The sequence below is a fragment of the Pseudarthrobacter sp. AB1 genome, assembly GCF_014926485.1.
GTDB lineage: Bacteria > Actinomycetota > Actinomycetes > Actinomycetales > Micrococcaceae > Arthrobacter.
In genome coordinates, this window is sequence record NZ_PZKO01000020.1 from 1 (window position 1) to 56739 (window position 56739).

The window sequence follows — 56739 nt, forward strand, 5'->3', positions numbered from 1 at the left end:
CTGACATGAAAATTGCGGTGACGTTGTCCCGTTGACTGGTTGCCCTGGCGGTCGTCGTTTTGAGGCAGGATTATCCGGTGGGTTGCAGGGGCGCGAGGGTCACTTGGTAGCCCAGGGCTTCGAGCTGTCCGATCGCGCGGGCCTTGGTTTTGGCTGGTGCTTGCAGCCTGAAGTAGTCGGCGCCGGCGTCTTTGTAGAGTTCGCCGGTGGTGAGCATGTGCCAGGCGGCGGTGAGCATGGCGTGTTCGACCGCGACGAGGGCCTTCATCGGTCCGCGCCGGGCGGCGAGGCGGGAGTACTTCGCGGAGAAGTAGGTGTTCTTCGAGCGTGCTGCCGAGAGGGCGGCGATTCCGAGGGCTCCTTTGAGGTAACGGTTGCCGGGGCGTGTTTTGGTGGACTTGACCCGTCCGGCGGATTCGTTGGATCCCGGGGAGGTGCCGGCCCAGGAGGCCAGATGTCCCGCGGTGGGGAACACTGTCATGTCGGCGCCGGTTTCGGCGATGAAGATTTCCGCGATGGTGGTGCTGAATCCCGGGATGCTGATCAGGAGCTCCCGGGCGAAACGAAAGGGCGCCATCGCCTCCTCGATCCTGGCGCTCAGGTCCTCGATATCTGCGGTGTGGGCATCGATCCGGTGCAGGTAAAGTTCTGCCATGTAGCGGTGGTGGCTGCTGAACCTGCCGGTGAGCGCGTCGGTGAGCTCGGGGATCTTTGAGCGCATCCTGCGCTGGGCGAGGTCTGCCAGAGCGGCCGGGTCCTCTTGCCCCTCGATCAGTGCCTGCAGCATCAGCCGTCCCGAGACCCCGGTGATGTCCGAAGCCACCGAGGAGAGCTTGATGCAGGCGTCCTCGAGGAGCTTCTCCAGCCTCTGGATCTCCCGGGTCCGTTCCCGGGTGATGACGGTCCTGGCCCGGGTCAGGTCGCGCAGTTCACGGATCGGCGGCGGGGGCACGAACGAGGCCCGCACCAGCCCGTGGGCGCCGAGGTCGGCGAGCCAGGCAGCGTCGGAGACATCGGTTTTGCGGCCCGGGACGTTCCTGGCGTCACGGGCGTTGACCAGGATGACGTTCAGTCCCTCGTCCTCGAGCAGGTAGTAGAAGGGACGCCAGTAATCACTGGTCGCTTCCATCACCACCAAGCCCACCTGCTCCTTAATCAGGTGCTCCTTCAGGTCCAGGATCTGGCCGGTCATCGCACCCCACGTGGTGACCGTCGAGACGGTTGACCTGGACCCGCGGCCCTGGACACGGACGCAGACCTTCGCGTCCTTCTTCGAAATATCAATACCCGCGCACCGCGGGTGGATCACTTCCATCTCGGATCACCCTTCCCAGTCATTCCGGCAGGAATCAAGGTGCATGCGTTCCGGGGAAGGCGGATAAAACAACAAATCTGACATTCGTGCTCAAAGGCAACAGTCCACGGTCCCGCGGACAACAAAGCTGTGCCCTCCACCACCAAACTAGCCGACAGGCTCACCGGCACCATAGACGAATCGGGGTCGACCGAAACACACACATCAAGTCTGTCCCCTGAGCGGCCGCCAGCACCAGATATCCCTGGGAACAGACCTGACACGGCCAAATTTTCCGTCCCCACGGCGGAGCGAAGCGCCCCTCAGAAACTAGCGAGTGTTGCCGGGCAAGAAGGATGAAAGACTGGACCAGGAATAGGCACATCTCACGGAGGTAAGCGTGGCAGAAGCAGACCAGGTACAGGGTTCACAGGCGGTCTACCGCAACGGCCAGGAGATCGAATGCTGGCTGACAGACATGGACGGCGTGCTCGTCCACGAAAACCATGCCGTCCCGGGGGCTGCCGAGCTGATCCAGCGCTGGGTGGACACGTCCAAGCGGTTCCTGGTGCTGACCAACAACTCGATCTTCACGCCCCGGGACCTGGCCGCCCGGCTGCGTGCTTCCGGGCTGGAAATTCCCGAGGAAAACATCTGGACGTCCGCGCTGGCCACAGCCCACTTCCTGAAGGACCAGGTGCGCGGTTCCGGCTCCGGGAACCGGGCCTACACGATCGGCGAGGCAGGACTGACGACGGCGCTGCACGAGGCCGGCTTCATCCTCACCGACCAGGACCCGGACTTTGTGGTGCTCGGCGAAACCCGGACGTACTCCTTTGAGGCCATCACCATGGCCATCCGGCTGATCCTGGCCGGAGCCCGCTTTATTGCCACCAATCCGGACGCCACCGGCCCGTCCAAGGACGGTCCCATGCCCGCGACGGGGGCCATTGCGGCCCTCATCACGAAGGCAACCGGCCGGGAGCCGTACATTGTGGGCAAACCGAATCCCATGATGTTCCGGTCCGCCATGAACCAGATCGATGCGCACTCCGAGACCACGGCGATGATCGGGGACCGGATGGACACCGACATTATTGCCGGCATGGAGGCAGGCCTGCACACGGTGCTGGTCCTCACCGGAATTACGCAGCGCGAAGACATTGCCGCCTATCCGTTCCGGCCCAACCAGGTGCTGAACTCCGTGGCCGACCTGAAGAACCAGATTTAGAAGACCGCCACCTTCGAGCCGCCGCGGGGCAGCGGGAAAAAGTCGTCCATCAGCCGCTCCACGATGGGCCGGTAGATGAGCGGATTCCAGCCGGGGCTCGCGTGCGCCGGCAGGGCACCGTCCGTTTGCAGGTCCGTGGAGACCATCTGGGGTTGGAACGCTGCCGACCACGCGTCCTTGGCCGTCGGGTAGCGGACCGTGCGGTCTTTCGGGTTGCCGATATACGCCATCCGCGTGCCGCCGAGCTTGTCCACAAACCGGTTTCCATCGAAGTGGTAGATGTAGGCCGACTCGGACTGGATGAGCACACTGGACGGGGCGATCGGGGACAACTGCTCCATGGTCTGGTCCAGGATCTGCCGCCAGGTCCGCTCGTCCTTATGGATGACGCGCTCCCCCAGTTCGTAGCTGCCGCGGACCACCGACGGGACCCGGAAGCCGTTCTCGTACAGGAACACCACGCCGTCGAACCAGCTCTCATCCAGCACGTCGCTCCGGCTGTAGGGGCTGGAATCCAACAGGATGAAGTCGACCTCCACGCCGTGGAATTCCCTTAGCCGCGCGGCCACCTGGGTGGCCACCATGCCGCCGAAGCTGTGGCCGTAGAAGAAAAGCTTGGTAAGCTTTTTCGCCCGGACATGCTCGATGACGGCGATCACCACCTCATCAATGTCCAACCCCTGGTTGGAATAGCCGACGGCGGCAAGCTGGCCACGCTTGTTCAGCGCACCACGCATGACGTTCAGGATCCAGAGCGCCTCTTCCCAGCTGGTCTTGTAGCCGGGGAAGAGGAACCAGCTGGCGTTCGGGTAATAGGCGTCGGCGAAATCGTCCGCGATCTGCAGGATCCTGGTGACCCGCCGTTCCGCCTGGATGCGGCGGGTAACCAGCATGTCTGCTGCCAGCAGGGCAGAGGCACCCGTTCCGGCCAGGAACCCGCGGCGCGAAAACCGCTTGAGTACGGCGGCACTGGCAAGCAGCCGGGCTTGATGGGCACCAGGCTGTTCCTGCGGATCTGTTTCCTCGCTGTACGACACACCTCTACCGTAGCCACAGCGGAAGCCGCCGCTGCAACCCGGGCCTGGGGCAACCCTGGCCCGGAGTCGCGGCCCTACTTGCTGCGAGAGGCCGGACTAGGACAGGCCCAGCTCGTCCTTGCCGAAGGCGAACAGGTAGGGCACACCGGTCTCGGCTTCGATTCTTTCCTTGGAGCCAGTGTCCCGGTCCACAATGACGGCCACGGCAACCACGTTGCCGCCGGCCTTCCGGACACCCTCAACAGCGGTGAGTGCGGAGCCGCCGGTGGTGGACGTATCCTCCAGCACCAGGACCTTGCGGCCCTCAACCGATGGGCCTTCAACTTGGCGGCCCATGCCGTAGGACTTCTGGGCCTTGCGGACCACAAACGCGTCCACGGTGCGGCCGGCGTCCACGGCGGAGTGCATAACAGCGGTGCCCACGGGGTCAGCACCCATCGTCAGGCCACCTGCGCACTCAAAATCGATTCCGGCGTCGTCCGTCAGTGCCAGCATGACCTGGCCCACCAGCTTGGAGGCCTCATGGTGCAGCGTGATGCGGCGCAGGTCGATGTAGTAGTCGGCCTCGGCACCGCTGGAGAGGATCACCTTGCCGCGGACCACGGCAAGTTCCTTGATCAGTTCCAGCAGGCGGGCACGGGCAGCAGTGTTGGAAGCAGCATCAGGGGTGGCAGTCATGGTCTCCAGTTTACTGGAGGCCTCGACACGGAAATGGCCCTGTGACGCAGAAAAGGAATGGCGCTACGCGTATCCGCGTAGCGCCATTCCATCTGCGAGTCGTCAGCCTAAAACCGCAGCGATAACCCTAGAGCCGGGTGTCGAAGGATTCGCAGAAGACATTCTGGTTGAACGTCCCCTGGAACTCGGACTTGCCCATGATCTTCTCGATGGTGGCCCGGATAGCCTCCACGGTTCCCGCATGCGCATGGATGGCGGTCTTGACCATCGGCACATCGATGAGGTGGTTGGGCTGGTTCAGCGACACAAACACTGTGGGAACCTCGGTGACGTACCACGGGATTTCCGCGGCCATCGGGGTGGACCACTTGATCCGGATGGCCGCTTCCTGGGCGAAGCCCTTGACGTTGGCGAAAACAAACGCGGCGTCATACTTGTCCGCGTAGTCGCCTGTGGCTTCCTCAGAGATGACGGACATGAAGTTGATGCCCGTCTCCCCCGCCGATTCGCGCTGATCGGCGGTTTTGAACAGGTGCACCTCGAAGCCGGCTTTCTCCAGCTCGTCCTTGACCGTGTCCAAGTAGGCCAGCGGGTCCGCCCGGGTGAAGTCCGAGCCGGCCGAAATGCCGTACAGGCGGATCCGTTTGTGCGTCTCCGGCCGGATGGGCAGGTTGTTGGCGGTGTCCTTGACCAGGGTGACGGTCTTGTCCGCGATCTCCGCGGCCACGGCACGGTGCTCCGCGCTGCCGATCTTTGCCAGGGCTTCCACCGGAGGAACCAGTTCGTTGCGTGCCTTCAGGTGCAGCCCCAACGAGGCCTTGAGGGCCAGGATGCGGCGCAGGGCGTCATGCAGGCGCTGCTCGGTGATGACGCCGGACTTGTAGCCGTCCAGCATGTACTGGAAGTCTTCGTCGGCGTTGCGGAAGAACAGGAACATGTCGCAACCGGCGGCAATGGTCGCGGGAACCAGGTCCTTGCGCTTCATGGCCTGGGTGAGCCCGATCATCTGCGAGGCGTCCGTGAGGATGAGCCCGTTGAAGCCGAGTTCGCCGCGCAGCAGGTCCTGGAGCAATTCCGGGGACAGGGTGGCGGGACGGATGTCCTTGTCCGCGAGGCCCGGGCGGAAGTGCCGGGAAAGCTCCGGCGCACCGATGTGCCCGATCATGATCGACTGCACGCCATGCCCGATCATTTCGCGGTACACGTGGCCGTACGTCGTGTTCCACTCGTCGTAGCCGAGAGTGTTGTAGGACGTGACCACGTGCTGGTCCCGCTCGTCCATGCCGTCGCCCGGGAAGTGCTTCATGGCACAGGCAGTGGGCGATTCACTGATGCCGTCGAAGTACTCCTTGGCCCGTTCCACCACGATCTCCGGCGTGTTGCCGAAGGCCCGGGTGGAGATGACCGTGTTCCGCCAGTTGTAGTGGATGTCCACGATCGGGGCGAAGGCCCAGTTGCAGCCCAGGGCGGCGGTCTCCACGCCGGCAACCTGGCCCATTCGGCGTGCGATGGACTTGTCCGGGTGCGAACCTGCCTGCAGGTGCGTGGACACGAATGTGCCGTCGTCGCAGCTGCCTGCACCACCCATTTCCGGGTTGGACGCCACCAGCAGCGGCACCTTGGACTTCGACTGCGCGTGCCGGATGTGTTCCTGCACGGCAGCGGACGGGCCCGGCCGGTAACGCATGCCGCCCACATGGAAGTTCTCCAGCACACCGTCGAGGTACTCCGGGGAGTAATCGTTGTTGTGGTTGATGAACAGCTGCCCGATCTTTTCCTCAAGCGTCATCGATTCCAGGGTGGTGTTCACCCAGGTGACCGCTGCATCGTCGAGGTTGAACGGCGCGGCCTGGAGGTCGACGTCGAACTGGCGCCCCGGGGAGCCAGCGGCACCGGCTGCGGCAGTTCCGTTACCGTGGGCGGAGCTTCCGACGGCGGCAGTCACCGCAGCTGCGATGCCCGCCAATGCGTCGGCCACGACCTGGTCCACTGGGCCGGCGATGTCAACCACAATGCCTGCCTCATCGGCTTCGAGCGCTTCGAGGGTGGCCAGCTGGGATTTCAGCAGGGCTGCCGGCATGAAGTGTCCTGAGCGTCCTTCCAGCCGCGACCCGAGTACTTCTTTGCCGCCGTGCAGATGCAGGAATACCGTGTCCGGCGCCTGGGCGCGGATGGCGTCGCGGTAGCTGCGGCGAAGAGCAGAGCAGGCCAGAACCAGGCCGCCCTTGGCGGCTGCCAGCTCGGAGCCCACTGTGGCGAGCCACGGCCAGCGGTCCTCGTCGGTCAGCGGAGTGCCAGCTGCCATCTTGGCGACGTTCTCCACAGGGTGGAGGGAATCGCCGTCGAGGAACTGGATGCCCAGCTCGCGGGCCACCAGGTCACCGATGGTGGTCTTGCCGCAACCGGAGACGCCCATCACGATGACGTGGGGACCGGCGGCGCCCACCGTGGAGGGAGAAGTAGCGGCGGTCACCAGTCGTGCACCGTTCCGTCTACCAGACGGTTGTACGGCAGGTAGGCCTGCTGGTACGGGTAGGCTGCCGCGGCTTCCTCGTTGAATTCGACGCCGATGCCGGGCTTGTCGCCCGGGTGCAGGTAGCCGTCCTTGAAGGTCATGGACTGCTCGAAGACCTCGTTGGTCTTGTCCGAGTGCTGCATGTATTCCTGGATGCCATAGTTGTGGATGGCCAGGCCCACGTGCAGCTGGGCGGCGAAGCCCACCGGGGAAATGTCCGTGGGCCCGTGGAAGCCTGACTTGATCTGGTACTGGGCGGCGAAATCCATGACTTTCTTCAGCGGGGAAATGCCGCCGAAGTGGGTGGAGGCTGCGCGCACGTAGTCGATCAGCTGTTCCTTGATCAGGGTCTGGTAGTCCCACACGGTGTTGAAGATTTCACCGATGGCCAGCGGGGTGGTGGTGTGCTGGCGGACCAGGCGCAGGCCCTCCTGGTTTTCGGCCGGGGTGCAGTCCTCAAGCCAGAAGAGATCGTACGGTTCCAGGGCCTTGCCGAGCTTGGCGGCCTGGATGGGCGTCATGCGGTGGTGACCGTCATGCAGCAGCGGGATTTCGGGGCCGAACTCGTTGCGCACGGCTTCGAACACGGTGGGCAGGTGGCGCAGGTAGGCGCGGGTGTCCCAGTCCTCTTCCTGCGGGAACGCGCCGCGGCCGGCGGGTTCGTAGTCGTAGCGTTCGCCCGAGGCCTGGGCCTGGGCGGCCACACCGTAGACGGCCTTGATACCGGGGACAGCTGTCTGGATGCGAATGGACTTATAGCCCAGTTCCAGGTGCTCACGGACGGAATCGAACAGCGATTCAGTGTCCGCGCCGGAAGCGTGGCCGTAGGCGCGCAGGCCGTTGCGTGAGGCACCGCCCAGGAGCTGGTAGACCGGCATGTTCGCCATCTTGCCCTTGATGTCCCACAGGGCCATGTCCACGGCGGCGATGGCTGCCATGGTGACCGGCCCGCGGCGCCAGTAGGAGCTGCGGTACAGGAACTGCCAGGTGTCCTCGATCCGGTGCGGATCCTTGCCGATCAGCAGCTGGGCCACGTGCTCTTTGAGGTACGCGGCAACAGCCAGTTCGCGGCCGTTCAGGGTGGCGTCACCGATGCCGGTGACCCCGTCGTCCGTAGTGATGCGCAGGGTCACGAAGTTACGTGACGGGCTTGTCACGAAGACTTCAGCGGCAATGATTTTCACGGCAGATCCTTTCGGGGACTTCTGGTCAGTTGGTGGTGCTGGACGTTAGTGGCTGGCGGTTTTGCCGGCGCCAACCGGCGTGCCGGCGTCAGTGGTGGTGCTGGTTTCAGCCGGCGTGCTGGCGTCAGCGTCGTCGCCGGCGCCCATAGTTTTGGTCCGGCGTTCCTGGATCTCCTTAAGGATTTCCGCGTGCTTGGCGTCGGTCAGCGTGTACTTGGTCATAACCAGTACCGCAAGGATAGTCAGTACGGCAGGGATTGCGCCCGCGGCAATCTGAATGCCGAACAGGGCCTCCGCGGTCTGGGCCGCGCCGGACTTGTAGCCGCCCAACGCCAGGGCGTATGCCGCCAGGGCGCCGCCCACAGCCTGGCCGGACTTGCGGGTGAAGGAGAACAGCGCATAGGTGATTCCCTCGGTGCGGACACCGGTCCGCCATTCGCCGTACTCCACCGTGTCGGCTTCCAGGGCCCACACCACGATGTTGACGGCAAGGACACCCACGAGGCTGATCACGAGGCCGGTAAAGCCCATCCAGACCTGGCCGGTTGGAGTGACGAAGATGATCGCACCGCCGATGACAGTGACCAGCGAGGAGTAGATGTAGACGCTCTTCTTGCCCACGTTACGGACCAGCTTGGGCATAAAGGCGGCCAGGAAGAAGGTGAGCGCAAGCTGGATAATGGAGAGCACCGGGTAAAGGTCCAGGCGGCCCAGGACGTCGCGCAGGTAGTACAGCTGCACGGAGGTCAGTGCGAGGTAGCCGGAGAGGAAGAAGAACGAGCTCAGGCACAGCATCAGGAGGGGCTTGTTGCCTTTGAGCGTGTCCACGCTCTGCTTGAACGTCACCTTCGGGACGGCACGATGCACGCGTTCCTTGGCGGTCAAAGCTGTGAAGAAGTACAACGCCGCTCCGATGACCACAAAGACCAGGGTGATGGTGGTGAACATCGACTGGAGGTCGGCGCCGGGTTTGATCAGCGGGGCGACGAAGATGCCCAGGGCGGAGCCCACCAGCAGCGCGCCCACCATGCGGGCCGAGCCCAGTTTTGCGCGCTCTCCCGGATCCTGCGTCATGGCGCCGGCAAGCGAGCCGTACGGGATGTTCACGAGGCTGTAGGCAAGACCGAGGGCCGCGTAGGTGACGTACGCGTACAGCAGGGTACCGGATTCACCGAGCTGCGGAATCGAGAATGTTGCCACGCTCAGGAGGAGCAGCGGGATGGAGCCGAACATGATGAACGGGCGGAACTTACCGAAGCGCTTGCTGTAGGTGCGGTCAACGATCCGACCGGCGAAGACGTCGGCGAAGGCGTCAAAGAGCCTTACTACCAGCAACAGGGTTCCAGCGGCTGCTGCGGAGATACCGGCAACATCGGTGTAGTACACCAGCAGGAACATGGTGGCGGTGGTGAAGGCGAGGTTGTTGGCTGCATCGCCGGCGCCATAGCCGATGATGCTGAGCTTGTTTAGCTTTTTCATGAGTTGGGGGCTCCTTTACCCTTACCGCCGTGTGTTTCTCGTTGCCTGTAATCCTAGTCACTTGGCAATAAAATGGCAAGCGGTTGCCATAAATTTCTGTTGAAGCTTCACAAAACAGAAACTGCCCGGTCCAGGTTCCCGGACCGGGCAGTTCGTATAGCAAATAGTCGGTCAGCCGTTGCTGGCGCCCGCAGTGAATGTGCCCAGCAGGCGGGAAACCAGCTCCACTACGGCGTTGTCCGCAGCGACGGCGGGATCCACCAGCGCCAGGACCGCCCGCACGCGCTCCGCACCTTCCAACTGGTTGGCTGCGGCCACCTCAGTTGCCAGCGGATCGTGGAACGTCTCCGCCGCTGCGCTGAAATCAATCCAGGCCGCGATCATCAGTGCTGCGGCAGCACCGGACCTGCCCTGGGCCCGATCGGCCAGCAGGACAGGCACGGCGCGCATGCGCAGCTTGGTGCTGCCGTCCATGGCGATTTGGGCCAGGTGGTGGGCAATGCGCGCATTGCTGAAACGGGCCAGCAGGGCAGCGCGGTACGCCGGGATCTGCAGGTCCGCGCCACCGGCCGCGGCACCCGACAGGTTTGCCTCGGCCTCATCCCAGAAGCTTTCGACCGCGTTCAGGCACTGCGGGTCCGCGAGGGCCTGCGCCACGGTGGTGTGTCCGCGGAGCTGGCCGGCGTAGGCCAGCAGGGAATGGGCGCCGTTCAGGAGCCACAGCTTGCGGTTCTCGTACGGCTCGATGTGGTCAACAAAGACCGCGCCGGCATCCTCCCAGCGTGGACGGCCTGCGGGAAAGTCGCCGCTGAGCACCCAGTTGGTGAACGGCTCAGCCACTACGGGCGAATTGTCGCGGTAGCCGCAGGCGGCCTCGACGGCGGCGATGTCCGCTTCCGTGGTGCGCGGGGTGATGCGGTCCACGGACGTGCTGACAAAGCTGACGTTCGCCTCGACCCAGGCCGCCAGCTCGCCGTCCCAAGCCTGCGCCAGGCCCGCCACCGCGTTGCGGGCTACCGTCCCGTTGTTGGCGAGGTTGTCGCAGCAGACCACGGCGAGCGGCCCGGCTCCGGCAGCCCGGCGCGCGGCGAGCGCGAAGACAAGCCGGCCCAGCGGCGTCGAAGGGCTTCCGCTGCCGGAAGCCAGCAGCGCAAGGTCGCTGGCGACGTCGGGCGCCGTAGTGTCCAGCTGCCCGTCGGCACCGAGCCGGTACGCCGCTTCGGTGACCGTCAGGGTGACAATGGCGGTGGCCGGTGCCGAAACGAGCTCTGCGAGTCGCTCCACGTCCGCGCCGTCTACCGCTTCAACGATACTGCCGACGACGGCGAACGAGTCGCCGCTGTCAGCGCGCTCCACGAGCGTGAAGAGGCCGTCCTGCTTGGCAAGAGCCAGGGCAGCATCCGGGCGGCGGCCGGTGAATGCGGCGATGCCCCAGTCGGCGGCGTCGCTGGCCTGGCTGGTGTACCAGGCCTGATGCGAGCGGTGGAAGGCCCCTAGTCCGAGGTGGACGATCCGCACCGGCGGCTTGGCGGCGACGTGCGTGGTCCGGTTCAGCTGCGGCAGGGATTCGGCCGCCTGGACTCTTGCGTCCGTTTGTTCGATGCTCACAGTTTGAAAACCCTTCGCGGGGAGGAATCGACGGTGTCCACGATGATTTCGTGGGCACGGTCTTCACTGACGCGGTGCTCAGCCACGAGGCGGGCCAGGAAGGAGGCCTCGATCCGGCGGGACGCATCGTGGCGGGCGGGGATGGAGCAGAAGGCCCTGGTGTCGTCGATGAAACCAGAGGAGCGGGAGAACCCGGCCGTTTCGGTCACGGCGGACCGGAAGCGGAGCATGGCATCCGGGGCGTCCAGGAACCACCAGGGCGCGCCGAGGTAGACGGACGGGTAGAAGCCGGCCAGCGGTGCGAGCTCGCGGGAAAAAACGGTCTCGTCCAGCGTGAACAGCACCAGGTGGAAGTCCTTGGCCGTGCCGAAGTCCTGCAGCAGCGGGCGGATGGCTGCCGTGTAGTTGGTGGCGAACGGGATGTCGTGGCCGGTGTCCGCTCCGAAGGCCTCGAACGTCGGCGTGTGGTGGTTCCGGAACGAACCCGGGTGGATGGTCATGACCAGGCCGTCCTCGACCGACATGCGACCCATCTGGTACATCATGTGCGCCTCGAAGGTGTTGCGGTCCCCGGCCGTGGCCTTGCCGGCGCGGGCGAGCTCGAAGATGCGCTCGGCTTCGGCGCGGTCCAGCTTGAGCGTTGCCGGGGTGGCCACACCGTGGTCTGCCGAGACTGCGCCGTGCTCCACGAAGTAGCGGCGGCGGTTTTCCAGGGCGGTGATGTAGCCCGCGTAGCCGTTGGCGCCGTCACCGGCGGTTTCAATCAGACGGTCAACGTTGGCGCTCCAGGTGGGGTGCGCAATGTTCAGGTAGGCGTCCGGGCGGAACGTGGGCAGGACGCGGCCGTTGAAGGTGGCGTCCTCGGCGATGGCCTCGTGGCTGGCGAGGTTGTCCAGGGGATCGTCCGTGGTGGCCAGGACCTCAATATTGAAGTCCTTGAAAAGCTGGCGGGGACGGAACCCGGGCTCTACGAGTTTGGCGGCGATGGCGTCATAGCTGGCATCAGCGGACATCTCGCCCAGGTCTGCGCCCAGATTGAAGACACTGTCGAACTGATTGCGCAGCCAGTAGCCGGAGGCCGTGCCCTCGAAGAGCGGCCAGGCAGCCACGAACGTGCGCCAGATTTCGCGTGACTCGGGCGCGGTGGGACCGCCGGCCCCCAGCTTGTCCAAGGAAGCCCCGTTGGCATGGATCAGGCGCGTGACGTAGTGGTCCGGACTGACGAGCAGCGCTGCCGGGTCAGGGAACGGCGTGTTGTTCTCGATGACAGCGGCATCAACGTGTCCATGCGGGGAGATGATGGGGAGGTCCTGGACTCGCGCCAGGAGGTCCCGCGCAATGCTGCGCGTTCCTGGGTCGGCGGGCAGGAGCCTGTCTGGGTTGGCAGCAATCGACTGTGACATAGATCAATAATCTGCCTGGCGCAGAGTTTTGTCAACCGGTTGCCATAATTTGCCAGGGGCTTGAATCAGCCCTGCCGGGACTCACTTCGTGGGCAGGATCCTACCGCTGGAGCCGCGCAGCACCAGCTCAGTCTCGACGCTCAAGGTGCCGGCCTGTTCCCCGCTTCCGTGAAGAAAGTCCAGCAGGCGCTTGGCGGCTGCCTCGCCGCACTCCCCCAGCGGCGAACGCACGGTGGTGAGCGGTGGCGTCGTGAAATCTGCGCCGAAAATGTCGTCAAAGCCAATGATGCTGATGTGGTCAGGCACCACTACGCCGGCAGCCTGGAGCTCCTGCATAAGCCCGATGGCCAGCAGGTCGTTGTATGTCAGGACCGCCGTGGCGCCGCTGGCGCGGACATCACGCGCAGTCTTCCGGCCGCCGTCGACCGTTGGTTTGGTGGACTCGAGCCGCACTGCCTCAAGCCGGGACCAGTCGCAGGCTGCCTGCACACCCTCCCACCGGCGTTCGGACATCCAGGATTCCGGCGGCCCCGCCACATAGGCAACCTTCGTGTGGCCGTTGGCGGCCAGGCTGCGGACCGCCTCGCTGATCCCCTTATTGACGTCCGGCACCACGCACGGCACGCCCTTCACTTCGCGGTTGATGACCACCACGGGCTTGTCTTGGGCCAGGGCGCGGATGTTGTCATCGTCCATGCGCGGGCTCGCCAGAATAAGGCCATCCACGGTGGCCATCAGCCGCCGGGCGGCAGTCAGTTCAGTTGCCGCGGACTCCGCCGATTCGGCGAGCACCAGCGTATAGTCCCGGCTTGTTGCCGTGGTCTCGGCGCCGCGGATGATGTCAAAGAAGGTGGGGTTGGTAATGTCCGCGACGATGAGGCCGAACGTATTGGTCTTTCCTGTGGGAAGGGCGCGCGCGAACGGATTGACCTGGTAGTTCAGCTCGGCAGCCGCGTCCTCGATGAGCTTCTGTGTTTTGGAGCTGACCCTGCCCGGCTTGCTGAGCGCGCGGGAAACGGTGGACGCATTGACGCCGGCCAACTTGGCGATGTCATAGATGGTCGCGTTGGATTTGCCGTCGCGGCCGTGCTTTTTGCCCGAGCCAGCTGGTGGGGCGGCGTCCGGCATTTGGGGTTCAGTCACCGCCCCATCCTAACGATGAAACCACTCAAGCAGGTGGCAGCTGTGGCCGTTTTGATGGTCCAAAACGGCCACAGCTGCTACTCAGCTTCGCTGCTTGCCCGGGAGGTTACGTGCGCTGCGCGAACTTGCCCTCTTCGGCGATGCGCTTGTTGAGCTCGGCGAGGAACTCGTTCTCGTCGAAGTCCAGTCCGACTTCCTTGCCGGTCCAGGCTGAGAGGTGGATGGCGTTGGCCAGGCGGACGCCGTTGATGCCGTCCGAGCCCGGAGCGAGCAGCGGCGTGCCGTCCAGGATGTTGGCAGCGAAGTTCTCCAGGACGCCTGCGTGCTGTCCGCCCCAGACGGACTCGAACTCAATGACCTCGGTGGTGTAGTACTGCTCCGGGTTCAGCTGGCCCATGAAGAGCTTGCGGACATCGTCCATGTCCATGCCGTCGCTGAGTTCGCGCTCGGGCTTGTGCAGACGTGTAACCGTGGCGGTCTTGCTGCCTTCGACGACGATCTTGCCCTGGTCCCCCAGGATTTCGAAGCGGTCGGTGCCGGTCAGGTCGTGCGTGGCGGTGACGAAAACGCCGGTAACGCCGTCTCCGTAATCGACTACCGCGGTCACTTCATCTTCGACGGCGATGTCGCGGCGGAAGCCGAACGAAACCTTGGAGTAGACGGACTTCGGCACGCCGCAGATCCACTGCCAGAGGTCCAGCTGGTGCGGTGCCTGGTTGACCAGGACGCCGCCGCCCTCGCCGCCCCACGTCGCGCGCCATTCGCTGGAGTTGTAGTAGCCCTGGGGACGCCACCAGTTGGTGATGATCCAGTTGCTGCGGCGGATGGCACCGATCTCGCCGTTTTCGACGATTTCCTTGAGCTTTTTATACAGCGGGTTATTGCGCTGGTTGAACATAATGCCGAAGGAGAGCTCCGGCTTGCTGGCAGCGAACTCGTTCAGTTCCTTGACCTGCTTGGTGTAGACGCCGGCCGGCTTCTCCACCAGCGCGTGGATGTTGCGCTTCAGAGTCTCGATGCCCATTTCGGGGTGCAGGAAGTGCGGCACGCAGGTCACCACGGCGTCAACGACGCCGCTTTCCAGCATGGCGATGTAGTCGTTATAGAAAGGTGCGTCCGGGTACGTGGCAGTGGCCAGTTCCTTCTTGGCCGGATCGGTGTCGCAGATGGCTCCGATCACCATGTTGGGGACCATTCCGTCCGTGATGAACTTGGCGTAGGCGCCGCCCTGCTGGCCCAGCCCGATGATGCCGAGGCGTACTTTCTTGCTCACAGTCATTTGTCCTTTTTCGTTGGTTGGGCTTGTCGAAAAAATTGTGGAAATCAGGCCGCTTAGAAGAGCTCGGACTGGCCCAGGGCAATCAGGTTGTCGTAGGAGGTCTGCAGCGCTTCCCACACCGTGCGGCCATAGAGTTCGTCCTGCTCCACCAGCAGGTACTCGGCGCCGGCAGCCTGCGCGGCCGGGATGATGGACGCGAAGTCCAGGTTGCCTTCGCCCACTTCGGCGAACTGGACAACGTTCTTGAACTCGGCCATGAAGCCCATAAAGTCGCCGGAATCCAGCAGACCCATGGCCGACTCCGGCATTTGGCCTATCCGGTAGTCCTTCAGGTGGACCATGGCCGTGCGGCCGGCGTACTTTTCGAGGGTACGGACCGGGTCCAGGCCGCCGCGCTGGACCCAGTGCACGTCGATTTCCATGCCCATGACCGGGGAGTTCTCCGCAATAATGTCCAACATGTATTTGCCGTCGAACTTCGCGAACTCGATGTGGTGGTTGTGGTAGTACAGCCCCAGTCCCTGCTCCTGCAGGCGCTCGGCGTACTCGTTGGCCTGCTTGGCGAAGTCAATCACCGCGCCGATGGACGTCATTGCCTCGAACGGCAGCATACCGATCCGCAGCAACTTCGAGTCCAGGCTCTTTGCGTCATCCACGATCTTCTCAAAGTGCTCCGCCAGGGAATCGCCGGGCCTGCCCTTGGGGGTCTCCATGGCCACGGAAAGGGCTGCGATGTCCATGCCCAGCTCGCTGCGGGACCGGTCCAGTTCAGCGACGTTTTCCGGCGTCATCGGGATCTGGGAGATCTCGACGGCGTTGTAGCCGATGTCGCTGACCTTGCGGAGCGTTTCGAACGCCCCGATTTCGGTGAAGCTGTCCTTCAGCATCATTGCCTGTACGCCAATTTTGGCCACGTTATTCCTCCATTGTTGTTGCTGTTGAGTTAGTTCGGACACGAGCCCTAGGCAAGGACAGCGGCCTGCTCGTTCTGCTGGCGCTGTTCTTCGAGCAACCGGTGACGGTCGGCACGGCGCTTCTCCTGGCGGTCCGGATCCGGCACCGGGGAAGCGAGCAGCAACCGCTGCGTGTAGGGGTGCTCGGGGTTGCGCGTGACGATCTCTGCCGGCCCCTGCTCCACAATTTCTCCACGGTACATCACGGCTACACGGTGGCTGATGTGGCGGACCACGTCAAGGTCGTGGGAGACAAAAAGGTAGGAGACGCCAGTGTCCTTCTGGATCTGCAGGAAGAGATCCAGGACGCGGGCCTGGGTGGACAGGTCCAATGCGCTGACCGGCTCATCACAGACGATGAGCTTGGGAGACAGCGCCAGGGCGCGGGCAATCGCCACGCGCTGGCGCTGGCCGCCGCTGAATTCGCGCGGAAGCCGGTGGATGGCGTCCGACGGGAGGCCAACCTGGTCCAGGAGCTCCTTCACGCGCTTTTTTGCTGCTGCCTGCTCCATGCCCTGCACGCCCAGGGGTTCGGCCAGAATGTCACCGATTTCCAGGGCCGGGTTCAGCGACGTGTAGGGATCCTGGAAGACCACTTGCATGTCGCGGCTGAGGACACGCCGCTGCTTGCGGGTGGCGTGGCTGATGTCCTGGTCTTCGAAGGTGATCTTGCCGCCGCTCACCGGCGCGAGACCGAGTACAGACCGGCCCAGGGTGGTCTTGCCCGACCCTGATTCGCCCACCAGGCCCAGGGTCTCACCCTGGCCGATGCTGATGTTGATGTCGGTCAGGGCGCGGAATTTCCTTGCACGGAATCCTTTGCCGGGGTACTCGACGACCAGGTTTTCCACGCGAAGGAGTTCTTCGCGTGCCGGGGCTGATACCGCGGCGCTTGAGGCTGCAGTTTCCGTCACAGGACATTCTCCTTAGCACTTGATGACGCGGTTGAAGACGAAGCAGCTGAAACCAGCATGGTCATCGGTTCCTTGCCTTCCAGCATCGAAGCCAACAGAGTCTGGGTATAGCGTTCCTTCGGTTCGCGCAGGATCTCCCGCACGGGGCCTTCCTCCACCAGCCGGCCGTTCTGCATGACCACAACACGGTCGCAGAGGTCAGCCACAACGCCGAAGTTGTGGGTCACCAGGATGACCCCGACGCCGAGCCGGCGCTGGAGGTCGCGGATGAGGTCCAGCACATCGGCCTGGACCGTGACGTCCAGTGCCGTGGTGGGCTCATCGGCAATGATGAGGTCCGGTTCGCAGCTGATGGCGCCGGCGATGAGCACACGCTGGGCCATTCCACCGGATACCTCGTGCGGGTAGGCCTTGAAGGTCCGCTCCGGGCTGACGATGCCGACGTCGGAGAGCAGCTTCATGGCCCGCGTGGTGGCTTCGGCCTTGGTGATTCCCAGGACACGCACCATGGGCGTAACCAGCTGGTAGCCGATGGTGAAGGCCGGGTCCAGGTTGCTCATGGGTTCCTGCGGGATGTAGGAAATCCGCTTGCCGCGCAGCTTGGAGAGGCGGCCCTGGTTGACCTTGTCCTCACCTGGAGCGACCGTGTAGTTGCCATCGAACTGGATGGCGCCGCCCACGATTCGCGCGGTGTCCGGCAGCAGGCCCAGGATGGAGAAGGCAGTCTGGGACTTACCTGACCCGGATTCGCCCACGATGCCGAGGATTTCCCCGCGGTCAACGTGGAAGGAAACGTCGTCCACCACTTTCTTGATGGATCCGTCGGCCTGGGGGTAGCCGACGCCGAGGTTGGTCACCTTGACCAGATGGTGTTCTGTTCCGGCTTCGACGGCGGCGATGGTCTTGCGTGCTGTCTTGGCGGCGCTGGCGGCGGCAGCGTCCTGCGCCTCATGTGCTTTTTTCCTGCGGTGCTTGATCTTTTCGCCGTCTTCCAGGGCGTCACGGATGGCGTTGCCCAACAGGACCAGGGCCCCGATGGTCAGCGCCATGGCAAGCGCGGGCCAGAAGAGCAGTGTCGGCGTGAGGTAGACGTTCTTGAAGCCTTCGCTCAGCATCACACCCCAGGTGGCCTTGGCGGGATCGCCCAGGCCCAGGAACTCGAGCCCGGACTGGATGGCGATGGCCACCCCGGCGATCGCGGCAGTCTGGATGATGATGGGCGCGCGGACCACGGAGAAGATGTGGCGGGTGATGATACTGACGTCTGACAGGCCGGAGACGCGGGCGGCATCGACGTAAAGCTCGTTGCGGACCGACTGCACCGCTGATCGTGTCAGGCGGAAGTAGGAAGGGCTGATCAGCACACCGAACGCGATCATGGCAATCCATACTGACGGACCGAAAGCGGCCCGGATGGTGAGGAGGACGATCAGGCCGGGGAGGCTCATCAGGATGCTGACAATCCAGTTGGAGACCGCTTCAAACTTGCCCGCGTAGTAGCCGGCCACGAGGCCGGCCGGGAGGCCGATGGCAATGGCGACGGCGGCGCACAGCAGCGCGGAGCTGAGGGTCAGCTGTGCCCCGAAGAGCAGCCGGCTCCAGACGTCGCGTCCTGAGCTGTCCGTGCCCAGGATGTTGACAGCGTCCGGCGCGGCGAGGGTCTTGGAGATGTTGGCGAAGTTCTCGTCGAACGGGGCCAGGACATCGGCGAAGACGGCCATCACTGCCATTGCCAGCAGAATGACGATGGCGACGATGCCGAGAGGATTCTTGAACAGGCGCTTGAGGACTGTTGACCGGACGACGGTCCCGGTCTGGCCCGACGTCCCAGGTCCGGGCGTCAGTGCTGAGGTTTCGACGGACTCGGTCACGAGGCACGCACCTTCGGGTTAAGCCAGCCGTTGAGCAGGTCAACGATGAGGTTGACCACAATAACGACGGCGACGGTGTACATAACAACGCCCATGACCACCGGCTGGTCACTCTGGCCGGTGGCGGCTACGGCCAGCGGCCCCATGCCGGGAAGGGCAAAAATCTGCTCGATGATGACCACGCCGCCCAGCATGCCGATCAGCTGGAGACTGAGCACGGTCAGGCCCGCCGGAGCGGCGCTGCGAAGGACATGCTTGAACAGGACCTCGCGCTCACCGATGCCGCGGCTGCGCAGCGTGCGGACGTAATCGCGTTCGAGCTGCTTGATGACGGCACTGCGGATCTGCTGTGCACCGCCGGTGACGCCGTTGATCAGCAGGGCGATCACCGGAAGGGTCAGGGAAAGTACCCAGGCGTCCGCGCCGACACCGGGCGAAATGGTACTGGTGGCGGGGAACATGCCCATCTGGATAGCAAGGATGGTCACCAGGATGATGCCGATGACGAAGCCGGGGACAGAATCGCCGATGATGGCACCGATCTGGACCACGCGGTCCACCCAGCCGCGCTTTACTGCTGCGGCGACGCCGATAAGCGTGGCGATGATGGAGATCAGGAGCATGGCTGCAATCACCATGGTCATGGTCACCGGAATGCGTGTGGCGAGGGCGTTGGAGACGGGTTCAGACGTGAACCAGGATGTGCCCAGGTCCCCCTGCAGGGCGCCCGTGAGCCAGCTGAAGTAGCGCGTGAAGATGGGCTGGTCCAGCCCCAACTCGGCTTCCTTCACGGCCAGCTGATCCGGCGTGGCCTGGTCACCCAGGATGTTCCGCGCAATGCTGCCGCTCGATACGTAGAGCAGGGAAAAAACGAGGATCGAGACGGCGAACAGGACTACGAGTCCGCTGCCGAGGCGTTTAAGGATGAAAGTGATCATTGCTGGCTCCATTGAACTGGCATGGATTGGTTGCCCGGTCCGGCAGCCCACCGTTGGTGATGGGCTGCCGGACCTGCGCAGGGTTATTGTGTGGCTACGTACCCGGTATTATTTGGCGGGCGAGTAGTTGTAGATCGATGGAACGGCCTGCTGGATCTGGGGTTCCACGGTGATCTTGGAGTTGTGGTAATACATCTGGTTCACGCGGAACATCGGGGCGAACCATGCCTGCTCCACCACGTACTTATTGACTTCCTGGGCCAGCTTGCCAGCGTCCTTGCCGCCCTTCTCGACTGCATCGATCTTGGCCTGCAGCTCGGGAGTGGTGTTCTTGAACGGGTTGTAGAGGGCCTTGGTGGAGATGATCTGGTTGGTGGCAACCCACGGCTCACCCTGGAAGAGGGAGAAGAACATGGTGGTGAACTTCTGGGCGGCGACATCACTGGTGAACGTGTTGGTGATGGCGGCACCAATGTTCACGGTGATTCCAACGTCCGCCAGCTGCTGCTTGATCACTGCGAGCTGGGTTTCCCAGCCCGGAACCGACGGGATGTCGAGGACGACGCCGGTCTCGTAGCCGGCGTCCTTCAGGAGCTGCCTGGCTTTGGCCGGTTCGTAGCTGTAGTAGTTTTCGAGCTCTTCGGTCCATGCACCGCTGGCCTTGCCGAACGGCTGGGACGTGGGGGTGCCCTGGCCCATCAGGACCTGGTCCAGGATGGTCTTGCGGTCAAAGGCGTAGTTGATGGCCTGACGGACCTTGACGTTCCCCAGCGCGGGGTTCTTGGTGCCGTCGCGGTCCATCAGCAGGAGACCCTGCCAGTCCACCTCGGTGGCGACCAGGTTCATCTTGGCGCCTTCAGCCTGCTTGCCGGTCTTGGGGTCCAGCAGCGTGGCGTCCACCTGGCCCGAAACGAGGGCGTTGGTGCGGGCGGTCAGGTCAATCAGGATCTTGAAGGTGACCTTCTCGAACTTCTGGAGGTCCTTGTTCCAGTAGTCCTTGCGGGCGGTGAACACCGACTGCGAGTCCTTCACTGTGGCGGCCTTGTCCATGACATACGGGCCGCTGCCTACGGGCTCGGTCTTGATGGCGTCGGTGCCCAGCGCCTTCGGGCTGCCCATCAGGCCGGCGGCCTGGCTGAGGTAGAACTCCAGGGACGGATCCGGGGCGGTCAGGTTCAGTTCGATCGTGTCGGCGTCAACAACCGTGACGTCGGAGACGGCGGTCAGCTGGGCCATCTGCGGGCCGTTGGCCTTCTTGAAGTGGTCCATGTTGGCCTTGGCGGCCTCGGCGTCGAACTTGGCGCCGTCGCTGAACGTCACGTCCGTGCGGAGGTCAACGGTGAGCTTGGTGTTGGCCTCGTTGTACTTCCACGCGGTGGCCAGCATGGGGCTGAGCTTGCCGTCCGGTTCCCGCAGGATCAGGGAGTCGTACGCTGCCTGGTAAGGCTGGAGATAGTGACCGACGTGGGCCTGTGCCGGGTCCCAGGAGCGGAGTTCCTGAACTGCACCCAATGTCAGCGTCGCTGTTTTGGCCGTTGCGCCGGCGCCGGCGGGAGCGCCGCCGCCGCAGGCTGTCAGTGCCAGCGCTGCGCTGACGGTAATGGCGGCAGCTGCCGCCTTGGGACCTAACTTCATTGTTGGCTCCTGAATCTGTGGAACGTGAGAGTTGCGATTGGGCCGGTGTGGCGTGGGCCACACCGGCCTTCGAGATTCAGAATACGCATGATTGCCAATTTTGGCAACCGATTGTCAATATTGTTGCAATCTAGGCGAAAATCGTTGTGAATGAAAAGATCTAACTGCCTTCAACCGGTTGCCATGAGGCGGTCAGGAATCCTTCGCCGCCGTGTCCGGGTAGCTCTGGCGGTAAATCTCCTTGACGATTTTCAGAGACTTCTCGGCCTCTTCGGGGTTGATCCAGAACGAGCCCTGGTCAGCGAGCCGGGCATAGAAGTCACTGATGAGCAGCTCGTGTGAGACACCCCAGTAGGGGCGCCCGCCGGACTCCACCACACGTTCGGGGACCACGTCCACGCGGCCGTCCGCGTAGGTGACGGTCAGGTCCCCGCGAAGGCTGAGAGTCGCCTTTTCGGTGACGATGTCCAAAGTAACCGGCGCATTCACTGCGTTTGCGAGCGTGGCATAGAATGCGCTGCGTGCACCGTTGGCGTGCTCGGCAACAAACTCCGCGGTGTCCTCCACCTCGATGGCTTCGCCCAGGAACCTGGTGGCCGCGTTGCCGGACAACGAAACGACGTCACCCACCAGCCATTGCAGCAGGTCAACGGTGTGGATGGCCTGGTTCATCATGAGCCCGCCGCCGCCACCTGCCCACGTGCCGCGCCACGGCCGGCTGCGGTAGTAGTCTGCGTCGCGGTGCCACAGCACCGTGGCCGAAGCCCCCACTACGGCGCCCAGTTCGCCGGAAGAAAGCAGGGCATGCATGGCCTGCGCGGTGGCGTTGTATCGGTTCTGGAAACAGACGGCGATCTTGGCAGTGGACGCCTTGGCAGCCTCCACCAGCCGGCGGCCTTCCTCGAGCGAATGCGCGAGTGGCTTTTCAACTATCACATTCACGCCACGCTCAAGGCAGTCCGCAGCAATCGAGGCGTGCATGTTGTGCGGCGTCGTAACGTGCACAACATCCGGTCCGATGGCCTCGATCAGGCTGAGGTGATCCGGGAACCCCGGGACGCCATAGGCGGCAACAGCCGCCGCAAGGCGGCCGGGGTCTGAGTCACAGACCCCGGCCAGCCGCGCGCCGTCGAGCCTTGCGATGGCTTCAAAGTGCACTGCCGACACATCACCGCAGCCAATAACTGCGGTTTTGAGGCCGGTCACGAAAGTTCGATTCCGTTCTTGGCGGCAAGGACAGCGAAGGCGCGCGCAGCCGTGCCGAAGGCAGCCGCCCCGGAGAAGCCACCCAGTTCGTGGTGGCTGGCGAGGTGCGGTTCGAGTGAGGCAAAGCCCGCGTACCCGTCCGCCTTCAGGGCGGCGATGGTGGCGTCCAGTTCGCCGTCGCCATGGCCGGACGGCACCACCTCGCCCGTGGCCATGATGGCGTCCTTGACCTGGAGGTACTCGAGGTAGGGGCGGAGCATGGCGTAACCGTCTGTGTAGGGCCGGACGCCAACCTGGACGAAGTTGGCGTTGTCCCAGGCGACGCGCAGCGCGGGAGAGTCGACGGACTCCATAATGTCCAGGACCCGCTGCGGCGTATCGCCGTAGATGTCCTTTTCGTTCTCGTGCAGGAGTACGACGCCGGCGCTCACGGCTTCAGCGGCCAGTGCCCGCATGCGCGTAACGACGTCGTTGCGGATTTCTTCCGGCGTCTGGGTTTCACTCCGGTAGAAGGAGAAGATCCGGATGTACTTGGTATCCAATCCCTTGGCCACGGAGATGATCTGGCGGAGGCGTTCCACCTCGTGCTCCACAGGCAGACTGATGTCCACCTTGCCGATAGGGCTGGCCACGGCGGAGACCTTCAGGCCCTTGGCGTCCAGGATGTCTTTGAGTTCAGACACCTGCCCCGGCGTCAGCTCGGAGACATTGACACCCCAGGCGCTGCGCACTTCAATGTAGCTCGCGCCCAGCGCCAGGAGGACGGCGGCCTGGACAGCGGGGTCCGGATCCACTTCATCGCCGAATCCTGAGAGCTGCCAGGCGGTAGTAGTTGCTTCGCTTGTTGCTTCGGTCACGGGAATCTCCTTGGGTATGCCCGCGACGGGACAGCCTTGGTGCCGCTCCGGCGCGCGGGTGACTCAGTTCACAAAAAGTGCTGCCCTAAGTCTAGACACGTCAACTGTCAATGACAACCGATTGCCAACTGATTGCATGTTGTGGCAATCTAGGAGCTACAGGGCTGTGGCAACCGTCACAAGCCCCTGTCATCCCGTTCAGTGAGGAGCGCGCCATGGCGATGCAAGCAGCCGGAACCGACCGCCCTGCCACCATCCACGACATCGCCGCGATCTGCGGCGTGGCCGCCTCCACCGTGTCCCGCGCACTTTCCACTCCGGACCGGGTAAACATCCGTACGCGCGCCCGCATCGAAGCGGCAGCCGCCGAGCTGAACTACACGCCGAACAGCCAAGCGAAGGCCCTGAGCTCCGGCCGCACCGGCGCCGTCGGCGTCCTGGTGCCTGACATCACCAATCCCTTCTATTTTGACCTCATCCGGGGCACCCAGCTGCAGCTCAAGGCTGCCGGCTACACCCAGCTGCTCGTGGACACTGAAGAGTCCGACGAAGTGGAGGCCTCCACCATGGAGCAGCTGCGCAAGAGCGCCGACGGAATCATCGTCGCCGCGTCCAGGCTCACTGATGAGTCGCTGGTGGCCGCGGCCGCCAAGATTCCCCTGGTGGCCGTTAACCGCGACGTAGCTGGCGTTCCCGCCGTCGTCATCGACACGCCGTCCGCCACCAGCCAGGCCCTGGACCATCTGATTTCCCTCGGCCACACGCGCGTCGCCTACATGGCCGGCCCCCTCACGTCCCAGTCCAGCGCCCTTCGCTGGGCGGCACTGGCGGCCGCCGCCGAGGACCGCGGCGTGGACGTGCGCAGGCTGGGTCCGTTCGCCCCCAAGACACAATCGGGTGCCGCCGCGGCCGACGCTGCCGTGCACTCCGGCGTCACCGCCTGTATTGCATTCAACGACCTCATCGCCATCGGCATGCTCCAGCGGCTGCGCGAACGCGGCATCCGGGTCCCGGAGGACATGAGTGTGGTGGGCTGCGACGACATCTTCGGCGCGGACTTCTGCAATCCCCCGCTGACCACCATGACATCGCCGATCGAACAGGCCGGCCGGGTGGCCGTGTCCATGCTCCTGGCACAGCTCAACCCGCTGGCAGGCGGTGGCAGCCGCAGCCGGTCGCTGATGCCCACGCACCTGACTGTCCGCGGTTCAACCGGAGCGGCACCCGGAACGCGGTAGCCTGGGCCCGAAGTGCCCGTTCGCGCCCGGGTGCCCAAGAATCCGTTCGCACTGAATCGTGGGTGGTTCGGGTTGACACAGTTGAGCGTTGTTGACAGGGCTGACTAGGCTGGATCACATGCGCGAACTCCAGGCCACCATCATCGAAGAAATGGGCGTGCAGCCCCGGATCGACCCCCTCGGGGAGGTGCGCAAGCGGGTGGATTTCCTGAAGGATTACCTCCGGGCAACCCACACGAAGGGCTTTGTCCTGGGCATCTCGGGCGGGCTGGATTCCTCCCTCGCCGGAAGGCTGGCCCAGCTGGCCGTAGAAGAGCTTGAAGCCGAGGGTGTGGAGGCCAACTTCGTGGCGGTCCGCCTTCCCTATGGCATCCAGCACGACGAAGACGACGCCCAGGCCGCCCTGGACTTCATCCAGGCCAAGACGGAATGGACCTTCAACATCTCCGCCGCCGTGGATGGCTTCGAGGACGAATTCGAGAAAACGGTGGGCAACGGCATCTCCGATTTCCACAAGGGAAACACCAAGGCACGCACGCGGATGATCGCGCAGTACGCGTTGGCCGGGGAGCACAACTACCTGGTGATCGGCACCGACCACGGCGCAGAGTCCGTCACCGGGTTCTTCACGAAATTCGGCGACGGCGGCGCGGACATCCTGCCGCTGTTCGGCCTCAACAAGCGCCAGAACCGTGAACTGCTCGCCGAACTGGGCGCCCCTGCCCGCGTCTGGGAAAAAGTACCCACCGCCGACCTCCTGGACGGCAAGCCCGGACGCACCGACGAGGACGAACTGGGCCTGACCTATGACCAGATCGACGATTACCTGGAAGGCCGGGAGATTCCGGAAGCGGCCGCTGAGCTGATCGAGCAGAAGTACCTCCGCACACGCCACAAGCGCACCGTGCCTGTCACCATCTTCGATACCTGGTGGAAATAGGCTGAGCCGAGGTACTTCTGGTCAGCGGCGGCAACCCGGGACTATCTGCCACCCAGTTTGTTGGTCATCCGGTGGGCTTCCTCCATCAGCAGCTTACCCAGGAGCTCCTGCCGTTCCGGCCTGAACCGGGGTTCGATGCCGGTGAGCGAAAGGGCGCCGACCGGCCTGCCCAGCTGGTCGAACACGGCAGCCCCCATGCCCCAGCTGCCTTCAAGCACCAGGCCGGGATTCACGGCAAAGCCATGCAGCCGGGTCAGTTCCAGATTCCGGCGGAGCACGTCCAGGCTGTGGCCTGCTGCGAAACCGCCGGCGTGCCCGTCCCAGCCGGACAGGATGGCGTCCTGTTCCTCGGCCGGGAGGAACGCCATGATCGCAGTTCCGGCCGAGGCCACGCCCAGCGGAAAACGGACTCCCTCATGCAGCACAAAGGAGCGTACCGGGAAGCTTCCCTCTTCCCGCAGCACGCAGACCGTCTCCTGGCCCCTGCGGATGGAATAGAAGGCGCTCTCGCCGGTCTCCTCCGCCAGCCGGCGAAGGCTTGGCCGCGCCAGGTCCTCGAACGGGAAGCGGGCCGCCGCCACTGATCCCAGCAGGAAAATCTCCGGGCCCAGGATCCAGTTTCCGCTGTGGGTATCGTGGTCCAGAAGGCCCTCCGCAGCAAGGGAGGCCAGGAGCCGGTGGACGGTGGGACGGGTCAGCCCCGACTCCCGGACCAGCCCGGAAATCGAGCTGCCCTCGGGCTTCCGGCCGACAAGCCGGAGCAGTGAGGCGACGCGCCCCACCACTTGCGCCCCTTGGACTGGATTTGTCATTCCACTCACCAAATTTCAAGAAATCCTCCACAATGTGGACACCTCCAAGCCTAGCGTCCACGCTGTGAAATATATTCCCTGCTGGGCGAATCACGCCGTTGACCAACTTTCGCGAACGCCCTAGGCTCCTTTATCAGGCCCCATGTCCACAACGTGGATACCCCGAACGGCTCTGCACGCTCGATGACGAGGAGACGGAATGTCCAAACTGAAATCCAACGCGGCCGCTGCCCTGGCCGAAGTGATCCGGGACGGCATGACGCTCGCCGTCGGCGGCTTTGGCCTGAGCGGCATCCCGGCCGACCTCATCGAGGCCGTGCGCGATTCCGGCGTGCGTGATCTGACCGTCGTGTCGAACAACATGGGCGTGGACGGCAAGGGCCTGGGTGTGCTGATCGAAGCCGGCCAGGTCCGCAAAGTGATCGCATCGTATGTCGGCGAGAACAGACTCTTCGCCGAGCAGTACCTCGCGGGCCTGCTTGAGGTGGAGTTCACGCCGCAGGGCACCCTGGCCGAGCGCCTTCGCGCCGGCGGCGCCGGGATCCCCGCCTTTTACACCCAGACCGGCGTGGGGACGCTGGTCGCGGAAGGAAAACCGCTGACAGAGTTCGACGGCGAAACGTACGTCCAGGAGCGCGCCATCCGCGCCGACGTCGCACTGGTCCACGCGCACACCGCGGACACGGAGGGGAACCTGATCTACCGTTTCACGGCCCGGAACTTCAACCCCGTGGTGGCCACCGCAGGCCTGGTGACCATCGCCGAAGCTGAAGTCATCGTGCAGGCGGGCGCCCTGGATCCGAACCACATCGTCACACCGGGCGTGTACGTCCAGCACCTTGTCCAGGCGAGCGGCCGGGTGAAGGACATCGAACAGCGCACCGTCCGCACCCGGGAAGCGGCACCAGTCCCCGCCTGAACGGCTACAGCCTGAACCAACCCGCAGCGCGAACGAACACCTAAGCCCCACAAAACTTTGAGCCCCAAGGAGAACCCATGGCCTGGACCAGGGATGAAATGGCTGCCATCGCGGCCGAGGAACTGAACGACGGCGACTACGTGAACCTGGGCATCGGCATCCCCACGCTGGTGGCCAACAACCTGCCCGACGGCGTCCGCGTGATCCTGCAGAGCGAAAACGGACTGCTCGGCATGGGCCCGTTCCCCTATGAGGGCGAGGAAGACGCCGACCTCATCAACGCCGGCAAGCAGACCGTCACGGTCCTGCCCGGCGGCAGCATCTTCGATTCCGCCACATCGTTCGGGATGATCCGCGGCGGCCACGTCAAGGTGGCCATTCTGGGCGCCATGCAGGTCTCCGGCAACGGCGACCTCGCCAACTGGACCATCCCCGGAAAAATGGTCAAGGGCATGGGCGGCGCCATGGACCTCGTTGCCGGAACGCCGCGCGTGGTGGTCCTGACCGAGCACAACGCCAAGGACGGCACGGCGAAGATCGTCACCGAATGCACCCTGCCGCTCACGGGCCTGCGGTGCGTGGACCGGATCATCAGCGACCTCGCGGTTTTTGACATCGTGAAGTCGGAACAAGAAGCGGACGACGACGGCGGGCGGCAGCTCACGCTGACCCGCCTTGCGCCGGGGGTCACCGTGGAGGAAATCCGTGAAAAGACCGACGCCGCGTTCACCGTCGCCTTGGACGCGGCACTGAACGAAGCAACACTGAACGAAGCAACACTGGAAGGAGCCACGGCATGAGCCTGAAGGAACAGTTTGGCAAGGATGTCCTGCTCACCGGCTGGGGTCACAGCCGGTTCGGCAAGCTCACCGACGAGACCCTCGAATCCCTGATCGTCCAGGTGGCCACCGAAGCCATCAGCAACGCCGGGATCGAGGCTGGCCAGATCGACGAGATCTACCTGGGCCAGTTCAACTCCGGCATGATGCCGCTGGCCTTCCCGTCGTCCCTGGCGCTGCAGGTCTCGCCGGAACTGGCCAACGTCGCGGCCACCCGGGTGGAGAACGCCTGCGCCTCCGGCTCGGCGGCGTTCCAGCAGGGTACTAAAGCCCTGTTGGCCGGTACTGCCAAAACCGTCCTGGTGATCGGCGCAGAGAAAATGACCCACGCCGGTGCCGACGTTGTGGGGGCCGCCCTGCTGGGCGCTGACTACGACATGGCCGGCCAGACGTCTACCACCGGCTTCACGGGCTTGTTCGCCGACGTCGCCAAGCACTACGACAAGCGCTATGGCCGCGGCGACGGAAAGCTGGGCGACGTGCTTGGCTCCATCGCGGCCAAGAACCACCGCAACGGCGTGGACAACCCCTACGCCCAGCTCCGCAAGGACCTCGGCGAGGAGTTCTGCCGCACCATTTCAGACAAGAACCCCATGGTGGCCGATCCCCTGCGTCGCACCGACTGCTCCCCCGTGTCCGACGGCGCCGCCGCCGTTGTACTCTCCGGCTCACCGACCGGCGGAGTGGCTCAGCCGGTAAGGCTCGCCGGTTTTGGCCACGCGAACGACTTCTTTCCGGCCGAACGGCGGGACCCCACCGCCTTCGCCGCCACCCGGGTGTCCTGGCAGCGCGCGCTGGGGATGGCCGGCGTCGGGCTTGAAGACCTGGACTTCGCTGAGGTCCACGACTGCTTCACCATCGCCGAGCTGCTGATGTACGAGGCTATGGGACTGACCGAGCCGGGCCAGGGCGCCCGCGCCATCGAGGAAGGCTGGGTCTTCAAGGACGGCAAGCTGCCGGTCAACGTCTCCGGCGGGCTGAAGGCCAAGGGCCACCCCGTCGGCGCCACCGGCGTCTCCCAGCACGTCATCGCCGCCATGCAGCTCACCGGCACGGCCGGAGCGATGCAGCTGGCCAACCCGCGTCGGGCCGCGGTGCAGAACATGGGCGGCGTAGGCATCGCCAACTACGTCAGCGTCCTCGAGGCCGTCTAAGAAGCAACGCGGGGTCACATTACGCCCTTGCAGATCAGATTTTCGGGCCCAATCTGACCCCGCGTTGGATTTAGGGGGCTAGCCTGTCCGAATCAGGTTGGCGATCTCCACAAAGCCCAGGCGTTCGGCGTTCTCCAGGGCGGTCCGTCCCTGGGGATCCCTGACGTTCGGGTCCCCGCCGGCCTCCAACAGCAGCCGGACCACGTCCTGCTGCCGGGGCCCGCCGTTGTTGAGCAGGATGCTCTCCTGCATGGCGGTCCAGCCCAGGTTGTTCACATGGTTCACGGGCACCCTGGCAGCCAGGAGGATGCGGACCGTCTCCACGTGGCCGTGCTCGCTCGCGGGAATCAGCGCGGTTCCGCCATACCGGTTGGTGCTTGCAACGTCCGCTCCGGCCGCCAGCGTAAGCCGGAGAATGTCGTTGAATCCCTCGGCCCCGGCATAGAGGAACGCTGAATCCTGGATGGCGTCCTTGGCGTTCACGTTGCCGCCGCGGCCGATGAGCTCGCCGACCAGCACCACGTTGTTGGCCTTTGACGCGGCGATCAGATCCTGGTCCAGCTGTGCCTGCGCTTCGCCGGGCAGCACTGGCGCCGTGGTGGCTGCCGGTGTGGACGGTTGCGGGCTGCCCGGGTTGACCAGGACGTACGACGGCGGCGACTCCAGCCGCTGCGGCTCACCGGGACCCGCCTGGCAGGCGGCCAGGCACAATGCAACCCCAGCCGCGAGCGCGAGTACCGCCGCGGCCCTGCGTGCCCGGCGCCAGGTCCTGAACCGTCTCATGGAGCCGAGCCTACTTGGCCGGGCTGGCTGCCAGCGCGGCAATGGCCTCGGCGCCGGCGGTGGCGCAGGCCTCGTCCAGAGTGCCGTCGGGGGCGCCGCCCACTCCGATCCCTGCCACGGACACACCGTTCACCTTAAGCGGGACGCCACCGGCGAGGAACAGGGTGCCGGGGAGGTCCGCAATGCTGGGCCCGTTGCCGTTGACGCGCTTGGCCAGCTCGCTCGTCGGCGCACCGAACGCAGCCGCGGTGTAGGCCTTCTGCGTGGCTGCTTCGATTGTGTGTTCGGCGGCATTGTCCCCGCGCAGGAGTGCCTGGACGGTGCCGAACCTGTCCACCAGGGCCACCGTAACGAACGGCAGCTTGTCCGCCTGGCATTTGGCGAGGGCTGCCCGGACTGCCTCGGAAGAGGCTCCCGCGGTGATGCGGTTCTGCGCCACGACGGTTTCCGGCGCCTGCGGGATCTCGACGACAGGTACCGCAGCAGGGGCGGCGGCAGGGGCGGCCACTTGGCTGGTCCCGGCATTGGCTGCAACGGTCAGCCCTCCGGTCAGCAGCAAAGCTCCGGCGGCGGCAGCGGCGGCAATCTTGTTGGACTTCTTCACGGTGATCTCCTTGGGTTGACGTGCCCACGTTGATGGACCACGTTGGCGGGATGTGCTGATGGGCATCGGCTCCATCCATCCTGTCCAGGCCAGCCGGAACAAACATCGGGCCTTCGGCTACGCCCGGCTCCCCCGGAAGGCCAGCGGCATCAGCCAAAAGGCTGAGAGACCAGTAAACGGCGCGGGCAATAGCATGGGATAGGAACACTCCTGACCTGAACCGGACCCCATGCCCTCCCCAGCCCCTCCCCGCAAAACCCTGACCGCCGGATCCCCACCCACCACCGGATCCTCCCTCCCTGCCGAGCCTGCCTCGCCGGCCTCGGCAGCCGGCCGGTTCGGCCGGATCGACGCCGCCGTCCACTTGGGCTTCGCGGTCCTGCTAGTCGCGTCGGCCGTCCGCTATGTCATGCGGCACAGCCTGCCGGACAACCTCCTGGTCCTCGGCCTGGCAGGAGCGGTGTGCGCCCTGTACGCCGTGATCGCTGTACTTGCCCGGCAGAGGCGCCCGTGGGCACTATGGATGCTCGCGTTTGTGGTCGTCTGGGCTGCGCTGGTCATTGCCGCACCCAGCTTCGCCTGGTGTTCCTTTGCGATTTTCTTCCTGTGCCGCACCGCCTTTACGGGCGCTGTAGGCTACGTGGCGGCGGGCGCAACGGCGGCCGCCACCGCCGTCGGGCTGTTCCGGCTCAGCGACGGGACGGACCTCGCGATGCTGCTGGGGCCGCTTGCCGTGGGCGTGATGCTGACGCTGATCCATGACCGGATCGAGCACGATGCCGCGGAACAGCGGCGCCTCCATGCCGAAGTTTCGCTGGCACAGGGTCAGCTGGCGGCCAGCGAGCGCCGGGCCGGCACCATCGCCGAACGCGAACGGATATCGCGGGAGATCCACGACACCGTGACGCAGGGCCTGGCCAGCAGCCTGCTGCTCCTGGAGGCCGCTGGCCGTTCGTGGCCAGGCCAAGCATCGCGCCAGGAGCTCAGCCAGGCTACGGAGCTGCTGCGCCGGAACCTCTCCGAGACCCGCAGCCTGGTCCACGAGCTCGCCGCTCCGGGCCTTGACGCGTCGCCGCTTCCCGAGGCCCTGCACCAAGCGGCCGCCCAGTACGTCCCGCACGCCCGGCTCCTGGTCACCGGCGAGCCGGGGGACATTCCTCCGGAAGTCCGGCACACCCTGTTGCGGGTTGTCCAAAGCGCGGCCGCGAACATCCAGCAGCACGCGCACGCCACCACCACAACCCTGACGCTGGGGTTCCTTCCTGACTCGGTCACCCTTGACATCTACGACGACGGAACAGGCTTTGACCCGTCGGCGGCAGCACCGCCGTCGGACGCCGGAGGATACGGGCTGCGGGCCATGCGCCAGCGTGTGGAGCAGCTGGGCGGCATATTCTCGGTTGAAAGCACCCCCGGCGAAGGGACCATTGTGGCCGCACAAGTACCGGTTCGGGTGCAGTCAGCGCCACCAGCGCAGCAGAGCACCCGGGGCGACGCATGACCGGCATCACCGTCCTCCTGGTGGACGACCACTTGGTGGTCCGGAGCGGGCTCAAGGCGCTGCTGGGCACGCAGCCTGACTTTGATGTGGTGGCTGAGGCCGCCTCCGGCGAGGAGGCCCTGGGGCTGGTGGAACAGCACTCCCCTGCCCTGGTGGTGATGGATCTGGCCATGGGCGCCGGAATGGACGGGATCGAGGCCATCAAGCAGCTGCGCCAGCGCAACAGCCAGCAGGCCATCCTGGTGTTCACCACGTACGATTCGGACGCGGACATTGTCCGGGCCGTGGACGCCGGCGCCATGGGCTACCTCCTCAAGGACGCCGCCCCGGACGAAATCTTTGCCGCCATCCGCGGTGCCGTACAGGGGAAAAGCGTGATGAGCGCCCCGGTGGCGTCCCGGCTCTTCCAACAGCTGCGCAATCCCGACGAGGTCCTGACGCCCCGGGAAGCGGAGCTGCTAAGCCTCCTGACCGAGGGGCTCAGCAACCGGGAGCTGGGCCAGCGGCTCTTCATTTCCGGGGCCACGGTCAAGACCCATTTGGCGCACATCTACGCCAAGCTCGGGGTGGAAACCCGCGCCGCTGCCATCGCCACTGCCATCCGCCGGGAGGGTATGCGTTAGCCCGGAGCAGGTAATTCCCGGGCACCATTTCTGTAACAGGAGTGACACTTGATGACTGCAGCTATTGCACGCCCACCGCGCAGCCCCTAGGTTTGAGACAGCGGACTACAGACTCCGCGTCTGCCTGCCGTCCGAGCAGGACCAGAAAAGGGTTACAAAGGAAGTTAGCAATGGCAACAGGCACAGTTAAATGGTTCAACGCTGAAAAGGGCTTTGGCTTCATCGCTCCGGACGACGGATCCGCCGATGTTTTCGCGCACTACTCCGCGATCGCCAGCAGCGGCTACCGCTCACTGGACGAGAACCAGAAAGTCGAATTCGATGTGACCCAAGGTCCCAAGGGCCCGCAGGCAGAGAACATTCGCCCGCTCTAAGGTTCTGATTAACTGCCCTGGCCGCGCTGCAAAGCATGGCCAGGGCAGTTTTTTGTTAAGTTCTCCATTACCCGTGAATTTCTAGACGAAAGCCGATTTACCGGTGACGGCCCGGCCCACAATCAGAGAATTGATTTCGTAGCTGCCCTCATAGGTATAGAGGATTTCGGCATCACCAAACAGCTTGCCCATTTCATAGTCCGAGCTGATTCCGTTGCCGCCCAGCAGCGACCGTCCCATCGCCACCGATGCGCGGGCCAGCCGGGTGCAGGTGGACTTTGCCATGGCCGCCTGGGCCATTTCCAGCTTGCCGTCCGTCTGGATCCGGGCGAGCTGGGCCATCAGCGCCAGTGACGCGGAGGCGTTGCCGAGTATTTCCGCCAGTTGCTGCTGGACCAGCTGGAAGCAGGCCAGTTCCTTGCCGAATTGCCTGCGTTCCAGGGAGTAGGAACGGGCGACGTCGAACGCGGCCAGCTGGATCCCGGCACCCTGCCAGCCAACCCAGGCGCGCGAATCCCGCAGGAGCTCGTTGGCTGTGGAGAAGTCGGTGGCGCCCGGCAGCATGTTGGCCGCCGGAATCCTGACGTTGTCCAGCACGATGTCCGCGTTCTGCATGATCCGCAGGCCGATCTTGTTGGCAATCTTGGTGGCCCGGTAGCCCGCACGGTCCGTCTCCACAATGAAGCCTTTGATGTGCCCGTCTGCTGCGTCGCGCGCCCACACCAGGGCAAAGTCCGCGATGGTCCCGGAGCCGATCCAGCGTTTGGCGCCGTTGATCACCCACTCGCCGTCCTCGAGCCGCGCGGATGTTTCCAGCCCGCCGGCGATGTCCGAGCCGTGATCGGGTTCGGTCAGGGCGAAGGCGCCAAGTTGGGTAAAGGCTGTCAGGCCAGGCAGCCACCGCTGCTTCTGCTCCTGGGAACCGAGGGCGTCGATCATCCCCACGATCAGTTCGTTGTGGATCCCAACGAGAGCCGACAGCGAAACGTCCGCCCTGGCGACTTCGACGTACATCAGGCCCTTAAAGAGCTTGGATGTGCCGTCCGTCTGCAGCCTGCCCAGCCCGTGCTTGCCCATTTCCGCCAGCAACCCGAACGGGAATTCCTCGCGGTTCCAGTAGCCAATGGATGCCGGCCGCACCGTGGACTGCAGGAAGGCCCGGATCTCCAGATAGCGCACGCGTTCCGCCTCGGGCAGGAGGTCCACGATGTGCATCAGGTCTGCCTCGGGAAAAGGCAGGGCTTCGGTCACAACACGCTCACGTCCTTGTGGCTGCACGCTTCATATCCCTTCGGTCTTCCAAACCCTTGGATGTCCTAGTATATTGCACAGGGATGGATTCTTAGTGATGCGCATCACTGGACGAAAGGTGCCCCCCATGTCAGTCACCGATGACTTCCGCGAGGCACGAGACCGCCTGCTGGCCCTGCATTCCGACTACCACCAGGCCAGGCGCGAGTTCGTGTGGCCACGGTTCACGGAATTCAACTTTGCCCTCGACTGGTTTGATCAGATCGCCGCAGATCCTGAGAAGGCCAATAATCCGGCCCTGGTCATCGTGGAGCAGGACGGCTCGTCCACCCGCCGGAGTTTCGCGGACCTGGCCGCCCGTTCGAACCAGGTGGCCAACTGGCTGCGAAGCCAGGGCATGCGCCGCGGGGACCGCATGATCGTGATGCTGGGCAACCAGGTGGAGCTCTGGGAGCTGATGCTGGCCGGCATCAAGCTGGGCATTGTCCTGATCCCCACCACCACCCTGATGGGACCAGAGGACCTGGCCGAACGTGTGGAGCGCGGCGAGGCGGGCTGGGCCGCCGTCGGGCGTTCCAACATCGGCAAGTTTGCCGGCGTCCCAGGCGATTACCGCCTGGTCGAAATCGGCGGGATCGGTGCAGCCAACGCAGAGGCTCTCCAGTACACGGATTCGACGACGGCTGCAGTCACCTTCGTTCCCGACGCCCCCACGCAGGCGGACGAGACGCTGCTGCTGTATTTCACCTCCGGAACCACGTCGAAGGCCAAGCTGGTGGAGCACACGCATACGTCGTACCCGGTGGGGCACCTCTCCACAATGTATTGGATTGGCCTGGAACCCGGCGACGTGCACCTGAATGTGGCGTCGCCGGGCTGGGGCAAACACGCGTGGTCCAATTTCTTCGCCCCGTGGATCGCGGAGGCGTGCGTTTTTGTCTACAACTACGAACGGTTCGACGCCCGTGCTCTGATGGAGCAGATGGACCGCGAGCGCGTCACCAGCTTCTGTGCCCCGCCCACGGTCTGGCGGATGCTGATCCAAGCGGACCTGAAAGTGCTGAAGTCCCCGCCCACCAAGGTGGTCTCCGCGGGTGAACCGCTGAACGCCGAAGTGATCGAACAGGTCCAGCGCGCGTGGGGCCAGACCATCCGGGACGGCTTCGGCCAGACCGAAACCACCGTCCAGGTGGCCAACACGCCCAGCCAGCCGGTCACCATCGGCGCCATGGGGCGGCCGCTTCCCGGCTACGACGTTGTGCTGGTGGACCCGAGCACCGGGGAAGAAGCGGACGACGGCGAGCTGTGCCTCCGCCTGGACCCCCGGCCGGTGGGGCTGATGAAGGGCTACTACGGTGACGCGGAACGGACCGCTGAGGCGTTCCGCGGCGGTTATTACCACACGGGCGACATGGCCAGCCGGGACAAACACGGCGTCATCACCTACGTGGGCCGCGACGACGACGTCTTCAAATCCTCCGACTACCGGCTATCGCCGTTCGAGCTGGAGAGCGTGCTGCTCGAACACCCGGCCGTGGCCGAGGCCGCTGTGGTTCCGTCGCCGGATGCGCTCAGACTCTCCGTCCCCAAGGCCTACGTTGTCCTGGTGTCCGGACTGGAGCCGGGGCCGGAGCTGGCGGAGGACATCCTGCGGTACTGCCGCGAACACCTGGCGCCGTTCAAGCGGATCCGGCGGCTGGAATTCGCGGCGCTGCCCAAGACCATCTCGGGCAAAATCCGCCGTGTGGAGCTGCGGCACAATGAGCAACTCCGGCACGGCGGGGTCACCCATCCCGACGGCTTCGGCTTGGAGTACTCCGAGGCGGATTTCCCGGGGCTGAAAGGCTGAGGATGGCCGCGCCACTGCCCCGGGACCCCATCGCCGATGCCCAACGGAACTGGGAGGAGCACGGTTGGGCCGACGTTGCCGCTCCCATGGCTGCGATCACCGCGATCATGCGCACCCAGCAGATCCTGCTGGCCCGGATCGAGGGCGCCCTGAAGCCGTTCGGGCTGACCTTCGCCCGCTACGAGCTGCTCGCACTCCTCAGTTTCGCCCGCAGTGGAGCGCTGCCCATGAACAAGGCGAGCGCCCTGCTCCAGGTCCATCCCACCTCGGTGACCAACGCCGTCGACCGTTTGGAAGGCTCGGGACTGGTGGCCCGTTCGCCGCATCCTACGGACGGGCGTACCACGCTGATCGAGCTCACCGCGGAGGGGCGGACCGTGGCCAAACGCGCGACGGCGGTGCTCAACACCGAGGTGTTTGGCCAGTCAGGTTTCGACGCGGCCGACGTGGACCAGCTGATCCATATCCTGGGCACGTTCCGCCGGAATGCCGGGGACTTTAGGGACGGCTAATCCCGTCAGCGGTGGTTGAACCCGGGCTGGCGCTTCTCCGCAAAGGCTGCCATGCCTTCCTTCTGGTCCTCGCTGGCGAAGAGCGAGTGGAAGATCCGGCGTTCGAACAGGACACCCTGGGCGAGTCCGGTTTCGAACGCGGCGTTGACGGCCTCCTTCGCGAGCATGGCCACGGGCTTGGACTTGGACGCGATGACCTCCGCGGCCTTCAGCGCCTCCTCCACCACGTCCTCCGCGGGCACCACGCGCGAGACAAGGCCCGAGCGTTCCGCTTCCTCGGCGCCGATGAAGCGCCCGGTGAGGATCATGTCCATGGCTTTGGCCTTGCCCACGGCACGGGTGAGCCGCTGCGAACCGCCCATGCCCGGCAGCACGCCGAGGTTGATTTCCGGCTGGCCGAACTTGGCGTTGTCCCCGGCGATGATGAAATCGCACATCATGGCCAGCTCACAGCCGCCGCCCAGCGCGAAGCCGGACACCGCCGCGATGACGGGAATGCGCAGCCGGGTGAAGTCCTCCCAGCCGCGGAACCAGTCCGCGGCGTACATGTCCATGTAGCCCTGGGATGCCATTTCCTTGATGTCGGCCCCGGCGGCGAACGCCTTGCCCGAGCCGGTGACCACCACCGCGCCCACGCCGGGGTCCGCGTCCATGGCAGTGACGGCTGCCACGAGCTGTTCCATCGTGGCCTTGTCCAGGGCGTTGAGCGCCTGCGGCCGGTTGAGCGTGACCAGCCCTACCCGGCCGCGCTGTTCCACCAGGATGTTCGTATACTCCGTCATGCCTGACCTTTCAGCTGTTCGTGGATGTTGCGTGCTGCAAGTGCTGCAGATGGTGCTATTCCTGCGATTTTTCGCGGATGTCCGTGATGATTCCGGAGAAGTCCCGGCCGGCTCCGCCTTCAGCGGCAAACGTATCGTAAATTTCGGAAGCGAGCGGTCCCAGCCGAGCAGCCACCCCCGTACTTTCCAGCGCATTGAGCGCCAGTCTCAGGTCCTTGGCCATCAGCGCTCCCGCGAATCCCGGCTGGTAGTTGCGGTTAGCAGGGCTGGTGGGGACCGGCCCGGGGACCGGGCAGTTGGTGGTCAAAGCCCAGCATTGACCGGAGGCGTTGGAGGCGACGTCGAACAGCGCCTGATGCGTCAGGCCCAGCTTCTCACCCAGCACAAAGGCCTCGCTGACCGCGATCATGGAGACCCCCAGGATGAGGTTGTTGCAGATCTTCGCAGCCTGGCCGCCGCCGTGCGCGCCGCAATGGACCACGCGTTTGCCCATCACCTCGAGCAGCGGCCGCACGGCCTCGAAGTCCTCCGTCCCGCCGCCCACCATAAAAGTCAGCGTGCCGGCTTCCGCACCCACCACGCCGCCGGAGACCGGGGCGTCCACAGCACGGTGGCCGGCCGCAATGGCGAGCGCGGAGGCTTCCCGGGCCTCGTCAACGTTGATGGTGGAGCAATCCAGGAACATGGTGCCCGGCTTGGCTTCGGCGAGCAGGCCCGGCTGACCTTCGGCGCCGAGGTAGGCATCCAGCACGTGCTGGCCGCTGGGGAACATGGTCAGCACAATGTCGGCACCGGCGATGGCATCCAGCGGACTGGCCGCCGTGGGGACGCCGTGTGCCTGGGCGGACTCCAGGGCGGCGGGGACCACGTCGAAACCGGCCACGGTGTAGCCGGCACGGACCAGGTTCACTGCCATGGGGCCGCCCATGTGGCCCAGGCCCAGGAAAGCGACGGTGGTTTGTTCAGGCATTGTCCGGCTCCTTTGTGTTCAGCGTGAGCTCCCGGTCCCCCAGCGGCTCGAAGAACCGTGCCACGTCCGTCGCGTGCACCTCGTGCAGCGTGGCCGGCTTCCATTGCGGTGTGCGGTCCTTGTCCACCACCTGCGCGCGGATTCCTTCGCGGAAGTCCGGCGCAACCAGGAAACGAAGACCTACCCGGTATTCCTGCGCCAGCGCTTCGTCCAGCGTCAGTCCCTTGGCCTGGCGGAGGGACTCCAGGGTCACCTTCACGGCCGTTGGCGACTTCGCTTCGATGGTGGTGGCAGCATCGGTGGCCCCGTCCCCCTCCACGCCCGGCGTGCCATCCGGCGCCCCATCCATGGTCCGTAGCCGCCGGACAATGTCCTCTACGTCATCGCTGGCGTAGGCGGCATCGATCCAGCCGCGCTGCTCCTCGAGCCCGGAGGGCGGCGGGTTCCGCGCAAAGCGGACGACGGCGGCTTCCGCAGTTTCGTGTTCGAGCGCGGCCGCCAGCTCCGGCAAGTTCCCCGACGGGACAAAGTGGTCCGCGAGGCCCAGGAACAGCGCATCCGCGCCGGTCAGGTGGGCTCCCGTCAGCGCCGCATGGGTGCCCGTCTCCCCAGGTGACTTGGCCAGCAACCAGGTCCCGCCGACGTCGGGCACAAACCCGATGGTGGTCTCCGGCATTCCCGTCCGGGTCCGTTCGGTAACCACCCGCACCGAGCCGTGCGCTGAGATTCCCACGCCGCCGCCCAGCACCAAGCCATCCATCAAGGCCACATAAGGCTTCGGGTAGGCGGCAATCAGTGAGTTCAGCCGGTATTCGGCCTGCCAGAAGTCAGCTGTTTCCGTGCCGCCGCCAAGGATGTCCCGGTAGATCGCCACAATGTCGCCCCCGGCGCAGAGGCCCCGCTCGCCTGCACCGCGCACCAGGACGGTGGCAACGCCGTCGTCGTCCGCCCAGGCCGTGAGCTGCGCCAGCATGGCATCCACCATGCCGGCATTCAGGGCGTTGACGGCTTTAGGCCGGTTGAGCGTGATGATGCCCAGGTGGCCGCGCTTCTCGAACAGAACCTCCGTCATCAGCTGCCTTCCGGCATGATGAAGCTGGCGCCCTGGCGGATCCCGGACGGCCAGCGTGTGGTGACCGTCTTGGTCTTGGTGTAGAAACGGAACGCGTCGGCGCCGTGCTGGTTCAGGTCGCCGAAACCGGACGCTTTCCAACCGCCAAACGTGTAATAAGCGATGGGCACCGGAATGGGGACGTTGATGCCAACCATTCCAACCTCCACCCGGCTGGCAAAGTCCCGGGCGGCGTCGCCATCGCGGGTGAAGATGGCCACACCGTTGCCGAATTCGTGCTCGGAACACAGCCGGAGGGCTTCGTCGTAATCGGCGGCGCGGAGCACGCTCAGGACGGGCCCGAAGATTTCCTCCTGGTAGATCTTCATGTCCTTGGTGACGTGGTCAAAGAGCGTGGGTCCCACCCAGAAACCGTCGTCGTAGCCTTCCACCGTGAGGCCACGCCCGTCGGCCAGCAGGGTGGCGCCCTGGTCCACGCCGGACTGGATGTAGCCCTCGATCCGTTCCTTGGCACTCGCCGCCACCACGGGCCCGAAGTCCGAGTCCTTGTCCAGGCTGTGGCCTACCCTGAGGTGTTTGACGCGCTCGGTCAGCTTGGCTACCAGCGCATCCGCAGTCTTCTCCCCCACCGGGACAGCTACGGAGATGGCCATACAGCGCTCGCCGGCGGAGCCGAAGCCTGCGCCGATCAGGGCGTCGGCGGCCATGTCCAGGTCCGCGTCCGGCATGATCACCATGTGGTTCTTGGCCCCGCCGAAGCACTGGGCGCGCTTCCCGTGGGCGGCAGCGGTGGCGTAGATGTACTGGGCAATGGGCGTTGAACCCACAAAGCCGATGGCCTTCACCCGGGGATCTTCCAGCAGCGCGTCAACGGCTTCCTTGTCCCCGTTGACCACGCTGAACACCCCGTCCGGCAGCCCGGCCTCGGTGAACAGTTCGGCCAGGCGCAACGGAACCGAGGGGTCCCGTTCGGAGGGCTTGAGGATGAAGGCGTTTCCGGCGGCGAGGGCCGGGCCGGACTTCCACAGCGGGATCATCGCCGGGAAGTTGAACGGGGTGATGCCCGCGACCACGCCGAGTGGCTGGCGCAGCGAGTGGACGTCGATCCCTGCACCGGCGTCGTCGGAGAATTCGCCTTTGAGCAGGTGCGGGGCGCCTGCCGCGAACTCCACCACTTCAATTCCGCGCTGGATATCGCCCTTGGAATCGGCGAAGGTTTTCCCGTGTTCGGAGGACAGCAGCGTGGCGAGTTCATCCATGTTCTCGTTGACGAGGTCAACGAATTTCAGCAGGATCCGGCCGCGGCGCTGCGGGTTCATGGCGCCCCACTGGACCTGCGCCTTCTCCGCGGCGGCCACCACGTTCCGGACTTCCTCCCCGCTGGCCAGGGGCAGGCGCGCCTGGACCTGGCCCGTGCAAGGGTCAAAAACGTCGCTGAAGCGGCCGGAGGTCCCCGCCACCCGTTGGCCATCTACGTAATGGGATAGTTCGCGCACCATGATGCAATGCTCCTTCGCATGTGATCCAGGTCATCTCTGCAAGCGAATATACTCGGACTTCCTACTAAATTCCAGACTGCCCCGAACCCTCGTGGCGCCCGCTGTCGCCGTCGCCGTCATTTTGTTGCGGTACCTCTGCCTGCGCCATAGTGCCCCGTTTCTGCGGACACCGGCCGCACAGTTGCCCGGAACCGACCGCGCCCGCGCCGCGGCAACGCCTCCGGGCAACAAGTTCGGTAAGTTAGGGACTGTGAAGATTGCTACCTGGAATGTGAACTCCCTCCGTGCCCGCGCCGATCGTGTGGAGGCCTGGCTGCAGCGCAGCGATTGCGACGTGCTGGCGATCCAGGAGACCAAGTGCAAGGACGAAAACTTCCCCTGGGAGCTGTTCGAACGCATGGGCTACGAGGTGGCCCACTTCGGCGTCAGCCAGTGGAACGGCGTGGCCATCGCCTCCCGGGTTGGCCTCGAAGACGTGGAACGCACCTTCCTGGACCAGCCTCCGTTCGGGAAGGACGGCAAGGACCCCGTGCAGGAGGCCCGCGCCATGGCTGCCACGTGCGGCGGCGTCCGGGTCTGGAGCCTCTACGTGCCCAACGGCCGCTCGCTGGACGACGAACACATGCCGTACAAGCTCAAATGGCTCGAATCCCTCAAGCACCACGCCCTGGGCCTTGTCACCGCGAACCCGGAGGCCCAGGTTGCCCTGATGGGCGACTGGAACATCGCGCCCCAGGATGAGGACGTCTGGGACATCGACCTTTTCCTGTCCCAGGGCCACACCCACGTCAGCCCGCCGGAGCGCGCCGCCTTCCACGCTTTCGAAGAAGCGGGCTTCACCGACGTGGCCCGTCAGTACACGCCCGGTCCCGGTGTGTACACCTACTGGGATTACACCCAGCTGCGCTTCCCCAAGAAGGAGGGCATGCGCATTGACTTTGTCCTTGGTTCGCCGGCCTTGGCGGCCCGCGTCACCGGCGCCTCGATCGACCGCGAGGAACGCAAGGGCAAGGGCGCCTCGGACCACGCCCCCGTCCTAGTGGATCTGGCCGACTGATGGCTGCAGCCGCGGCCCAGGAAGGGAGACTGTATTGACGGGAAACCTCTACCGGGGCCAGGCCGGCCTGCCGTTCTCCTCCACCCTGCGCGTCTACGAACCGCTGGACGCCTTCCCGGAAGGACAACGGGACGCCATCCGGACCGCCGGAGCCCGCACGGCCTCCCGGGCCGCCGTCGAAAACGCCGAACTGCTGGCCTCGCTGGGCAGGATCACACGCTCCGGCGGGGACCCGTTCCCCACCGGGCGGACGGACCTGGTCCGGGTCACCAGCGTTCCCGGCGTCCCCCCGGGGCGGACCCCGCAGGCAGGAACTTCCGACGCCGGTGCTGCCGCCGGCCCGGGTGCCGAGTCCGGATTGGGTACCGAGATAGGCCTTGGGCCCGGGCGCATCCTGCTGTACTGCCCCAGCCAGCTGGTCCTGCGGGCCGGCCTCGCCGCCAATGCCCTCATGGAAGGCATCCACGGCCCGCTGGCCGAGATGCTGATTCCGGAGGAGCAGCGGGACAAACACCAGGAACGCATTGACCACGTCAAAGCACGTGACGGCGCTATCCGAGTGCATACGCGCGCCTCCACCTGGGGCATCCCTTTCAGCTGGTTCTCGCTGTTTATGGAAGGCGACCATAAGGACGTGGTGGAATCAGGCGGACGCATCCTCACCGTCAGGGTGTGGGCTCCCATCACCGAGGCCATGGAGCGCGCACGGTACGCCGTGGCCCACCTGGCGCTGGCCGCCCCGGACCTGGACATGCTGGACGACCTCGCACAGCTGACCGAATGGCTGGAGGTGTTCCACGTCAATTCCATGGTGGAACTCGACTACGGTGCTGTGGCGGACAAGGTCTACCCGGACGAGTCGCCCATGGACATCCGGCTGGGCATCGAATGCCTGGCAGAGGGCGACATGACGGGCGCCGCGGCGGCCTACCGCAGGCTGGCTTCCCGCTGGATTCCCATCCGGCAACTCGCCCGCGCGTCCTGAGCACTGCATCCTGAACGCGCCTCCCTGACCAGTGCTTCCTGGTAGGGTTGCCCCGCAGTGCCTCCTCAGGAAGGAGGATGTGCCGTCGTACGCCTGACGATGAGCTGGTGGGGCGCGACGGCGGACTGGACCGCCCCGACCATACCGTCCAGTTCATCGAGGAGCATCTTGGTGGCCAGCTCGGCCTGCTCATCGGGCCGCTGCCCCACTGTGGTCAAGCCCACCGCGTCGGAGAAATCGTGGTCATCGATCCCCACCACCGAGAGGTCCTCCGGCACCCGGACGCCCGCCCGGGCGGCTTCAAAGATGACCCCCATGGCCATCTCGTCGGACGCGCAGAAGATGGCGGTTGGCTTCGGGCCGGGTGCGGCCCAGAGGCGCCGGAACGCTTCCTGGCCGCTGCGGACCGTGAAGTCTCCCCATTCGTCCCACTCGGGGCGGGTGGCGAGCCCCGCTCCCGCCATGACGTCCTGGAAAGCCAGGATCCGTACGCGGGGAACGTCGAAGTTAAGGTCCGTTTCGTCGTCGCCGTGCAAGAGGGCAATATCCCGGTGGCCTAGGTCGATCAAGTGCCGGACGGCGGTGGATGCAGCGGCGTAGTCGTCGATGCCGATATACGCGCACTCCTCCACATGGCCGCCCACCACGATCAGCGGGATATCAATCTTCTGGAGGTGGTCCAGTTCGTCGTGGCTGAGCGCCATACAAAGGACCAGCAAGGCGTCAATCTGCTTATAAACCATGGTCTTGCTGAAGAGGCGTTCACGGTTGCTGCCGTGACCGCCCAGGTTGAAGAGGGAAAGGTTATAGTGGCGGGCGTGAAGTTCGCGGTCCGCGCCCTCGATGGCCTTGGAGAAGAACCAGCGGCTCACGAACGGCGCAAGGACTCCGATGGTCTTGGTTCTGCCGGTGGCCAGTCCTGACGCCGACGACGACGCCACATAGCCCAAAGCACCCGCCACCTCGAGGATTTTCTCCCGGGTAGCGGGCGAAACCCTGGGCAGCCCGCGCACGGCCCGGGAAACGGTGGCGGTGGATACGCCGGCGGCCGCTGCCACGTCCTCAATGCTGACGCCACTGTGGCCACCCCGTTGAGACCTCTCAGCCATCCGTGCCACCGTTCCCCTCATGGGCTCAAACTTCAATATCCGCTATGCATTTGCCCCCAGCCATGCTAGGTTGCGGGCCGCCCGACGTCACAGTGTTACCTACCTGCCCGTCCGTTGCGCCCGGCCGGCCTTCATGCTGGTCAGCCTGGGCCGATCAGCCCTTGAGGCCGCCGGCCAGGAGACCCCGAACAAAGTAGCGCTGCAGGCCAAAGAACACGGCAAGCGGCACAATGATCGAGACGAAGGCCGCAGCCGGATTCAGGAAGTCCCTGCTGCCGCGGGTACCGGAAATCTCAGCAAGTCGTTGGGTGATCGGGGCCACGTCTGCTGTTCCACCGGAGAACACCAGTGCCACCAGGAGGTCATTCCAGACCCACAGGAACTGGAAGATGGCCAGCGACGCCAAAGCGGGCACCGACAACGGCAGGATGATCCGCCAGAAGATCGTGGTGTGTCCTGCACCGTCCACTTTGGCGGCCTCGACCACTTCTCCCGGGATTTCCGAGATGAAGTTGTGGAGGAGGAAGATGCCCAAGGGGAGGCCGAACATCGTATGGGCGATCCACAGCTGGGCGTAGGACCCCGGCGGAATCTGCAGGGTCTGGGTGAACAGGGTCAGCAGCGGGATAAGTGCCATCTGCAACGGAATAATCTGCAGTGCAAAAACGAAAATGAAGGCCCCTTCTCGACCCTTGAAGTTGCCCCAAGCGAAGATGTAGGCGGCCATGGAGGCCAGCACCAGAACAAAGACGGTCACCGGAATGACAATCGCCAGCGAGTTGGCGAAGTACTGGGACAGGTTGGCGGACTGCGATCCGGCTGCGGCTGTCACATCGACGTAGTGCTTAAAGGTGAAGTCCCAATCGACAAAGAAATTCCACCAGCCGTCCGACCGCGGACCCAGTTGTTTAACTGCGGGTCGGATCGAGGAAACCAGGAGGCCGAAGGTGGGCACGGTCCACACCGTCGCAATGATCACAGCGGCCGCCGTGGCCCATCTCGATGTCAGTTTGGACTTGACTCTCCGCATGATCGGAGCCGAATCCTCCGGCGAAGTGGGGCGGCTTTTGTCCTTGCGCGTCTGGGTCCGTGAAGTGTTGGCCGACTCATCCGGCGCTGGCATGACGGTCATCGGATTTCCCTTTGCTGACGGAGTACGCGGGCATTGTAGACCACAATTGGCAGGACGAGGAGGAACAGGACGAGGGCGAGCGCTGCTCCCCTGCCCGGTTCGCCGGCACGGAACGCTTGGGTATACATCTCGTTGGCGACCACAGACGTGTCAAAGTTGCCCGCAGTCATGGTGCGGACGATGTCGAAGACTTTCAGGGTGGCTATGGTGATAGTGGTCAGCACCACGACCAAGGCGCCTCGGATTCCAGGTACCGTCACATTGCGGAATTGCTGCCATGGGTTGGCTCCGTCCAGCCGGGCCGCCTCCACTAGTTCCATCGGAACGCCCTTAATGGCGGCCGAGAGAATCACCATGGCGAAACCCGTTTGGATCCACACCATAACGATGATGAGGAAGAAGGTGTTTTCCGGTGCATCCAGGAGGAACTGTTTTGGGTCCAACCCCACGGCAACCCGGAGAGCGTTAAAGACGCCTGTCTGTTCAATGCTGGGGCCACGGTAGTCATATACAAGCTTCCAGATAATGCCGGCGCCGACGAACGATATGGCCATCGGCATGAACACGAGTGCTTTGAGGACCTTTTCACCACGCGCCTTATCGATGAAAACCGCGTAGGCGAGACCGAATACCGTGGACAGCAAAGGCACCAATACTGTCCAAATGACGGTGTTGCGGAGGGTGGCCAGCGCTTCGGGCTGGGTAAACATCCACACGAAGTTATCGGCTCCGTTGAATTGGCCAGAAGCATCTGTGAATGCCAAGAATGATGTCTGGATGGCCGGATACACCAGGCCTAGCAGCATCAGGATTGCGGCTGGCGCCAGAAAGCCGATGATAGTTACTTTGTCTTTTGCTGATTTGGGAGCCCTGTCCACAAGCAGCATGATGAGTCCAATTAGCGCAGCAAAAACCGCTAAGGCTATAAAGACTTGAAGAAATTTTCCTCCAAGGAATTCCATTGCCAACCTCCGTGGTGTGCGTGGATCAGTTTGTACAGGTCGGCGCAGCGCCCTTAGGACTGGTCGTCCCAAGGGCGCTGCGTCAAGGAGGTCAGCTCGCCGGCCAACTGCTTTCGATGCTGTCAGCAACCTGCTGGGCGGGAGTGCCGTTGATCCAGGCAACGATGCCCTTCCAGAAGGAGTTGGAACCTACGGCGCCGGGCATCAGGTCAGAGCCGTCAAAGCGGAAGACGGTGTCCGGGTCCTGCAGCAGGGCGATCGACTGCTTGTCGAGCTCTGTCTGGGCATTTGCCGGATCCAGTCCCTTATTGGCGCTAATCACGCCGCCAAGCTTGACGCGGTTGTTGGCGAACTCGGCACTGGCCAGGTAGGTCTGGAATGCCTGGGCTTCGGGGGTGTCCGAGTAAGCGCCCACCATCTCGCCGCCGCCGGTGATTGCCTTGCCCTTGCTGGCGTCAATAGGGGGCGTCATAAAGGCCCAGACGTCGCCATCGGGCGCCACCACAGTTCCTTCCGGCCAGTTGGCCGCCTGGAAGTTAGCTTGGTGGTGCATGGCGCACCGGCCGTCAAGGACGGGCTGGCCTGCCTGGGCAAACCCGGTAGTCAGGATTGAACGCTCGTCGCCGAATCCGCCATTAACATAAGCCGGGTTCAGCAGGATCTCGCCTGTCTTGTTCATGGCATCAACAATCCGGGGGTCGTTGAAGGGAATACCGTGCGTCACCCACTGGTCGTAGACCTCAGGGCCTTGGGCCCGGAGAACAACGTCCTCCACCCAGTCGGTGCCGGGCCAACCAGTCGCTTCGCCGGACTCGAAACCTGCGCACCACGGCTTCATGGCACCGTCATCCGCGATCTTCTTCGACAGGGAGAGCATCTCGTCCCACGTCTTGGGAACTTGCCAGCCCTTGTCCTTGAATGTCTTTGGGGCGTACCAGACGTAGCCCTTGACGTTCGCCAGCATCGGGGCAGTGTAAAAGACCCCATCCACCGTGCCGTACTTCTTCCAGTCTGCTGACCAGTTCTTGTCCACAAGATCAGAGACCGCCTTCGGGGCCGGCTTCAGGTTGCCGGCCTTCGCCTGATCCGCCATCAGCCCGGGCTGCGGGAAAATGGCAATATCCGGGGCGTTCCCTGCCTTCGCCCGAACCCCGATCTGGGTCTCGAATTCCTTGCTTCCTTCGTATTTGACGGTCGCCCCGGTGCATTCCTCAAACGTTGACCAGGCGGTTTCCAGGTTCGTTGCCTCGATATCCACAATGGTGGAGTACACGGAAACTGTCTTGCCGTCGTGCTTGCCGTAGCTCTCGTAGGCAGTACAGTCGCTGGCGGACGTACCGCCGCCTCCGTTGCCTGAACTACATGCCGTCAGGGCTAGCGCCAGAATTCCGGTGGCAGCTACCGGAAGCAGGTATTTGCGGTTTTTCATACTGAGGACTCCTCGGTGAGTACAGAACTTCAACAGGTGAGACTAAGATGACCGACATCTTCACGTGGTGTGAATCACACACTAATCGAGTCCAAGCGAGAAATGCAAGCGCTTACACACGGTTGTGTCCGAAAGGATATCTAGGCCCCGCCCCAGGGGTTTGGGCGCCTCAGCGATGCTGTCCGTGGCCGCGAGACGCCGGACGTGCGACTATGCAGCCACAGGCCGCACAAAAGAAGGGCGCCGCGCACCCCGGGAGCGCGGCGCCCTCTTAGGCATCGTGGGGCAGGCCCATGGTTCGGGCCGATTTGCCGCCCTTGAACAGCCCTGCGGGCTTGTCGCCAAAGCCCTTTGCCTTTTACGCCGCGCCGTCGACACTTTCGTTTGCTGCTCCGCTGCCAGTTACTTGCTCACTCATGGTGTTCTCGTAGATTCCCGGGTCATTCCATCCGGACATTGGTGGCGGGTATTTGCCAGCCAATATCCGCCGGCATCGGCACGATCAAGTGTCGACTGACCCTAACGGACGCGTTCGGCCCGGCTGAACCGTGTCCTGGCCCCGGCGCCGATGTGGATCAGGACCGGCGTCCGTTTGCCAACCACTTGGTCCAAAGCATCTACCAAGGCATAGACCTCGTCCGCCAGGAGGTGCGGCGCCACGCCGTGGCGCGGCTGGAGCCGGATTTTCAAGGCAGGGCTGCCCTGGACATCGTAGGTTGCCACCGTGGCACCCGCCAGATCGGGCCGTTCAGCCAAAGCGTGCTTCAACGCCTGTTCAGCTACTCCCCCGCTGATCCGCACGTCTCCGGCCACGGTCCCGGGATCGTACTCGGCCACCAGCAGGTTGCTGCGGCCCTTGCCCTGCTGCGCGATCCAGGCCACCATCAGGCCAATAAGGACTACCAAGGCAAGAGCTATAAGAATCCAGAGCCAGCTTTCCGGGCGTCCCGGGAATCGGGTGTTGTCGAAGTACTGGTTGACGCTGCGCCATGCCGATCCAGACCAGGCATGCCACCAGGTTCCCACTGGTGGAACCGCGGCAAGCAGGACGAGCAGGATGCCCACGGCGAGCAGCTTGAGCCCGAGAATGCCCAGCAGGATCCGGTTGAGGAGCGAGGGTGTGGCCGTCATGCTCCGATCACTCCTATGGTGGAAATGTTGACGCGGACCTCAGGCAACGGGACCAGTGACATCCCGCTGAGTTCGTCCTGGACCGCGGCCAGCACTGCCGCCTCAGCCACGGGAACCCCTGAGGTGGGGCGCAAATTCACGATGACCTGCCGCCGGGACACCACCACCATGACCTGTTCCGGGGTGACATTGGCGGCAAGCCGTGCGCTGCGCGCCAGGGCGGAGGCGATGACCTCGTCATCCACCACCACGGCGGACGAACTGCCAGCGCTGTTCAGCACATGCCGGGCTCGTCTTCCCGGCAGGATGGCGTTGAGCACGAAAAACAGTCCCACCATAGCTACCACGGCACCACTGGCACCGAGCAGCAACGGCGGGGTACCAGCCGGCAGGGCAACGATGCGCTCCGCCGCCAGCTGTGGTTCGATCAGCCAAGCCGGCTGCCCAATGGCGTGCACGGCCGATTCGAGAAGCCCGTAGCCGGCAAGCCCCATCACCAGGACCGCTGCCACTGTTGCCACCGCTGCCCGCGAGGAATGTGTCTCCCGGTAGACGACCCGGCGCATGTCAGGTTGCGGCCGGGCCCGGGCGCGGCTTGTTGGCATCGAATCCGCCAGGTCCCCGTCCACTGTTCCGCCGCTCATTGGACCCGGCCTCCCTCGATCGGTTTAACGCCGCTGATTCGGATATCTACCCTGCTCAGACGGGCGCCGCTGAGGGCCGTGACCGTCGAGAGGATCCTGGCTTTGGCATCGACCGTCCGGTCCCAAATTGATCCGCCGAACGCGGCGACCCGGCCTGCGTCCCTGAGCACGGTGGCCAGCGGCGGGATCCTGATAGGTGACACGAGCGACAGAGCCAGCAGGCCGTCGTCGTCCGCCCAGTCCGCCCGGACATCGTGGGGATCCACGCCGAGGGCTTCCGCGGCTGCTGTCCTGGCAAGGCTGGTCAGGGCCTGCGTGCTGATGCGGTTGTGTCCGTTCAGGACGTGGACCGGGAAGGAAGGCGACGCTGACGTCATGACGAGGAGCGCCGGCCGATGATGGCGTCCAGGACGCCGCGCAGGTCCAGTTTCCCTTCCGCTGCGCGGCCCAGAAGGGCGCCGATAGCCATAAAGAGGAGGGAGACCAGGAAGCCCCACAGCCCGAACTGGAAGGACATAAACGCCACGAAGGCGCCTATGGCGATGCCCACAACGGTCAGGTTCACAGGAGTGCCTCCCTCTCGGCGCCGGCAGGCGCTCCGGCCTTCGCTGGCGGTGCCACGTAGACATCGGTTACTTCGACATTCACTTCGATGACCTGCAGGCCAACGAGTTCCTCGACCGCGCGGTACACGGCCGATCTGACCTGATCGGCCAGGGAATGCAGTGGCGTACCGTAGGAGGCCACCAAACTGATGTCTACCGCCACCTGCGTTTCACCGACCTCGGCGCGGACACCGGCCGCATGGTCCGAACTGCCGACGGCATCCCGGATGGCTCCCAGCGCACGGGACGGGGCGGAACCCAGCGAGTAGACTCCCGGCACGGCGCGGGCAGCGATGCCGGCAACTTTTGCCACGGCGGTCTCCGCGATCACGGTGCGGCCATGCCCTGGTACGGGCGCCTGGCTGGCGTCGTGGTGGCTGGTAGCCAGCTGGCGCTCGACACCCGCAGCGGGTTGTGGGTTCTGGTATTCCATCAGGCACTCCCCTTCTATTGCTCCCAACCCTATCCCTAACGGGAGTTCCGGCGCGGGAAGCTGCGGAGAGTCAGCCTCCTAGCAAAGAGCCGGCCCTCCCCCTCCTGAGTTCTGTCCACTGATTGCTCCTGAGAGCGCTGGACGGAGCGGGAGGAAGCGTTGCGCAGGCGGGTGCCCCGGTTAAAGAAGAAAAGCACCAGTTCCGAAGAACTGATGCTTCCCAGTGGTGGCTCCGACCGGCGTCGATCCGGTGACCTTTCGATTTTCAGTCGAACGCTCTACCAACTGAGCTACAGAGCCTAGGTGACATGTCACCTTGACTGCCGGAATTTCTTCCAGCAATCAGAGCGACCCTGACGGGACTTGAACCCGCGACCTCCGCCGTGACAGGGCGGCGCGCTAACCAACTGCGCTACAGGGCCTTGATTTTGCTGCTTCGCGGCATCGCTACCGCTTTTTTCAAGGCTTCCAGCTTACCAGACGTTTTCAGCCTGCCAGACCAGATCCTTGCGTACCCCCAACGGGATTCGAACCCGTGCCGCCGCCGTGAAAGGGCGGTGTCCTAGGCCGCTAGACGATGGGGGCCAGAACCCGTTCGGCACAAAATAAAAGGCTTCGAGCCAGGGCTCTCAGTCTTCTCGTTTGCAGTTGCTCCGAACTGGACTCTAAAACTATAGGGCCTCGGCGGGAATAACTCAAAATCGGCCCGCAGGCACCTGACCGAAGCGGCCGGAACAGGCGAAGATGGACAGATGGATGCCGTCGCCGCGCTCAATGAAATTGCTTTCTGGCTGGAACGGGAACGCTCTGCCATGTTCAAGGTCCAGGCGTTCCGGAAGGCGGCCGGGATCATCGCCGGACTCGACCCTTCGGAGGTGGCGTCCCGGGCCCGGGACGGCAGGCTCAAGAGCCTGAAGGGCATCGGCGACAGGACCTACCAAGTGATCCGACAGGCTGTGGACGGCGAGGTGCCCGAGTATCTTGAGGATCTTCGCCAGCGCAGCGCGGTGCCGCTGGCGGACGGTGGGGCCGAGCTTCACGAAGCGCTCCGGGGCGACCTCCACAGCCACAGCGACTGGTCCGACGGCGGCTCTCCCATCCACCTCATGGCAGACGCTGCCCGACTTCTGGGCCGCGAGTACCTGGCGCTGACAGACCACTCCCCCAACCTGACCATCGCCAACGGGCTCAGCGCCGAGCGCCTGACCGAACAGCTCGACGTTGTGGCCGCGATCAACGCCGCCTCCGCAGCTGACGGCGAAAAGGACGGATTCCGGCTCCTGACCGGCATCGAGGTGGACATCCTGGAATCCGGCGAACTGGACCAGTCACCGGAGATGCTGGACCGTCTGGACATTGTGGTGGCCAGCGTCCATTCGAAGCTTCGGGCTGACGGCGCCACCATGACCCAACGGATGCTCCACGGCATCCAGAACCCCCGGACCAACGTGCTGGGCCACTGCACCGGACGCCTGGTGGAGGGATCCCGTGGCACGCGCCCGCAATCGGACTTCGACGCCTTGAAGGTATTTGCGGCGTGCGCCGAAAACAATGTGGCGGTCGAGATCAACTCGCGCCCCGAGCGGCAGGACCCGCCGGATGACCTGATCCGGCTGGCCCTGGACGCCGGCTGCCTGTTCTCCATCGACAGCGACGCCCACGCTCCGGGCCAGCTCGACTTCCTCCAGTACGGGGCGGCCCGTGCCGCGCACAACAATGTGCCCGTGGACCGCATCGTTACCACCTGGCCCCTGGAGCGGCTGTTGGAGTGGTCGGCCCGGGATTGGCAGAAAATCGACTAGACGTGTCCGATTCCCGCCAGCTGCCGGCGCCGCGGCAGGGCTAGATTGGCAGCATGGCTTCAAGCACCCCTCTCAGCGCAGCAGCAACCGCGCTTCGCCCGTCACCTGGCCGTCCCAACGCGCTCGGCGTCGCTGCCGTGGTGGTCACCGTGGTGCTCTGGGCCTCGGCCTTCGTGGGGATCCGGGCCATCGGCCCCACTTTCTCCCCCGGTTCCCTGACCCTGGGCAGGCTGGCGGTTGCCGCCGTCGTGCTCGGCGCGCTGGTACTGCCGCAGCTGGCCAAAAGCAAGCTGCTGCCGCGGGGCCGCGAATGGTGGCCCATCCTGGGCTACGGGGTGATGTGGTTCGGCGGCTACAACGTAGCCCTGAACGCGGCAGAACACCTGCTGGACGCCGGGACCGCCGCCTTGCTGATCAACGTCAATCCCATCCTGGTTGCCATCATGGCCGGCGTCTTCCTCAAGGAGGGCTTCCCGCGCTGGCTGATTATCGGGAGCCTGGTGGCGTTCGGCGGGGTTGCACTGATCGCGTTTGGCTCCGGCTCAGGTACCGGGGAACGTTCGACGGCGGATGTGGCGGGCGTGCTGCTCTGCCTCCTTGCCGCTGTGCTCGCCGCCGTCAGCGTCATCATCCAGAAACCGGTGCTGCGGAAGTTCCCGGCGGGCCAGGCCACCTGGTTCGGCATCATGGTGGGGGCGGTCTGCTGCCTGCCGTTCAGCGGCCAGCTGGTGTCCGAGCTGCAGTCGGCACCGCTGCCGGCGACACTGGGCCTGGTCTATCTGGGCATCTTCCCCACCGCCATCGCCTTCACCACCTGGGCCTACGCGCTGTCCCTGATTGACGCCGGAAAACTGGCGGCCACCACTTATCTTGTGCCGGGCACCACCATCCTGATCTCGTGGCTGGTCCTCAGCGAAGTGCCCGCGGTGCTGGGCTTGGTGGGCGGGCTGGTCTGCCTGGTGGGTGTGGGCCTGACGCGCCGCAGGTCCCGGTAGGGGCTCCGTTCAGCGAAACGTCGGGCTCGGCACTGCGGTACCCGCGATGATGGGCGTGGCCAGGGCAACCGCAGGGGCTTCCAACCTGCTGATTTCCGTGAATTCGAACCCGGCGTCGCCGATGGATGCCACCGTGTTCCGGTTGATGTGGCACCCCGGCGCCACGCATCGGCCCCACAGGCCGTCCAGCCTGTCCTGCCAGCGGGCCGCCCGGCCCTGTCCGCGGACATGTTCCAGCACCGCGAGTGTCCCGCCGGGTTTGAGTACCCTGCGTGCCTCCAACAGGGCAAGCCGCTGATCCGGAACGGAACAAAGAACCAAGGTGAACACAACAGCGTCCGCCGCGCCATCCGGCAGCGGCAGGTGCTCCGCATCGGCGCAGGAAACCTCCACCGGAACCGATGACTCCCCGAGCCGGGAGCTCAACCTGGCCCGCATGTAGCGGTCCGGCTCTACCAGGATTACCCGCTCAGCGTGGCGGAAGTGCCGCAGATTCGCCCCGGTGCCCGCGCCGACGTCCACCACGGTTCCCGTCAGCCCGGAAAGCAGCCGAGCCCGTCGAGGAGCGAACTCACGGCGCTCCACAGAGGCCGATAGTGCGTCGTAAGTGGCGGCAAAAAGGCGATGGTGGACGGACATCAGGCTCCTCCCAAGGCGGTCAAGGACGGGTTTCAGTATGCGCGCCGACCGGGCTGCGGACTAGAGTCTGATTATGCCCGCCAAACTGCCGCCCGGCCTGCCCATCATCCCGGATGGTCCGCAAGAGTCCGGTCCGTTTGAGATGTCCGCTGACGATTTCGAGGCCGCCGTCACGGATGCACTGGGACTGATCCCCGCCAAACTGGCGGCCGCCATGGACAACGTGGCCGTGTTTGTCGAGGACGACTACGTGCCCGGCCCGGGCGATGAACCGGACACCGTTCTGCTGGGCCTTTACGAGGGCGTTCCCTTGACGGAGCGGGATTCATGGTGGGATGCCGGTTCACTGCCGGACCGGATCACCATCTTCCGCCAGCCCATCCTGGATATCTGCGGGTCCCGCGACGAGGTGATCCAGGAAGTGGCTGTGACGGTGGTGCACGAGATTGCCCACCACTTCGGCATCGACGACCGGCGGCTGCACGAGCTCGGCTGGGACTAGCCTTGTAGGCATGGGACACGACCACAGCCACACGCATGGGATCACGGCGACAGGCCGCCACCGCAAACGGCTCATCGCCGTCCTGGCCATCACACTTGCTGTGGTGGTGGTCCAGGTGATCGGCGCGGCACTGTCCGGATCTTTGGCCCTGCTGGCGGACGCCGGCCACATGCTCTCGGATGCGGCCGGCGTGACCATCGCTCTCCTGGCTGCATGGATCGCCGGACGCCCCGCAAGCGATCAGCGGACCTACGGCTACCAGCGGGCCGAGGTCCTGGCCGCCCTGGCCAACGCGCTGATTCTGATTGTCATCTCGGTGGTCATCTTCACCGAGGCCATCCGCCGAATTGGCTCCGCGCCCGAGGTCCACACCGACATCATGCTCTTCGTGGCCATCCTGGGCGCGGTGGCCAACCTGGTCTCGATGCTGATTTTGCGCGGCGCACACCAGGACAGCCTGAACATCCGGGGCGCCTACCTTGAAGTGCTGGGCGACCTGCTGGGCTCAGTCGCAGTCATTGTTGCTGCCCTGGTCATCATGTTCACCGGCTACCAGGCCGCCGACACGATCGCCTCCGTGCTCATCGCCCTGATGATCCTGCCGCGGGCCTGGAGCCTGCTGCGCGATGTGGTGGACGTCCTATTGGAGGCGACCCCTAAAGGCGTGGAGGTGCAGATGATCCGCGAACACATCCTCAGCGTTGACGGCGTGGTGGACGTGCATGACATCCACATCTGGACGATCACCTCCGGCGTGCCGGTGTTTTCAGCCCACGTGGTGGTGGAGGACGGCGTCCTCAATGCCCGCGGCGCCGACCAGCTCCTGGACAAGCTGACCACCTGCCTGGGCTCCCACTTTGACACCGAACACTGCACTTTCCAGCTGGAGCCCGCAAGTCACTCGGAGCACGAATCGCGCCAGCACGCCTGACCCTTGCGGCGGACGACACCGGCTCGGCACGACACGCCGGATCCATATACGCCGGGATCACACTCTTGTTGATTATGTTATTGATGTGACCAGTGTTGCCAAAGTGCACACGCTCACGTAGCCTCGGACTGCTGGGAGATCGGCAGAGGGGCTCCTTGTGCCGCCACCAGACCTCGCTCCCCCAGCCCTACTGCGTGCGAGGTTCTGCGAATGGGTTTGACCGGATCCGGCCTGAAGGCCGCCGTGCTGTGCACCGCCGTCGTACTTTTCGGCACCATGACCCTCCCGGCCCAGGCAGCGCCGCCGCCGCAGGCTCCGAGTCTCCAGCGCCCGGCGTCGCCGGAGCTTCCCACCCCGGAGGATATCGCCACAGCCAAGGCGAGTGAACGCGCGACGGCGGATCAGGTCACCATCATCGAACGCCTCCTGGCGGACGCCAAGAGCGCCCAGCAAGCCACGTTTGCCTTGTCTCTGCAGGCCAATAACGCCTACGGTGAAGCCCTGGTTGAACTGCAGGACCGCAAGATGGCGGCGGAAATGGCCACGGCCAGGGCCACCGCTGCGACGCAAGAGCAGGACAGGACCCGGAAGCAGGTGGGTCAGCTCGCCGGCGACCTATACCGCAACGGCGGGCTGAACCCTACGCTGGGCACGTTCGTCAGCGGCAACCCCGAATCCTTGCACCAGGCTGCGACGCTGGAAGCCATTTCGGCCAGCCGGAGCCGTGCCTTCGAATCGGCGGCATCCGCAGCATCCGCAGCGCAGTCCCTGACGGCCGCCGCCGACGACGCCAACCGGGCCGCTGACGACGCCGCCCAAAAGGCCGAAGCCCGCAAAGAAGAGGCCGAACAAGCCAACGCCGCCCAGGCCAAGGCCGTAACCGAAGCCGTGGCGCAGCGGACAATCCTCGTGGATCAACTCGCCCAGCTGCGGAACACCACAGTGGCTCTCGAATCAGCTCGCATTGACGCCTTGGACAGGCAGCGCGAGGAAGCCAGGCTCGCCGAACTGGCTGCGGCTGCTGATCGGGCTGCGGCGGCGCAAGCAGCAGACCGGCCCGCCGCCGGACCGGCCGCCGGCGGCGGCGGCGGGAACCTGCCAGCCGCGCCAGCTCCAGCGCCTGTTCCCGCTCCGGCCCCAGCACCGGCCCCGGCTCCTGCGCCAGCACCTGCTCCAGCGCCCGCGCCCGCTCCGGCGCCAACACCGGCCCCATCGCAGGGCGGCTCCAACGAGACGGCCATCTCAGTGGCGATGTCCAAGGTGGGGTCGCCCTATTTCTACCAGTACGGCGGCACCGGCCCCAACGGTTTTGACTGCTCCGGCCTTGTGCAAACGGCCTTCGCCGCCGCGGGCAAGTACCTGCCTCGCACCGCTGCCCAGCAGTACGCGGCGGCCCCCGTTCACGTGCCAATCTCCCAGGCCCGGCGCGGCGATCT

53 protein-coding genes and 3 tRNA genes (1 of these 56 only partly in view) are annotated in these 56739 nt (G+C 64.8%); 18 read left to right on the top strand and 38 right to left on the bottom strand.

Annotated features, from left to right (window positions below; translation table 11 throughout):
- Positions 1-70: 70 nt before the first annotated feature.
- Complete coding sequence (locus DAD99_RS06100) at positions 71-1315, bottom strand: IS110 family transposase (protein WP_193340777.1); 1245 nt, start codon at positions 1313-1315, stop codon at positions 71-73.
- A 379-nt stretch (positions 1316-1694) separates the two neighbouring features.
- Here DAD99_RS06100 and DAD99_RS06105 point away from each other — a divergent pair, with 379 nt between their 5' ends.
- Entirely contained in the window at positions 1695-2525 is an 831-nt protein-coding gene (locus DAD99_RS06105) for an HAD-IIA family hydrolase (protein ID WP_185262434.1), read from the top strand.
- On the opposite strand, the gene DAD99_RS06110 is transcribed toward DAD99_RS06105, so the two are convergent.
- The 16 genes from DAD99_RS06110 to DAD99_RS06185 all read right to left on the bottom strand — a co-directional run bounded on the left by DAD99_RS06110 (position 2522) and on the right by DAD99_RS06185 (position 23225).
- The gene (locus tag DAD99_RS06110) at positions 2522-3562 is read right to left on the bottom strand and encodes an alpha/beta hydrolase (protein ID WP_185262433.1); all 1041 of its coding nucleotides are present in this window, start codon (positions 3560-3562) and stop codon (positions 2522-2524) included. The two genes, DAD99_RS06105 and DAD99_RS06110, sit on opposite strands and share 4 nt — an antisense overlap.
- Before the next feature lie 96 nt (positions 3563-3658).
- Positions 3659-4240: an orotate phosphoribosyltransferase gene (pyrE, locus tag DAD99_RS06115; RefSeq protein ID WP_193340778.1), complete on the bottom strand. Its 582-nt coding sequence runs from the start codon at positions 4238-4240 to the stop codon at positions 3659-3661.
- 127 nt (positions 4241-4367) lie between these two features.
- The gene (locus DAD99_RS06120; RefSeq protein ID WP_193340907.1) at positions 4368-6656 is read right to left on the bottom strand and encodes a gluconokinase, GntK/IdnK-type; all 2289 of its coding nucleotides are present in this window, start codon (positions 6654-6656) and stop codon (positions 4368-4370) included.
- 53 nt (positions 6657-6709) lie between these two features.
- The gene (manD, locus tag DAD99_RS06125; protein WP_185262430.1) at positions 6710-7939 is read right to left on the bottom strand and encodes a D-mannonate dehydratase ManD; all 1230 of its coding nucleotides are present in this window, start codon (positions 7937-7939) and stop codon (positions 6710-6712) included.
- 45 nt (positions 7940-7984) lie between these two features.
- Complete coding sequence (gene uidB / locus DAD99_RS06130; RefSeq protein WP_193340779.1) at positions 7985-9418, bottom strand: glucuronide transporter; 1434 nt, start codon at positions 9416-9418, stop codon at positions 7985-7987.
- A 171-nt stretch (positions 9419-9589) separates the two neighbouring features.
- On the bottom strand, positions 9590-11026 hold the full coding sequence (locus tag DAD99_RS06135; RefSeq protein WP_309233211.1) for a mannitol dehydrogenase family protein: 1437 nt from the start codon (positions 11024-11026) through the stop codon (positions 9590-9592).
- Entirely contained in the window at positions 11023-12429 is a 1407-nt protein-coding gene (uxaC, locus tag DAD99_RS06140) for a glucuronate isomerase (RefSeq protein ID WP_193340780.1), read from the bottom strand. Before uxaC ends, DAD99_RS06135 begins: the two co-directional genes overlap by 4 nt.
- 81 nt (positions 12430-12510) lie before the next feature.
- A complete protein-coding gene (locus DAD99_RS06145) occupies positions 12511-13572 on the bottom strand; it encodes a LacI family DNA-binding transcriptional regulator (RefSeq protein ID WP_309233212.1) in 1062 nt (353 codons plus the stop codon).
- 106 nt (positions 13573-13678) lie between these two features.
- Positions 13679-14851: a Gfo/Idh/MocA family protein gene (locus DAD99_RS06150; RefSeq protein WP_227007729.1), complete on the bottom strand. Its 1173-nt coding sequence runs from the start codon at positions 14849-14851 to the stop codon at positions 13679-13681.
- Positions 14852-14904: 53 nt separating this feature from the next.
- On the bottom strand, positions 14905-15765 hold the full coding sequence (locus DAD99_RS06155; protein ID WP_309233213.1) for a sugar phosphate isomerase/epimerase: 861 nt from the start codon (positions 15763-15765) through the stop codon (positions 14905-14907).
- 47 nt (positions 15766-15812) lie between these two features.
- Complete coding sequence (locus DAD99_RS06160; protein WP_193340782.1) at positions 15813-16718, bottom strand: ATP-binding cassette domain-containing protein; 906 nt, start codon at positions 16716-16718, stop codon at positions 15813-15815.
- Positions 16715-18589 (bottom strand): dipeptide/oligopeptide/nickel ABC transporter permease/ATP-binding protein, encoded by a 1875-nt coding sequence (locus DAD99_RS06165; RefSeq protein WP_193340783.1) that lies wholly within the window; start codon positions 18587-18589, stop codon positions 16715-16717. Before DAD99_RS06165 ends, DAD99_RS06160 begins: the two co-directional genes overlap by 4 nt.
- The gene (locus DAD99_RS06170; RefSeq protein ID WP_193340784.1) at positions 18586-19527 is read right to left on the bottom strand and encodes an ABC transporter permease; all 942 of its coding nucleotides are present in this window, start codon (positions 19525-19527) and stop codon (positions 18586-18588) included. Before DAD99_RS06170 ends, DAD99_RS06165 begins: the two co-directional genes overlap by 4 nt.
- Before the next feature lie 108 nt (positions 19528-19635).
- Positions 19636-21162, bottom strand: a complete 1527-nt coding sequence (locus DAD99_RS06175; RefSeq protein ID WP_193340785.1) for an ABC transporter substrate-binding protein — start codon at positions 21160-21162, stop codon at positions 19636-19638.
- Between the two features lie 192 nt (positions 21163-21354).
- The gene (locus DAD99_RS06180) at positions 21355-22368 is read right to left on the bottom strand and encodes a Gfo/Idh/MocA family protein (protein WP_193340786.1); all 1014 of its coding nucleotides are present in this window, start codon (positions 22366-22368) and stop codon (positions 21355-21357) included.
- Positions 22365-23225, bottom strand: a complete 861-nt coding sequence (locus DAD99_RS06185; protein WP_193340787.1) for a sugar phosphate isomerase/epimerase — start codon at positions 23223-23225, stop codon at positions 22365-22367. Before DAD99_RS06185 ends, DAD99_RS06180 begins: the two co-directional genes overlap by 4 nt.
- Positions 23226-23446: 221 nt before the next feature.
- Here DAD99_RS06185 and DAD99_RS06190 point away from each other — a divergent pair, with 221 nt between their 5' ends.
- Both DAD99_RS06190 and nadE read left to right on the top strand, forming a co-directional pair.
- Positions 23447-24463, top strand: a complete 1017-nt coding sequence (locus DAD99_RS06190; RefSeq protein WP_193340911.1) for a LacI family DNA-binding transcriptional regulator — start codon at positions 23447-23449, stop codon at positions 24461-24463.
- Between the two features lie 118 nt (positions 24464-24581).
- The gene (gene nadE / locus DAD99_RS06195; protein WP_193340788.1) at positions 24582-25403 is read left to right on the top strand and encodes an ammonia-dependent NAD(+) synthetase; all 822 of its coding nucleotides are present in this window, start codon (positions 24582-24584) and stop codon (positions 25401-25403) included.
- Between the two features lie 41 nt (positions 25404-25444).
- On the opposite strand, the gene DAD99_RS06200 is transcribed toward nadE, so the two are convergent.
- On the bottom strand, positions 25445-26215 hold the full coding sequence (locus DAD99_RS06200) for an IclR family transcriptional regulator (protein WP_193340789.1): 771 nt from the start codon (positions 26213-26215) through the stop codon (positions 25445-25447).
- 199 nt (positions 26216-26414) lie between these two features.
- On the opposite strand from DAD99_RS06200, the gene DAD99_RS06205 reads away from it, so the two are divergent.
- The 3 genes from DAD99_RS06205 (at position 26415) to DAD99_RS06215 (ending at position 29127) form a co-directional block, all read left to right on the top strand.
- Positions 26415-27134, top strand: coding sequence for a CoA transferase subunit A (locus DAD99_RS06205; RefSeq protein ID WP_193340790.1), 720 nt, complete (start codon positions 26415-26417; stop codon positions 27132-27134).
- 77 nt (positions 27135-27211) lie between these two features.
- Complete coding sequence (locus tag DAD99_RS06210; protein WP_193340791.1) at positions 27212-27934, top strand: CoA transferase subunit B; 723 nt, start codon at positions 27212-27214, stop codon at positions 27932-27934.
- Positions 27931-29127, top strand: coding sequence for an acetyl-CoA acetyltransferase (locus DAD99_RS06215; protein ID WP_193340792.1), 1197 nt, complete (start codon positions 27931-27933; stop codon positions 29125-29127). Before DAD99_RS06210 ends, DAD99_RS06215 begins: the two co-directional genes overlap by 4 nt.
- A 78-nt stretch (positions 29128-29205) precedes the next feature.
- On the opposite strand, the gene DAD99_RS06220 is transcribed toward DAD99_RS06215, so the two are convergent.
- Entirely contained in the window at positions 29206-29910 is a 705-nt protein-coding gene (locus DAD99_RS06220) for an ankyrin repeat domain-containing protein (RefSeq protein ID WP_193340793.1), read from the bottom strand.
- 10 nt (positions 29911-29920) lie between these two features.
- On the bottom strand, positions 29921-30514 hold the full coding sequence (locus DAD99_RS06225) for a heme-binding protein (protein WP_193340794.1): 594 nt from the start codon (positions 30512-30514) through the stop codon (positions 29921-29923).
- Positions 30515-30743: 229 nt separating this feature from the next.
- On the opposite strand from DAD99_RS06225, the gene DAD99_RS06230 reads away from it, so the two are divergent.
- The 3 genes from DAD99_RS06230 to DAD99_RS06240 all read left to right on the top strand — a co-directional run bounded on the left by DAD99_RS06230 (position 30744) and on the right by DAD99_RS06240 (position 33012).
- Complete coding sequence (locus DAD99_RS06230; protein WP_193340795.1) at positions 30744-32015, top strand: sensor histidine kinase; 1272 nt, start codon at positions 30744-30746, stop codon at positions 32013-32015.
- Positions 32012-32638: a response regulator transcription factor gene (locus tag DAD99_RS06235; RefSeq protein WP_193340796.1), complete on the top strand. Its 627-nt coding sequence runs from the start codon at positions 32012-32014 to the stop codon at positions 32636-32638. Before DAD99_RS06230 ends, DAD99_RS06235 begins: the two co-directional genes overlap by 4 nt.
- Before the next feature lie 170 nt (positions 32639-32808).
- Positions 32809-33012, top strand: coding sequence for a cold-shock protein (locus DAD99_RS06240; protein WP_013599688.1), 204 nt, complete (start codon positions 32809-32811; stop codon positions 33010-33012).
- 81 nt (positions 33013-33093) lie between these two features.
- Here the strand turns inward: DAD99_RS06240 and DAD99_RS06245 are convergent, their stop codons facing one another.
- Positions 33094-34227 carry an acyl-CoA dehydrogenase family protein gene (locus DAD99_RS06245; RefSeq protein ID WP_193340912.1) on the bottom strand — a complete coding sequence of 378 codons (1134 nt, stop codon included), beginning with the start codon at positions 34225-34227 and terminating at the stop codon, positions 33094-33096.
- A gap of 163 nt (positions 34228-34390) precedes the next feature.
- Between DAD99_RS06245 and DAD99_RS06250 the strand changes: the two genes are divergently transcribed.
- Entirely contained in the window at positions 34391-36112 is a 1722-nt protein-coding gene (locus DAD99_RS06250) for an AMP-binding protein (RefSeq protein WP_193340797.1), read from the top strand.
- Positions 36113-36114: 2 nt separating this feature from the next.
- Positions 36115-36624, top strand: coding sequence for a MarR family winged helix-turn-helix transcriptional regulator (locus tag DAD99_RS06255; protein WP_193340798.1), 510 nt, complete (start codon positions 36115-36117; stop codon positions 36622-36624).
- Positions 36625-36629: 5 nt separating this feature from the next.
- Here DAD99_RS06255 and DAD99_RS06260 read toward each other — a convergent pair whose 3' ends face one another.
- Genes DAD99_RS06260 through DAD99_RS06275 form a run of 4 tightly spaced genes read right to left on the bottom strand, consistent with a single transcriptional unit; the run spans position 36630 to position 40947 of the window.
- Positions 36630-37406 (bottom strand): enoyl-CoA hydratase, encoded by a 777-nt coding sequence (locus DAD99_RS06260; protein WP_193340799.1) that lies wholly within the window; start codon positions 37404-37406, stop codon positions 36630-36632.
- 55 nt (positions 37407-37461) lie between these two features.
- On the bottom strand, positions 37462-38376 hold the full coding sequence (mmsB, locus tag DAD99_RS06265; protein WP_193340800.1) for a 3-hydroxyisobutyrate dehydrogenase: 915 nt from the start codon (positions 38374-38376) through the stop codon (positions 37462-37464).
- Positions 38369-39448 carry an enoyl-CoA hydratase/isomerase family protein gene (locus DAD99_RS06270; RefSeq protein WP_193340801.1) on the bottom strand — a complete coding sequence of 360 codons (1080 nt, stop codon included), beginning with the start codon at positions 39446-39448 and terminating at the stop codon, positions 38369-38371. Before DAD99_RS06270 ends, mmsB begins: the two co-directional genes overlap by 8 nt.
- Positions 39448-40947, bottom strand: coding sequence for a CoA-acylating methylmalonate-semialdehyde dehydrogenase (locus DAD99_RS06275; protein ID WP_193340802.1), 1500 nt, complete (start codon positions 40945-40947; stop codon positions 39448-39450). Before DAD99_RS06275 ends, DAD99_RS06270 begins: the two co-directional genes overlap by 1 nt.
- A 250-nt stretch (positions 40948-41197) precedes the next feature.
- Here DAD99_RS06275 and DAD99_RS06280 point away from each other — a divergent pair, with 250 nt between their 5' ends.
- Together DAD99_RS06280 and DAD99_RS06285 are read left to right on the top strand one after the other, a co-directional pair.
- The gene (locus DAD99_RS06280) at positions 41198-42004 is read left to right on the top strand and encodes an exodeoxyribonuclease III (RefSeq protein WP_193340803.1); all 807 of its coding nucleotides are present in this window, start codon (positions 41198-41200) and stop codon (positions 42002-42004) included.
- Positions 42005-42038: 34 nt separating this feature from the next.
- Positions 42039-42989 carry a hypothetical protein gene (locus DAD99_RS06285; RefSeq protein WP_193340804.1) on the top strand — a complete coding sequence of 317 codons (951 nt, stop codon included), beginning with the start codon at positions 42039-42041 and terminating at the stop codon, positions 42987-42989.
- A 65-nt stretch (positions 42990-43054) separates the two neighbouring features.
- On the opposite strand, the gene DAD99_RS06290 is transcribed toward DAD99_RS06285, so the two are convergent.
- The 12 genes from DAD99_RS06290 to DAD99_RS06345 all read right to left on the bottom strand — a co-directional run bounded on the left by DAD99_RS06290 (position 43055) and on the right by DAD99_RS06345 (position 51019).
- On the bottom strand, positions 43055-44107 hold the full coding sequence (locus DAD99_RS06290; protein WP_193340913.1) for a LacI family DNA-binding transcriptional regulator: 1053 nt from the start codon (positions 44105-44107) through the stop codon (positions 43055-43057).
- Between the two features lie 145 nt (positions 44108-44252).
- Positions 44253-45230 carry a carbohydrate ABC transporter permease gene (locus DAD99_RS06295; protein ID WP_193340805.1) on the bottom strand — a complete coding sequence of 326 codons (978 nt, stop codon included), beginning with the start codon at positions 45228-45230 and terminating at the stop codon, positions 44253-44255.
- Entirely contained in the window at positions 45227-46192 is a 966-nt protein-coding gene (locus DAD99_RS06300) for a carbohydrate ABC transporter permease (protein WP_193340806.1), read from the bottom strand. The genes DAD99_RS06295 and DAD99_RS06300 overlap by 4 nt, the downstream gene beginning before the upstream one ends.
- Positions 46193-46283: 91 nt before the next feature.
- Complete coding sequence (locus DAD99_RS06305; protein WP_193340807.1) at positions 46284-47621, bottom strand: ABC transporter substrate-binding protein; 1338 nt, start codon at positions 47619-47621, stop codon at positions 46284-46286.
- A 519-nt stretch (positions 47622-48140) separates the two neighbouring features.
- Complete coding sequence (locus tag DAD99_RS06310; RefSeq protein ID WP_193340808.1) at positions 48141-48752, bottom strand: hypothetical protein; 612 nt, start codon at positions 48750-48752, stop codon at positions 48141-48143.
- Positions 48749-49357 (bottom strand): DUF6286 domain-containing protein, encoded by a 609-nt coding sequence (locus DAD99_RS06315; protein WP_193340914.1) that lies wholly within the window; start codon positions 49355-49357, stop codon positions 48749-48751. Before DAD99_RS06315 ends, DAD99_RS06310 begins: the two co-directional genes overlap by 4 nt.
- Before the next feature lie 35 nt (positions 49358-49392).
- Positions 49393-49773, bottom strand: a complete 381-nt coding sequence (locus tag DAD99_RS06320; RefSeq protein ID WP_193340809.1) for a hypothetical protein — start codon at positions 49771-49773, stop codon at positions 49393-49395.
- Positions 49770-49961, bottom strand: coding sequence for a hypothetical protein (locus DAD99_RS06325; RefSeq protein ID WP_193340810.1), 192 nt, complete (start codon positions 49959-49961; stop codon positions 49770-49772). Before DAD99_RS06325 ends, DAD99_RS06320 begins: the two co-directional genes overlap by 4 nt.
- Positions 49958-50434: an Asp23/Gls24 family envelope stress response protein gene (locus DAD99_RS06330; RefSeq protein ID WP_193340811.1), complete on the bottom strand. Its 477-nt coding sequence runs from the start codon at positions 50432-50434 to the stop codon at positions 49958-49960. Before DAD99_RS06330 ends, DAD99_RS06325 begins: the two co-directional genes overlap by 4 nt.
- A 224-nt stretch (positions 50435-50658) precedes the next feature.
- Positions 50659-50734, bottom strand: a tRNA-Phe gene (locus DAD99_RS06335).
- A 48-nt stretch (positions 50735-50782) separates the two neighbouring features.
- Positions 50783-50856, bottom strand: a tRNA-Asp gene (locus DAD99_RS06340).
- Between the two features lie 90 nt (positions 50857-50946).
- Positions 50947-51019: transfer RNA gene (locus tag DAD99_RS06345), tRNA-Glu, on the bottom strand.
- A gap of 167 nt (positions 51020-51186) precedes the next feature.
- On the opposite strand from DAD99_RS06345, the gene DAD99_RS06350 reads away from it, so the two are divergent.
- Together DAD99_RS06350 and DAD99_RS06355 are read left to right on the top strand one after the other, a co-directional pair.
- Positions 51187-52236 (top strand): PHP domain-containing protein, encoded by a 1050-nt coding sequence (locus DAD99_RS06350; protein ID WP_193340812.1) that lies wholly within the window; start codon positions 51187-51189, stop codon positions 52234-52236.
- 53 nt (positions 52237-52289) lie between these two features.
- Positions 52290-53231, top strand: coding sequence for a DMT family transporter (locus DAD99_RS06355; protein ID WP_193340813.1), 942 nt, complete (start codon positions 52290-52292; stop codon positions 53229-53231).
- 9 nt (positions 53232-53240) lie between these two features.
- Here DAD99_RS06355 and DAD99_RS06360 read toward each other — a convergent pair whose 3' ends face one another.
- Positions 53241-53870, bottom strand: coding sequence for a class I SAM-dependent methyltransferase (locus DAD99_RS06360; protein ID WP_193340814.1), 630 nt, complete (start codon positions 53868-53870; stop codon positions 53241-53243).
- Between the two features lie 73 nt (positions 53871-53943).
- On the opposite strand from DAD99_RS06360, the gene DAD99_RS06365 reads away from it, so the two are divergent.
- The 3 genes from DAD99_RS06365 to DAD99_RS06375 all read left to right on the top strand — a co-directional run.
- Entirely contained in the window at positions 53944-54372 is a 429-nt protein-coding gene (locus DAD99_RS06365; protein WP_193340815.1) for a metallopeptidase family protein, read from the top strand.
- Between the two features lie 10 nt (positions 54373-54382).
- Positions 54383-55303, top strand: coding sequence for a cation diffusion facilitator family transporter (locus DAD99_RS06370; protein ID WP_193340816.1), 921 nt, complete (start codon positions 54383-54385; stop codon positions 55301-55303).
- Between the two features lie 210 nt (positions 55304-55513).
- Positions 55514-56739, top strand: the 5' portion of a protein-coding gene (locus DAD99_RS06375; protein ID WP_193340817.1) for a C40 family peptidase. Its footprint extends 157 nt past the window's final position; only the first 1226 of its 1383 coding nucleotides appear in the window; it begins with the start codon at positions 55514-55516; its stop codon lies off the right edge, out of view.

Excerpts from the sequence above, each read along its gene's own strand:
- DAD99_RS06100 (WP_193340777.1), bottom strand. The coding sequence starts at position 1,315 with ATGGAAGTGATCCACCCGCGGTGCGCGGGTATTGATATTTCGAAGAAG.
- pyrE (WP_193340778.1), bottom strand. The coding sequence starts at position 4,240 with ATGACTGCCACCCCTGATGCTGCTTCCAACACTGCTGCCCGTGCCCGC.
- DAD99_RS06120 (WP_193340907.1), bottom strand. The coding sequence starts at position 6,656 with ATGGGCGTCTCCGGTTGCGGCAAGACCACCATCGGTGACCTGGTGGCC.
- uidB (WP_193340779.1), bottom strand. The coding sequence starts at position 9,418 with ATGAAAAAGCTAAACAAGCTCAGCATCATCGGCTATGGCGCCGGCGAT.
- uxaC (WP_193340780.1), bottom strand. The coding sequence starts at position 12,429 with ATGTCACAGTCGATTGCTGCCAACCCAGACAGGCTCCTGCCCGCCGAC.
- DAD99_RS06150 (WP_227007729.1), bottom strand. The coding sequence starts at position 14,851 with ATGACTGTGAGCAAGAAAGTACGCCTCGGCATCATCGGGCTGGGCCAG.
- DAD99_RS06170 (WP_193340784.1), bottom strand. The coding sequence starts at position 19,527 with ATGATCACTTTCATCCTTAAACGCCTCGGCAGCGGACTCGTAGTCCTG.
- DAD99_RS06175 (WP_193340785.1), bottom strand. The coding sequence starts at position 21,162 with ATGAAGTTAGGTCCCAAGGCGGCAGCTGCCGCCATTACCGTCAGCGCA.
- DAD99_RS06190 (WP_193340911.1), top strand. The coding sequence starts at position 23,447 with ATGCAAGCAGCCGGAACCGACCGCCCTGCCACCATCCACGACATCGCC.
- nadE (WP_193340788.1), top strand. The coding sequence starts at position 24,582 with ATGCGCGAACTCCAGGCCACCATCATCGAAGAAATGGGCGTGCAGCCC.
- DAD99_RS06200 (WP_193340789.1), bottom strand. The coding sequence starts at position 26,215 with ATGACAAATCCAGTCCAAGGGGCGCAAGTGGTGGGGCGCGTCGCCTCA.
- DAD99_RS06205 (WP_193340790.1), top strand. The coding sequence starts at position 26,415 with ATGTCCAAACTGAAATCCAACGCGGCCGCTGCCCTGGCCGAAGTGATC.
- DAD99_RS06210 (WP_193340791.1), top strand. The coding sequence starts at position 27,212 with ATGGCCTGGACCAGGGATGAAATGGCTGCCATCGCGGCCGAGGAACTG.
- DAD99_RS06215 (WP_193340792.1), top strand. The coding sequence starts at position 27,931 with ATGAGCCTGAAGGAACAGTTTGGCAAGGATGTCCTGCTCACCGGCTGG.
- DAD99_RS06220 (WP_193340793.1), bottom strand. The coding sequence starts at position 29,910 with ATGAGACGGTTCAGGACCTGGCGCCGGGCACGCAGGGCCGCGGCGGTA.
- DAD99_RS06230 (WP_193340795.1), top strand. The coding sequence starts at position 30,744 with ATGCCCTCCCCAGCCCCTCCCCGCAAAACCCTGACCGCCGGATCCCCA.
- DAD99_RS06235 (WP_193340796.1), top strand. The coding sequence starts at position 32,012 with ATGACCGGCATCACCGTCCTCCTGGTGGACGACCACTTGGTGGTCCGG.
- DAD99_RS06240 (WP_013599688.1), top strand. The coding sequence starts at position 32,809 with ATGGCAACAGGCACAGTTAAATGGTTCAACGCTGAAAAGGGCTTTGGC.
- DAD99_RS06245 (WP_193340912.1), bottom strand. The coding sequence starts at position 34,227 with ATGCACATCGTGGACCTCCTGCCCGAGGCGGAACGCGTGCGCTATCTG.
- DAD99_RS06250 (WP_193340797.1), top strand. The coding sequence starts at position 34,391 with ATGTCAGTCACCGATGACTTCCGCGAGGCACGAGACCGCCTGCTGGCC.
- DAD99_RS06255 (WP_193340798.1), top strand. The coding sequence starts at position 36,115 with ATGGCCGCGCCACTGCCCCGGGACCCCATCGCCGATGCCCAACGGAAC.
- DAD99_RS06260 (WP_193340799.1), bottom strand. The coding sequence starts at position 37,406 with ATGACGGAGTATACGAACATCCTGGTGGAACAGCGCGGCCGGGTAGGG.
- mmsB (WP_193340800.1), bottom strand. The coding sequence starts at position 38,376 with ATGCCTGAACAAACCACCGTCGCTTTCCTGGGCCTGGGCCACATGGGC.
- DAD99_RS06270 (WP_193340801.1), bottom strand. The coding sequence starts at position 39,448 with ATGACGGAGGTTCTGTTCGAGAAGCGCGGCCACCTGGGCATCATCACG.
- DAD99_RS06275 (WP_193340802.1), bottom strand. The coding sequence starts at position 40,947 with ATGGTGCGCGAACTATCCCATTACGTAGATGGCCAACGGGTGGCGGGG.
- DAD99_RS06295 (WP_193340805.1), bottom strand. The coding sequence starts at position 45,230 with ATGACCGTCATGCCAGCGCCGGATGAGTCGGCCAACACTTCACGGACC.
- DAD99_RS06300 (WP_193340806.1), bottom strand. The coding sequence starts at position 46,192 with ATGGAATTCCTTGGAGGAAAATTTCTTCAAGTCTTTATAGCCTTAGCG.
- DAD99_RS06305 (WP_193340807.1), bottom strand. The coding sequence starts at position 47,621 with ATGAAAAACCGCAAATACCTGCTTCCGGTAGCTGCCACCGGAATTCTG.
- DAD99_RS06310 (WP_193340808.1), bottom strand. The coding sequence starts at position 48,752 with ATGACGGCCACACCCTCGCTCCTCAACCGGATCCTGCTGGGCATTCTC.
- DAD99_RS06315 (WP_193340914.1), bottom strand. The coding sequence starts at position 49,357 with ATGCCAACAAGCCGCGCCCGGGCCCGGCCGCAACCTGACATGCGCCGG.
- DAD99_RS06320 (WP_193340809.1), bottom strand. The coding sequence starts at position 49,773 with ATGACGTCAGCGTCGCCTTCCTTCCCGGTCCACGTCCTGAACGGACAC.
- DAD99_RS06330 (WP_193340811.1), bottom strand. The coding sequence starts at position 50,434 with ATGGAATACCAGAACCCACAACCCGCTGCGGGTGTCGAGCGCCAGCTG.
- DAD99_RS06350 (WP_193340812.1), top strand. The coding sequence starts at position 51,187 with ATGGATGCCGTCGCCGCGCTCAATGAAATTGCTTTCTGGCTGGAACGG.
- DAD99_RS06355 (WP_193340813.1), top strand. The coding sequence starts at position 52,290 with ATGGCTTCAAGCACCCCTCTCAGCGCAGCAGCAACCGCGCTTCGCCCG.
- DAD99_RS06360 (WP_193340814.1), bottom strand. The coding sequence starts at position 53,870 with ATGTCCGTCCACCATCGCCTTTTTGCCGCCACTTACGACGCACTATCG.
- DAD99_RS06365 (WP_193340815.1), top strand. The coding sequence starts at position 53,944 with ATGCCCGCCAAACTGCCGCCCGGCCTGCCCATCATCCCGGATGGTCCG.
- DAD99_RS06370 (WP_193340816.1), top strand. The coding sequence starts at position 54,383 with ATGGGACACGACCACAGCCACACGCATGGGATCACGGCGACAGGCCGC.